The sequence below is a fragment of the Rhizobium ecuadorense genome, assembly GCF_001187535.1.
GTDB classification, from domain to species: Bacteria; Pseudomonadota; Alphaproteobacteria; order Rhizobiales; family Rhizobiaceae; genus Rhizobium; species Rhizobium ecuadorense.
The window spans coordinates 1-49,301 of record NZ_LFIO01000897.1; the positions used below are offsets into that span (position 1 = coordinate 1).

Annotated in this window: 48 protein-coding genes and 1 tRNA gene; 26 read left to right on the plus strand and 23 right to left on the minus strand. The window is 61.8% G+C overall.

Going from position 1 to position 49,301, the window contains the following annotated elements:
* Positions 1-219 precede the first annotated feature (219 nt).
* From AF337_RS15655 to AF337_RS15670, 4 genes are all read right to left on the minus strand, one after another.
* Positions 220-1,017, minus strand: a complete 798-nt coding sequence (locus AF337_RS15655) for a rhomboid family intramembrane serine protease (protein ID WP_049732758.1) — start codon at positions 1,015-1,017, stop codon at positions 220-222.
* Positions 1,018-1,048: 31 nt separating this feature from the next.
* On the minus strand, positions 1,049-1,627 hold the full coding sequence (locus AF337_RS15660) for a cob(I)yrinic acid a,c-diamide adenosyltransferase (protein ID WP_049732759.1): 579 nt from the start codon (positions 1,625-1,627) through the stop codon (positions 1,049-1,051).
* A 436-nt stretch (positions 1,628-2,063) separates the two neighbouring features.
* Entirely contained in the window at positions 2,064-2,267 is a 204-nt protein-coding gene (locus tag AF337_RS15665) for a twin transmembrane helix small protein (RefSeq protein ID WP_049732760.1), read from the minus strand.
* A 14-nt stretch (positions 2,268-2,281) separates the two neighbouring features.
* Complete coding sequence (locus AF337_RS15670) at positions 2,282-3,115, minus strand: SDR family oxidoreductase (protein ID WP_049732761.1); 834 nt, start codon at positions 3,113-3,115, stop codon at positions 2,282-2,284.
* A 75-nt stretch (positions 3,116-3,190) separates the two neighbouring features.
* Between AF337_RS15670 and AF337_RS15675 the strand changes: the two genes are divergently transcribed.
* Positions 3,191-4,114 (plus strand): YihY/virulence factor BrkB family protein, encoded by a 924-nt coding sequence (locus tag AF337_RS15675; protein ID WP_049732762.1) that lies wholly within the window; start codon positions 3,191-3,193, stop codon positions 4,112-4,114.
* On the opposite strand, the gene gluQRS is transcribed toward AF337_RS15675, so the two are convergent.
* A complete protein-coding gene (gluQRS, locus tag AF337_RS15680; RefSeq protein WP_049732763.1) occupies positions 4,079-4,960 on the minus strand; it encodes a tRNA glutamyl-Q(34) synthetase GluQRS in 882 nt (293 codons plus the stop codon). The genes AF337_RS15675 and gluQRS overlap by 36 nt on opposite strands.
* Here gluQRS and AF337_RS15685 point away from each other — a divergent pair.
* Positions 4,959-5,651 carry a DNA-3-methyladenine glycosylase family protein gene (locus tag AF337_RS15685; RefSeq protein ID WP_049732764.1) on the plus strand — a complete coding sequence of 231 codons (693 nt, stop codon included), beginning with the start codon at positions 4,959-4,961 and terminating at the stop codon, positions 5,649-5,651. The two genes, gluQRS and AF337_RS15685, sit on opposite strands and share 2 nt — an antisense overlap.
* A 111-nt stretch (positions 5,652-5,762) precedes the next feature.
* The gene (locus AF337_RS15690) at positions 5,763-6,320 is read left to right on the plus strand and encodes an HNH endonuclease (protein WP_010031546.1); all 558 of its coding nucleotides are present in this window, start codon (positions 5,763-5,765) and stop codon (positions 6,318-6,320) included.
* 10 nt (positions 6,321-6,330) lie between these two features.
* Here AF337_RS15690 and AF337_RS15695 read toward each other — a convergent pair whose 3' ends face one another.
* Entirely contained in the window at positions 6,331-6,846 is a 516-nt protein-coding gene (locus AF337_RS15695; RefSeq protein ID WP_049732765.1) for a disulfide bond formation protein B, read from the minus strand.
* A 123-nt stretch (positions 6,847-6,969) separates the two neighbouring features.
* On the minus strand, positions 6,970-7,560 hold the full coding sequence (locus AF337_RS15700; protein ID WP_049732766.1) for a YqaA family protein: 591 nt from the start codon (positions 7,558-7,560) through the stop codon (positions 6,970-6,972).
* A gap of 246 nt (positions 7,561-7,806) precedes the next feature.
* On the opposite strand from AF337_RS15700, the gene AF337_RS15705 reads away from it, so the two are divergent.
* Complete coding sequence (locus AF337_RS15705; RefSeq protein WP_184341078.1) at positions 7,807-8,097, plus strand: hypothetical protein; 291 nt, start codon at positions 7,807-7,809, stop codon at positions 8,095-8,097.
* A gap of 174 nt (positions 8,098-8,271) precedes the next feature.
* Here the strand turns inward: AF337_RS15705 and AF337_RS15710 are convergent, their stop codons facing one another.
* Complete coding sequence (locus AF337_RS15710; RefSeq protein WP_049732767.1) at positions 8,272-10,020, minus strand: cation:proton antiporter domain-containing protein; 1,749 nt, start codon at positions 10,018-10,020, stop codon at positions 8,272-8,274.
* A 213-nt stretch (positions 10,021-10,233) separates the two neighbouring features.
* On the opposite strand from AF337_RS15710, the gene AF337_RS15715 reads away from it, so the two are divergent.
* Both AF337_RS15715 and AF337_RS15720 read left to right on the plus strand, forming a co-directional pair.
* Positions 10,234-10,518 (plus strand): hypothetical protein, encoded by a 285-nt coding sequence (locus AF337_RS15715; protein WP_049732768.1) that lies wholly within the window; start codon positions 10,234-10,236, stop codon positions 10,516-10,518.
* Positions 10,519-10,686: 168 nt separating this feature from the next.
* On the plus strand, positions 10,687-10,974 hold the full coding sequence (locus AF337_RS15720; protein WP_049732769.1) for a hypothetical protein: 288 nt from the start codon (positions 10,687-10,689) through the stop codon (positions 10,972-10,974).
* A 166-nt stretch (positions 10,975-11,140) separates the two neighbouring features.
* Here AF337_RS15720 and AF337_RS15725 read toward each other — a convergent pair.
* Together AF337_RS15725 and AF337_RS15730 are read right to left on the minus strand one after the other, a co-directional pair.
* Positions 11,141-11,225 (minus strand) — tRNA-Leu (locus tag AF337_RS15725).
* Positions 11,226-11,349: 124 nt separating this feature from the next.
* Positions 11,350-12,645: an MFS transporter gene (locus AF337_RS15730; protein WP_049732770.1), complete on the minus strand. Its 1,296-nt coding sequence runs from the start codon at positions 12,643-12,645 to the stop codon at positions 11,350-11,352.
* Positions 12,646-12,772: 127 nt separating this feature from the next.
* Between AF337_RS15730 and AF337_RS15735 the strand changes: the two genes are divergently transcribed.
* Positions 12,773-13,351: a TetR/AcrR family transcriptional regulator gene (locus AF337_RS15735; protein ID WP_049732798.1), complete on the plus strand. Its 579-nt coding sequence runs from the start codon at positions 12,773-12,775 to the stop codon at positions 13,349-13,351.
* Positions 13,352-13,432: 81 nt separating this feature from the next.
* Here the strand turns inward: AF337_RS15735 and AF337_RS15740 are convergent, their stop codons facing one another.
* The gene (locus AF337_RS15740; protein WP_049732771.1) at positions 13,433-14,413 is read right to left on the minus strand and encodes an aldo/keto reductase; all 981 of its coding nucleotides are present in this window, start codon (positions 14,411-14,413) and stop codon (positions 13,433-13,435) included.
* A gap of 249 nt (positions 14,414-14,662) precedes the next feature.
* Between AF337_RS15740 and AF337_RS15745 the strand changes: the two genes are divergently transcribed.
* Positions 14,663-16,294 carry an AMP-binding protein gene (locus AF337_RS15745; protein WP_049732772.1) on the plus strand — a complete coding sequence of 544 codons (1,632 nt, stop codon included), beginning with the start codon at positions 14,663-14,665 and terminating at the stop codon, positions 16,292-16,294.
* A gap of 31 nt (positions 16,295-16,325) precedes the next feature.
* Here the strand turns inward: AF337_RS15745 and AF337_RS15750 are convergent, their stop codons facing one another.
* The 3 genes from AF337_RS15750 to secA form a co-directional block, all read right to left on the minus strand.
* On the minus strand, positions 16,326-17,603 hold the full coding sequence (locus AF337_RS15750) for a GNAT family N-acetyltransferase (protein ID WP_049732773.1): 1,278 nt from the start codon (positions 17,601-17,603) through the stop codon (positions 16,326-16,328).
* On the minus strand, positions 17,604-19,019 hold the full coding sequence (locus AF337_RS15755) for a lipopolysaccharide biosynthesis protein (protein ID WP_049732799.1): 1,416 nt from the start codon (positions 19,017-19,019) through the stop codon (positions 17,604-17,606).
* Between the two features lie 178 nt (positions 19,020-19,197).
* Positions 19,198-21,915, minus strand: coding sequence for a preprotein translocase subunit SecA (gene secA / locus AF337_RS15760; RefSeq protein WP_049732774.1), 2,718 nt, complete (start codon positions 21,913-21,915; stop codon positions 19,198-19,200).
* A gap of 245 nt (positions 21,916-22,160) precedes the next feature.
* Here secA and AF337_RS15765 point away from each other — a divergent pair, with 245 nt between their 5' ends.
* From AF337_RS15765 to mutT, 4 genes are all read left to right on the plus strand, one after another.
* On the plus strand, positions 22,161-23,042 hold the full coding sequence (locus AF337_RS15765) for a peptidylprolyl isomerase (RefSeq protein WP_049732775.1): 882 nt from the start codon (positions 22,161-22,163) through the stop codon (positions 23,040-23,042).
* A gap of 218 nt (positions 23,043-23,260) precedes the next feature.
* Complete coding sequence (gene argJ / locus AF337_RS15770) at positions 23,261-24,502, plus strand: bifunctional glutamate N-acetyltransferase/amino-acid acetyltransferase ArgJ (protein ID WP_049732800.1); 1,242 nt, start codon at positions 23,261-23,263, stop codon at positions 24,500-24,502.
* Positions 24,483-25,289, plus strand: coding sequence for a GNAT family N-acetyltransferase (locus AF337_RS15775; RefSeq protein WP_049732776.1), 807 nt, complete (start codon positions 24,483-24,485; stop codon positions 25,287-25,289). The genes argJ and AF337_RS15775 overlap by 20 nt, the downstream gene beginning before the upstream one ends.
* Positions 25,286-25,714 (plus strand): 8-oxo-dGTP diphosphatase MutT, encoded by a 429-nt coding sequence (gene mutT / locus AF337_RS15780; RefSeq protein ID WP_003590017.1) that lies wholly within the window; start codon positions 25,286-25,288, stop codon positions 25,712-25,714. Before AF337_RS15775 ends, mutT begins: the two co-directional genes overlap by 4 nt.
* 133 nt (positions 25,715-25,847) lie before the next feature.
* Here the strand turns inward: mutT and AF337_RS15785 are convergent, their stop codons facing one another.
* From AF337_RS15785 to AF337_RS15795, 3 genes are all read right to left on the minus strand, one after another.
* Complete coding sequence (locus tag AF337_RS15785; protein WP_049732777.1) at positions 25,848-26,756, minus strand: MBL fold metallo-hydrolase; 909 nt, start codon at positions 26,754-26,756, stop codon at positions 25,848-25,850.
* Between the two features lie 120 nt (positions 26,757-26,876).
* On the minus strand, positions 26,877-27,485 hold the full coding sequence (locus AF337_RS15790; RefSeq protein ID WP_049732778.1) for an NAD(P)-dependent oxidoreductase: 609 nt from the start codon (positions 27,483-27,485) through the stop codon (positions 26,877-26,879).
* A 30-nt stretch (positions 27,486-27,515) separates the two neighbouring features.
* Positions 27,516-28,184, minus strand: a complete 669-nt coding sequence (locus tag AF337_RS15795) for a DsbA family protein (RefSeq protein WP_049732801.1) — start codon at positions 28,182-28,184, stop codon at positions 27,516-27,518.
* Between the two features lie 94 nt (positions 28,185-28,278).
* On the opposite strand from AF337_RS15795, the gene AF337_RS15800 reads away from it, so the two are divergent.
* The gene (locus tag AF337_RS15800; RefSeq protein WP_049732779.1) at positions 28,279-29,160 is read left to right on the plus strand and encodes a LysR family transcriptional regulator; all 882 of its coding nucleotides are present in this window, start codon (positions 28,279-28,281) and stop codon (positions 29,158-29,160) included.
* A gap of 43 nt (positions 29,161-29,203) precedes the next feature.
* Here the strand turns inward: AF337_RS15800 and AF337_RS15805 are convergent, their stop codons facing one another.
* A complete protein-coding gene (locus AF337_RS15805; RefSeq protein ID WP_049732780.1) occupies positions 29,204-30,238 on the minus strand; it encodes a carbon-nitrogen hydrolase family protein in 1,035 nt (344 codons plus the stop codon).
* A gap of 315 nt (positions 30,239-30,553) precedes the next feature.
* Between AF337_RS15805 and AF337_RS15810 the strand changes: the two genes are divergently transcribed.
* From AF337_RS15810 to AF337_RS15820, 3 genes are all read left to right on the plus strand, one after another.
* A complete protein-coding gene (locus AF337_RS15810; protein ID WP_049732781.1) occupies positions 30,554-31,459 on the plus strand; it encodes a helix-turn-helix domain-containing protein in 906 nt (301 codons plus the stop codon).
* A 283-nt stretch (positions 31,460-31,742) separates the two neighbouring features.
* On the plus strand, positions 31,743-32,060 hold the full coding sequence (locus AF337_RS15815) for a hypothetical protein (protein ID WP_003582564.1): 318 nt from the start codon (positions 31,743-31,745) through the stop codon (positions 32,058-32,060).
* Between the two features lie 70 nt (positions 32,061-32,130).
* Complete coding sequence (locus AF337_RS15820) at positions 32,131-32,298, plus strand: Flp family type IVb pilin (RefSeq protein WP_049732782.1); 168 nt, start codon at positions 32,131-32,133, stop codon at positions 32,296-32,298.
* A gap of 15 nt (positions 32,299-32,313) precedes the next feature.
* Here the strand turns inward: AF337_RS15820 and AF337_RS15825 are convergent, their stop codons facing one another.
* Positions 32,314-33,198, minus strand: a complete 885-nt coding sequence (locus tag AF337_RS15825; RefSeq protein ID WP_049732783.1) for a methyltransferase domain-containing protein — start codon at positions 33,196-33,198, stop codon at positions 32,314-32,316.
* 77 nt (positions 33,199-33,275) lie between these two features.
* Here AF337_RS15825 and AF337_RS15830 point away from each other — a divergent pair, with 77 nt between their 5' ends.
* The 4 genes from AF337_RS15830 to AF337_RS15845 are packed head-to-tail and all read left to right on the plus strand — an operon-like array spanning position 33,276 to position 35,650.
* Positions 33,276-34,052, plus strand: a complete 777-nt coding sequence (locus AF337_RS15830; protein ID WP_049732784.1) for a ComF family protein — start codon at positions 33,276-33,278, stop codon at positions 34,050-34,052.
* Between the two features lie 32 nt (positions 34,053-34,084).
* The gene (grxC, locus tag AF337_RS15835; RefSeq protein WP_049732785.1) at positions 34,085-34,342 is read left to right on the plus strand and encodes a glutaredoxin 3; all 258 of its coding nucleotides are present in this window, start codon (positions 34,085-34,087) and stop codon (positions 34,340-34,342) included.
* Positions 34,343-34,352: 10 nt separating this feature from the next.
* A complete protein-coding gene (locus AF337_RS15840) occupies positions 34,353-35,225 on the plus strand; it encodes a carbon-nitrogen hydrolase family protein (protein WP_049732786.1) in 873 nt (290 codons plus the stop codon).
* The gene (locus tag AF337_RS15845) at positions 35,222-35,650 is read left to right on the plus strand and encodes a DUF1178 family protein (protein ID WP_049732787.1); all 429 of its coding nucleotides are present in this window, start codon (positions 35,222-35,224) and stop codon (positions 35,648-35,650) included. Before AF337_RS15840 ends, AF337_RS15845 begins: the two co-directional genes overlap by 4 nt.
* A gap of 4 nt (positions 35,651-35,654) precedes the next feature.
* On the opposite strand, the gene AF337_RS45435 is transcribed toward AF337_RS15845, so the two are convergent.
* From AF337_RS45435 to ubiG, 3 genes are all read right to left on the minus strand, one after another.
* Positions 35,655-35,861, minus strand: coding sequence for a type II toxin-antitoxin system RelE/ParE family toxin (locus AF337_RS45435; protein WP_244471267.1), 207 nt, complete (start codon positions 35,859-35,861; stop codon positions 35,655-35,657).
* Positions 35,862-35,948: 87 nt separating this feature from the next.
* The gene (locus AF337_RS15850; RefSeq protein WP_049732788.1) at positions 35,949-36,221 is read right to left on the minus strand and encodes a type II toxin-antitoxin system ParD family antitoxin; all 273 of its coding nucleotides are present in this window, start codon (positions 36,219-36,221) and stop codon (positions 35,949-35,951) included.
* A 62-nt stretch (positions 36,222-36,283) separates the two neighbouring features.
* Positions 36,284-37,030, minus strand: a complete 747-nt coding sequence (gene ubiG / locus AF337_RS15855) for a bifunctional 2-polyprenyl-6-hydroxyphenol methylase/3-demethylubiquinol 3-O-methyltransferase UbiG (RefSeq protein ID WP_049732789.1) — start codon at positions 37,028-37,030, stop codon at positions 36,284-36,286.
* Between the two features lie 297 nt (positions 37,031-37,327).
* On the opposite strand from ubiG, the gene AF337_RS15860 reads away from it, so the two are divergent.
* The 6 genes from AF337_RS15860 (at position 37,328) to clpB (ending at position 46,855) form a co-directional block, all read left to right on the plus strand.
* Complete coding sequence (locus tag AF337_RS15860) at positions 37,328-38,602, plus strand: aspartate kinase (protein WP_049732790.1); 1,275 nt, start codon at positions 37,328-37,330, stop codon at positions 38,600-38,602.
* An 89-nt stretch (positions 38,603-38,691) separates the two neighbouring features.
* The gene (ptsP, locus tag AF337_RS15865; protein WP_049732791.1) at positions 38,692-40,959 is read left to right on the plus strand and encodes a phosphoenolpyruvate--protein phosphotransferase; all 2,268 of its coding nucleotides are present in this window, start codon (positions 38,692-38,694) and stop codon (positions 40,957-40,959) included.
* A gap of 29 nt (positions 40,960-40,988) precedes the next feature.
* Positions 40,989-42,068, plus strand: coding sequence for a peptide chain release factor 1 (gene prfA / locus AF337_RS15870; RefSeq protein ID WP_049732792.1), 1,080 nt, complete (start codon positions 40,989-40,991; stop codon positions 42,066-42,068).
* Positions 42,065-42,925 carry a peptide chain release factor N(5)-glutamine methyltransferase gene (prmC, locus tag AF337_RS15875; RefSeq protein WP_049732793.1) on the plus strand — a complete coding sequence of 287 codons (861 nt, stop codon included), beginning with the start codon at positions 42,065-42,067 and terminating at the stop codon, positions 42,923-42,925. Before prfA ends, prmC begins: the two co-directional genes overlap by 4 nt.
* Positions 42,926-43,268: 343 nt before the next feature.
* Positions 43,269-44,003, plus strand: a complete 735-nt coding sequence (locus AF337_RS15880; RefSeq protein ID WP_049732794.1) for a DUF4167 domain-containing protein — start codon at positions 43,269-43,271, stop codon at positions 44,001-44,003.
* Positions 44,004-44,254: 251 nt separating this feature from the next.
* Positions 44,255-46,855 carry an ATP-dependent chaperone ClpB gene (gene clpB / locus AF337_RS15885; RefSeq protein WP_049732795.1) on the plus strand — a complete coding sequence of 867 codons (2,601 nt, stop codon included), beginning with the start codon at positions 44,255-44,257 and terminating at the stop codon, positions 46,853-46,855.
* Between the two features lie 81 nt (positions 46,856-46,936).
* On the opposite strand, the gene AF337_RS15890 is transcribed toward clpB, so the two are convergent.
* Positions 46,937-48,877, minus strand: coding sequence for a M23 family metallopeptidase (locus AF337_RS15890; RefSeq protein ID WP_049732796.1), 1,941 nt, complete (start codon positions 48,875-48,877; stop codon positions 46,937-46,939).
* Positions 48,878-49,301 lie beyond the last annotated feature (424 nt).

The window sequence follows — 49,301 nt, forward strand, 5'->3', positions numbered from 1 at the left end:
CCCGGATCTTCACGTTGTAGTCGACGACGCGCTTGACGGGCACGAGAATCTTCATGGTGGTCCTTCCTTCAGGAGAAACTGGCTTCAGCGAAAATGCGCGTTCGCGCGCCATTTCATTTGTCGAATGGCGACATGGATACGCGCTTTTCCTCCAAATTCAACGCTTCCCTGTCGCCGGCGGGCGATTTGCCGGGCAATATATTGACGTTTACGTTCACGTCAATATTCCTCTCGGCGCCGCCCCCAGGGAAGGCGTTGAATCTTCCGCCCGGCGGCATCGACAGTGATGGCCGGACCGGCGCCGGGATCGTCTTTCACAGCCCGGGGCGTGACGATCTCCCGGTCGAAGAGCGGCACACCTTGTCGGCGCAGCACCAGGATCAGAAGAGCCCCGGCAAGGATGCCGCCGACATGCGCCCCCCAGGACACGTCGCCGTCGGGTGCGATCGCCAGCATGAAGAATTGCTGGCCGATCCACAAAAGCAGCGGCACGAAGGCCGGCAGGGGCAGCGGCAGACGGAAGAATACCAGAACCCAGACCCTGACGCGCGGATGCAACATGACATAGGCGGCAACCACGCCCGAGATCGCCCCCGAGGCGCCGACCAGTGGCGCTTGCGACGTCATGGTCAGCAGGCCGTGGCACAGCGCGCCGGCGGCCGCGCAGAGAAGATAGAAAATCAGGAAGCGCAGATGTCCCATCGCGTCCTCGACATTGTCGCCGAAGACCCAGAGAAAGATCATGTTGGAGGCCAGATGCCAGAAGCCGGAATGGACGAAGGCATAGGTGAGATACGTCAGCGGCTCCGGCACGATTTCCAGCCCCTGCGCCAGTACCGCGTCGCCAAAGGCGATCGCCGGGATGTAGCCGAGCCCGACGGTCGTTGCCTGGGCTGCCTGCTCGCTCTCGATGCTGGTGAAGAGCCAGACCGCGACATTCAATGCGATCAGTGAGAGCGTCACCCACTGGACCTTGATATGTTTCAGCGTATTGGCGTCGTGAAATGGTATGAACATCAAGCCCCCGGCGATCGTGATCGCGGCAAGCCTATCTGTTTTTTCCCGGAACCCAAAGCACATCCGCATGGCCTCGGTCATTTGCATGACGTGCGGCGACGAAGAGGAAATCGGAGAGCCGGTTGACATATTTCCTCGCCGGCTCGCTGACGATCTCGCCGTCGGTACGGGCAAGCGCCACCATCAAACGTTCGGCGCGCCGCGCAATCGTGCGGGCCAGATGCAACTGCGCGGCGGCGGGGGTACCGCCCGGCAGGATGAAGGATTTCAGCGGCTCCAGGCCGGCGTTCAGCTGGTCGATATCGTGCTCCACGCGGTCGACCTGCGTCTCGGCGATCCGCAGCGGTTCATAGGCCGGCGGCTCGCCGGTATCGGGGGTGGCAAGGTCGGCGCCGAGATCGAAGAGATCGTTCTGGATCGACATCAGCATGGCGTCGAGTTCGGGCAGGCCTGATGTGTGCAGTCGTGCCAGGCCGATCGCGGAATTGGCCTCGTCGATCGTGCCGTAGGCCTCGACGCGCAGATCGTCCTTTGTCCGACGCGGGCCGGCAACCAGCCCGGTCGTGCCGTCGTCGCCGGTTTTGGTATAGATCTTGTTGAGCTTTACCATGCTGCACCGCCTGATAGAGGGAGGGCGGTCGAGGAGATCGGCGAGGCCGGCCCCTCATCCGGCTGCCGCCACCTTCTCCCCGTTTTGACGGGGAGAAGGGAATATGCCGCACCCTCTCCGCTCCTCACCCACGTCTCGCAGGGCACGTCCCCTCTCCCCGTCACGGGGAGAGGGTTAGGGTGAGGGGCAGCCGTTGGCGTGAACCGGACAGCCTTGGGCTTGACCCGAGCATCCACGCCGCATGCAGCAGGGGCTACGGGGATGGATCCTCGCGTCAAGCCCGAGGATGACGGAGGGTGGGGTTGGCCTTTTCGCCAAACTCGCCCCGGCATACTGATGCACACCGCGTCGAGGTGCTTCCTCAAGCGGGCGCTCACCTCTCCTTCGTCGTTTCTTTCCGTGTTCGTCATTAAAAAATACCCCTCCCATGGCCTTCTCAAGTCGGCCGGCCGCCGCCGGTGAACCAGAGGGTCAGCATGATCAGGAAGACGGCGATGGCCTGCAAGAGGACGCGAAGCTGCATCAGTTTGTTGGAACGGTTGGCGTCGCCGCCCTTCATCATGTTGAAGAGGCCGCGGATCAGCACGAGGGCGACGAGGCCCATGACGATGATCGCAAGGATATAGGTGACTGTGGACATGGCATTCAGCTTTCTCAGTCCGTCCAGCGCATCAGGCGGTAGAAGAGGTCTGCCGGAAGCAGCCGCTTCAGGAACATGCCCTGTTTAGCCGGTGTCGTTACAGGATAATGTGGCCTTGGATTTTTCGAGTTCAATGCGTGTTTCAATACGGAATAGACCGCTTCCGGGCCAAGCTTGTGGCGGCTGACCGGGCCGGATCCGTCGAGTCTTGCCAGTTGCCTGACATAGTCGGCCGCGTGCGGCGAATTCTCAAGGTCGATATGCTCCTTGATCTTTGCGAGCGCGTTGGCGGTGAAACGTGTGGCGATCGGCCCCGGCTCGATCAGGCTCACATGGATGCCGCTGCCCTGCAGCTCCATGCGCAAGGTGATGCTGAGGCCCTCGAGCGCAAATTTGGAAGCGGTATAGGCGCCGCGGTAGCGATAGGGCACGACGCCGAGAATCGACGAGCATTGCACGATCCGTCCCCGGCCGTGCCTGCGCATCGCCGGAATCACCTGTCGCGTCAATTCATGCCAGCCGAAGAAATTCGCCTCGAACTGGGCGCGCAGCGCTGATGTCGAAAGATCCTCGACGGCGCCCGGCTGGCCGTAGGCGCCATTGTTGAAGAGCGCATCGATGCGGCCGCCGCTGCGTTCCAGCACCGCGCCGACGAGATCGGAAATCGTATCGCTCCTGGCATAATCCATCAGGAAGGCTTCGATGCCGTCCGCTTCCAAGCCCGGCAGGTCTTCCGGTTTGCGCACCGTTGCGAAGACGCGCCAGCCATCGGCTTTCAGCGCCCGCGCGCAATGAGCGCCGATACCGGACGAGCATCCGGTCACGACGATGCTGCGCTCTCCCGCCATGGAATGATTCCTGTACAAAATGGGACTCGTTTCCCATATTCGGCCAGATGATACAATCTGGAAAGCCGGGGACGGATGCCGAAGGCACTGCGCACGATCTACGACGTGGTCTATGACGCGATCTGTCACATGGTCGAGGATGACGGCTTTGCCATGGCGAGCCATGTGGCGCTGTCGAGCCTGCTTGCGGTTTTCCCCTTCCTGATCTTCGGCACGGCGCTCGCAAGCTTCCTCGGCGCCGATCAGTTTTCCTCGACCGCCATCCATCTGATCTTCGACACCTGGCCCGAGGCGATCGCCAAGCCGCTCGCCGACCAGGTGCTGCAGGTGCTGACCATTCAGCGCGGCGGACTGCTGACGATCTCGGTGCTGGCGGCCGCCTATTTCGCCTCGAACGGCGTCGAGGCGCTGCGCATCTCGCTCAACCGCGCCTACCGGGTGCAGGAAACGCGGCCGTGGTATTTCACCCGCCTCGCCAGCCTCGGCTATGTGCTGATCGCGGTCATCATCTTTGCGGCGATCAGCATCCTGCTGGTCGCCGTGCCGCTGGCGCTCGACTATGCCAGGAAGTGGCTTCCGCTGTTTGCCGATACGCTCGACGTCGTCTTCAGCTGGCGCATCTACGGCACGCTTGTGGTGCTGACCGTCGGGCTGCTGGTCATGCATCTGTGGCTGCCGGCCGGCAAGCGGCGGGTCTTCGACGTCATTCCGGGCGTGCTGCTGACGCTGCTGCTCTGGCTGGCCGGGGCGCTGATTTTTGCCTATTATCTGGCGACCTTCGCCAATTATACCGCAACCTATGCCGGTCTCGCCTCGGTCATGATCGTGCTGATCTTCCTCTATATGGTCGGCGTCATCTTCATCATCGGCGCCGAGATCAATGCGGCGCTGATCAAATTCCGCGTCTTCCGGATGTTTTCCCACACGCTTTCGATTGTCGGCAGGCAGCGGGTCGAAAGGGCATCACAGCCCGACAAGGCGGCGAATATCGGCCCCTGACATGCCGCGGGCACGCAGGTCGCCAAGCCCGCTGTCGCCGTCGCTTTTCGAAAGCTTGCGGCCGGCAGGGTCCAGAATGAGGCGATGATGACGATAGACCGGCTGCGGCAGGCCGAGCAGCACCTGCAGCAGCCGGTGCACCGATGTCGCGTGGAACAGGTCGAGCCCGCGCACGACATGGGTGACGCCCTGGAGCGCATCGTCGACGACAACCGAAAGATGATAGCTCGACGGGGCGTCCGAGCGCGACAGGATGACGTCGCCCCAGACTTCCGGCTCGGCGGCGATCTCGCCCGATCTGCCGTCGCCGGTTTCCGTCCAGAACAGCAGCTCGCCGATCAGGTCGAGCGCCTTGCGCATATCGAGCCGCCAGGCATGTTTTTTCCCCGAGGCCAGCATCTCTCGCCATTCGTCTTCCGGGCGTTCGCGATCGTTTGCTGGATAGTGCGGCGTGCCGTCGGGATCGCGCGGCCAAGTTTTACCCGCCGCCTCATAGGCCGTGACGCGCGTCTTCACCTCGCCGCGCGTCAGGAAGGCCGGATAGACCAGCCCACGCTCGATCAGCGCGTGCAGTGCCGCCTGATATTCGGGGAAATGTTCCGACTGGCGCCGCACCGGGCTTTCCCAGCCAATCCCCAGCCAGTCGAGATCGCTGAGGATGCAGGCCTCGAATTCCGGCGTGCAGCGGGCCTGGTCGATATCCTCGATGCGCAGCAGCAGGCGGCCCTGCTCGGCCTCCGCCATGTCGTGGTTCAAGAAGGCCGAGAGGGCATGGCCGAGATGCAACTCACCGTTGGGGCTCGGCGCAAAACGAAAGACAGGTTTTTGACGCTCGCTCGTGGTCATGCTTTCTTCTGCCATGGATTTGGGTTTCGAACCACTGCGAGGCGATGTGCAGATCATCCGCAACGAAGACGACGTCAGGTTGGGGCTCGAAGCGCTGCTCCGTCTCGATCCGCGCCTTGTGCCGATCGCGGCGCAGGCCGGCCCTGTTCCGCTGCGGCTGCGCGAACCGGGTTTTGCCGGCCTTGCCCACATCATCGTTTCGCAGATGGTGTCGCGCGCCAGCGCCGAGGCGATCTGGCGGCGCATGCTGCCGGCCGACGGGCTGTTGACCGCCGAAGGCTACGCGCTGCTTCACGCCGAAGCCTGGCGCGACTTCGGCCTGTCGCGCGCCAAGGCCGAGACCCTATCGCTGATCGCCGAAACCGTTGTCTCCGGCCACCTCGATCTTGCCGGGCTCTGCCTGAGGCCGCCTGAAGAAGCGCTTGGTGAGCTCACGGCGCTGAAGGGCGTCGGTCCGTGGACGGCGGAGGTCTATCTGATGTTCTGCGGCGGCCATGCCGATGTCTTCCCGGCCGGCGACGTCGCGCTGCAGAGTGCCGTCGGTGCGGCATTCGGTCTTGCGGCACGGCCTGAAGCAAAGGCGCTGACTGCGCTCGCGGAAGCCTGGTCACCATGGCGCTCGGTGGCGGCACGGCTTTTCTGGGCCTATTACGCTACGAAAACGCGCCGCGACATGGTGCCGACCGGTTGATCGGCAATACTCTTCAAATTGCCTTTATCCTCTGAATTTATTGGACTTCACAATCCTGTAACAACCGGCCTAATATACAGGTGCAGATGCCGAATCGATCAGGAGAGTCCCTTGACGATTGCAGTCTCCCCACAGGCCCTGCCAGCGCTCGTTCTGAACGCTGACTACCGGCCGCTGAGTTATTACCCCTTGTCGCTGTGGTCCTGGCAGGACGCGATCAAGGCGGTATTTCTCGACCGTGTGAACATCATCGCAGAGTATGAACATTCGGTTTCCTCGCCGAGTTTTTCGATGCGGCTTCCGAGTGTCGTGTGCCTGAAGACTTACGTTCAGCCGTCCCGCAATCCGGCCTTCACCCGGTTCAACGTCTTTCTGCGCGACCGGTTCGAATGCCAGTATTGCGGCTCCCATGACGATCTGACCTTCGATCACGTCATTCCGCGCGCCCATGGCGGCGAGACGACCTGGGAAAATGTCGTGGCAGCCTGTTCGCCCTGCAATCTGCGCAAGGGCAGCAAGCTTCCCAAGCAGGCAGGCATGTTCCCGGCGCAGAAGCCCTATCAGCCGACGGTGCAGGATCTGCACAATAACGGCCGGCTGTTTCCGCCGAACTATCTGCACGACAGCTGGCTCGACTATCTCTACTGGGATACCGAACTGCAGCCCTGATCAGGCCACTTCAGGCCGCCTTGCGAACGCCAACGAAAGCGAAGGCGGCAAGCAGGATTCCGGCAATGACGTTCCAGCCGGCAAAGGACAAGCCGAGCACCCGGAGCGCCGCATCGGTGCAGGACGGGCCCTTGATGCTGTTGAGCTCGCCGAGCAGATCGCCGGCATTGGTCGTCATGCTGCTTGCCGTCGTCGAGCAGGTGGCCGGGCCGGGCCAAAAATGCCATTCGACGCCGGCGTGATAGACACCCATGCCGGCCGTCACCAGCATCAGCATGCCGGCGGCGAGAATGAGCGCGCGGGTGATCCAGTTCGGCAGGCCGACAAGTTCCGAAATTGCCGCCAGGATCGCGATCGGGATGGCATAGTAATAGGGCTGGCGCTGCAGCAGGCAGAGCGCGCAGGGAATATAGCCGCCGATATATTGGAAACCAAGCGCCGTGCCGACCGCCGCCGCCATTCCGATGGCGAGCAATAAGGAATAGACGAAGCCGGGGCGGGCGAGTGGCGAGGCGGTGGCAGTCATGGCGGAACTCCGCGAGAGTTTGGCTTAAAGCAATTCCAGCAAAAGTGTGAAGCGGTTTGCGTCCGGAATTGCGTAAAATTAAAGAGACAGAGCACTTCGCTATTCGAAGAAAATCGAAATGCTTTAGTGAGCGAAAGAGCGGTAGCCGACATATAGCACGATCACCGCACCGGCACCGATGCCGACGATCTGGCCGAGGCGCTTCTCGATGAAATCCCGGATCGGCTCGCCGTAGCGGCGCAGCAGCCAGGCGAGAAAGAGGAAACGGGCGCCGCGTGCAATAATCGCCGAAACAATGAAAAGACCCAGATTGACGTGAATGACACCGGAGAGGATCGTGACGATCTTGATCGGCGGCAGATGCGCAAGGCCTGATGTGACAAGCAGCAGCAGGATCCACTCATAGGTGACGTAGGCCTTCATCTGCTCGAAGGCATCGAGCTTGCCGTAGAATTCGAGAACCGGCCGCGCCACCGTCTCAAAGGCGTAAAAGCCGAGTGCCCAGCCGGCGATGCCGCCGAGCACGGAAGCGATGGTCGCGATCAGCGCGTAGCGATAGGAGCGTTCCGGCTTGGCAAGCGCCATCGGCAGGAACAGCACATCGGCGGGGACGAGAAAGATGGAGCTTTCGACGAAGGCGATGACGGCGAGCCAGACTTCGGCCGATTTGCGCGCGGCCAGAGACATGGTCCAGTCGTAAAGTCTGCGGAGCATTCCGTTCCCTTCCTGTTGCGGTGCAAAAAGCTTTAGGGGCCGTGGGCGGCGCTGTAAATGCTCGCCCGTGTCCTTCGTGCCACCCGCCGCCTAAAAATTTCGTGATGCGGGGTCCCACCGCCTTTCCCAAGATTTCACGGGATGGCGAATCGGTCATTCTGCAGCAAGCTGTCTCAGAGCATGATGCCGAAAATGTGGGCGGACGACATCATGCTCCAGCTGATCTGGGGCGACGTGCAGGGTGGCATGGGAATGTTCAAAGTGATCGAAGGCGGCCGCGGGCAGGCGGCGCAGATGGTTGAGCGGCCCGAAGAGGACGGCAGGCCGAGCCGGGACGATGTACGCCGGGAGGCGGCGCGGCGGCTGAACGAAAGCGGCTATCATCCGTCGCGCATCCGGGAATTTGCGACCGGCGTGCCGATGCTGGCCTCGCTTAAATATTTGTCGCTGCAGATCGACTTTGCCGCCGAAAGCTTGTCGCGGCTCGATCCGATCCCCGAGGATTTCCGCGCCGACGGCTATTGGCCGGCCGGCTGAGGCGATCGTGCTAAAGCGCGTCGCGTCAAACTTGATTCATGCGACGCGCTTTAGGTCTTTGTTTTCAAGCATGTCGTTGCGGCAAAAGCGCTTCCCGCTTTGCCTGGGAAAAACCGCGGCACACTTTTGCGCGACATGCTTTATCGCAATTCCGAGCCATGCATCGGTGTTGCGTCAGGAGAGATCCATCGACTTTTCCCACTGCTGACGCAGGTCATTCATTTCAGTGCGCTTCTGGGCCATTTCGCTGACGGCGGCGCGCAGATTGGGATGACGCGACATGAACATGTTGAAGTCGCGCCGTTCGAGCACTTCGAACTGGCAGAAGTCGACGGCGATGACGTCGGCGGTGCGCCGTCCGCCGCTTAAGAGCGCCATTTCGCCGAAGAAGGCGCCGGGCTCCAGGCGGATCGCGCCGCTGGCGAGCCGGACTTCGACCGCTCCCGAAGAGATGAAATACATGCCGTCGCCGCGGTCGCCGCGGCGGATGACGCGTTCGCCGGGTGGAGCGGATTTCGCCTTGAAGAGCAGCAGCAGTTCCTCCTGCGCGTCTTCGCCGACCTCGGAGAACAACGGAAAAGTCTCGATCAGCTGCTGCATTTTCAGCTGATGCTCACGCTCGCGCTCCTCGCCGAGCGCCCTGATCTTCTCCAGTTCCTTGCCGAGCGCCTTCTGCCGCTTCCTGCCGTAGTTTTCCCAAAGGGAAGGCCATGTCGCATGGGCAAATTTCTTCAACCCGTCGGTCGCCAGGATCACGATCGGGTTGAGGGTGATCGACAGGATTGCGGCGGCAAGGATCAGATCCTGGCCCTCATGCGGCAGCAGCCCGAGCGAGACGCCGAGGCCGGCGAGGATGAACGAGAACTCACCGATCTGGGCAAGGCCGCCGGCCAAGGTCAGCCCCAGGCCGATCGGATATCGCAGCAGTATGACGATGAGGAAGGTGATGATGGCCTTGCCGAGGATGACGAGCGCTAGCGCGCCGATCACTGCCAGTGGCTGGCGCACCAGGATCGAGGGGTCGAAGAGCATGCCGACGGAGACGAAGAACAGCACGGAGAAGGCGTTCTGCAGCGGCAGCGAGTCGGCCGCAGCCCTGTGGCTGAGCTGGGATTCGCTCATGACGACGCCAGCAAAAAAGGCGCCGAGCGCAAAGGAGACGCCGAAGATCGCCGCCGAGCCGAAGGCGATGCCGAGCGCGATCGCCAGCACCGTCAGGGTGAACAATTCGCGTGAGCCGGTGCGGGCGATCATCGTCAGCAGCCAGGGCACGATGCGCGGGCCGAGGAAGATCGCCATGGCGGCGAAACCCGCCACCTTCAAGAGCGTCAGGCCGATCGTCAGGGCCAGGGAAAGTTCGCCGAGGCCGTGATTTGTGGTCGTGGCGGCATTGCCGCCGAGAAGCTCTGCGAGCGCCGGCAGCAGCACCAGCGCCAGCACCATCACGAGATCCTCGACAATCAGCCAGCCGACGGCGACGCGCCCGCTCGGCGCGTTGACGAGATTGCGCTCCTCCAGCGCCTTCAACAGAACGACGGTGCTGGCCACCGACAGGCTGAGGCCCAGGACGATGCCGGCGCCGAGACTCCAGCCCCAGAGTTTGCAAAGGCCGATGCCCAGCAGCGTGGCGAGGATGATGCGCCCGATCGCGCCCGGCACGGCGATCCCGCGCACGGCGAGCAGGTCGGAGGCGGAAAAATGCAGGCCGACGCCGAACATCAGCAGGATGACGCCCATTTCGGCAAGCTGGCCGGCAAGGGCGGTATCGGCGACGAAGCCAGGCGTGAACGGCCCCATCAGGATGCCGGCCATCAAGTAACCGACGAGCGGCGGCAGCCGCAGCCGGTCGGCGCCATAACCCAGGATCGCCGCGAAAACGAAACTGACGGCAACCGTCGCGATGAGCCCTACTTCCTGATGCACGTCCGACCCTTCCTGTGATAGCGGCGGCCACTCTGTACGAAGTGCAGGCAAAATTAAACAGTCGATTTGGCGGATGGCGGTGCGTTGTTCTCAATCCTTCCGATGAGGCGCAGAACTTGTCTGCTGTCGTCTGCGGCACGGCCGGGCCGCCTGCAATGTTGGAACCACTCGTCTCTTGTCTCGTTGCTCTTTCATCCAGAAAGGAGAAACGACATGCGGAAGATCATCCTGAATTGTACTGTGGCGGCCTTTGCCGCCTGCTCGTTTGCAGCGCCTGTTCTCGCCGACAGCGTCTATGTCAGGGAACGTTCCTATGATGACGGTTATCGTCATGAGCGGGTCAGACCCGGCATTACCATCAGCGAGCGTGGCGTCACTTTCGGTGCTGTGCGCGAGCGCGAACACCGCCGCTATCGCGACAATGGCTGCGAAACCAGAAGCGTCACCCGCCAGACCGACGACGGCGAAGTGACCAAAACGATCCGGCGTTGCAACTAACGAACAATCCGAAACAAAGACGAAGCCCGGTTCACAGAGCCGGGTTTTCGCCTTTCATCGCGACTATACTCTCAATGCAGTGGTGAAACGCGTCTGTCGGTGTTATGAGCACGCCTTTGGTAGAAGCGCATTCCCAGCGCAAACACCGCCCGCACAGGATTTTCGAGTATGATTGAACTTACGCCGTCCCAGATCGCCGCACTGAAACTCGCCAGGGATGGAGACCTTTACCCTCAGCCGGCCAATAAATGGACGCATCAGAACGCAACGGTAACCTACGCGAAAAACGACCGTTGGAAAGAGCGGCCCCAGAAAATCAAATCGGTCACCGCCAAGACGCTGGGCGAGCTGAAGGAGCCTGGTTTTCTCGAGCGGCGGCACCTCGATGACGATGTCACGAAAGACGTCTACGGGATCACCATGGCCGGCAAGATGTGGCTGCTGAAGAACAAGTAGTTTTATTCGGATGCGAATTCGTTGCGTGCCTTCGCGTCAGTTTGCTGATGCGGAGGCGCAGCACGATTTCGAGATGATGGTGTTGCTTACTGGAGCACGATCGATCCAGTCCGCCTTCGTTCCTGACAGAACTGCGGCCGCCGAGCCGAGCTCACAGAGCGGAGGCTGGTGCCCCATGCCGGAGTCGAACCAGCACTTCTTTCGAAACTCGATTTTGAGTCGAGCGCGTCTACCAATTCCGCCAATGGGGCAACGGATGTGAACGGGCGGCTGTCTAACATGTGAGCGCCTGCACGCGCAAGACGGGCAAGCGAAGTTATCCAACTGATCCGGTAGACAGATCCGGCCTCGTTTCGAGGCCGGATGCTTTTGATATCAATGGGCAGTCGCAGGTGCCGGGTTGGTCAGTCCGGACTTCTTCAGCGTGATCGCCAGGATCGAGGCCAGAAGGCAGAAGGCGCCGGCGACGAAGAAGGCGGGCAGATAGCTCGACAGTTCGGTGCGCGACAGGCCGGCGCCATAGGCGGCGGTGGCAGCACCCAGCTGATGGCCGGCGAAGACCCAGCCGAAGACGAGGCCGGCCTTTTCGCGGCCGAAGCGGTCGGCGGCGATCTTGACGGTCGGCGGCACGGTGGCGATCCAGTCGAGGCCGTAGAAGACGGCGAAGATGGAGAGGCCGTAAAAGCTGAAATCGCTGAAGGGCAGGTAGAGCAGCGACAGGCCGCGCAGACCGTAATACCAGAACAGCAGCCAGCGATTGTCGAAGCGGTCGGAGAGCCAGCCGGAGCCGATGGTGCCGAAGAAATCGAAGATGCCCATGACGGCGAGCACACTGGCGGCGGCCACCGGCACGATGCCGAAATCGCCGCAGAGGGTGACGAAATGGGTCTGGATCAGGCCGTTGGTACTGAGGCCGCAGATGAAGAAGGTGGCAAACAGGATCCAGAAGGTCGAGGTCCTGGAGATTTCCTTGAGCACGGTGATCGGCGTCATCAGTGCGACGCCGAGCGAGGTGCTGGCCGGCGGCGGCGTTACCTGCGTTTCGCCGAGGGCCGGCAGGTTGAGATCGGCCGGCCGGTCGCGCATGAAGGCCAGCACGGCAAGCGCTGCGACCATGATCATGGCGCAGACGAAAAATACTGTGGAGCGCCAGCCGTAGCGTTGCGTCAGCTCGGCCATCAGCGGCAGAAAGACGAGCTGGCCGGTGGCCGAACTCGCCGAGAGCATGCCGACGACGAGGCCGCGATGCCTGGTGAACCAACGGGTGGAGATCGTCGCGGCGAGCACCATGGCCGTCAGGCCGGTGCCGAAGCCGACGACGATGCCCCAAAGCAGCAGCAGCTGCCACAGCGTGGTCATGAACAGCGAACCGATAAAGCCGGCGCCGATCAGCGCCAGGGCGAAAACGATGACTTTGCGCACGCCGAAATAATTCATGAAGGCGGCGGCGAACGGGCCCATGAAACCGAAAAGGATCAGGCGGATCGCAAGGGCCGAGGAAATCTGCGAGGTCTCCCAGCCGAACTCGTCCTGCAGCGGCTTGATGAGAACGCCGGGTGCGCCCATGGCGCCGGCTGTGACCAGCATGGTGAGGAAGGTTGCCGCAACGACGACCCAGCCATAGTGGATGTTGCGCCGGGCAAGGGTGGAGGCAAGCGCTGTGGAAACCATGGGCAAGATTCCGTTCGGATTCGGCTTGGGGAAGATGGAGGCGGATTTACATGATGGTCATCATATTTCTTGCGTATTCATGATGGACGTCATATATTTTGTCAAGCGACTATTTCTGGAGATGAAAATGCGGGTCAGCCGCGAGAAATTTGCCGAAAACCGAGAGAAAATCCTGAGCGTTGCCGGCGTGCTTTTTCGCGAGAACGGTTTCGACGGGGTTGGAGTCGCCGACATCATGAAGGCGGCGGGGCTGACGCATGGCGGTTTTTACGGGCATTTCGCATCGAAGGACGACCTGGCGTTGGAGGTCAGCCGCAAGCTGATCGACAAGGTCGAAACGCGCTGGAAGGAGCATATCGCCAATTCTCCCGACCGGCCGCTGGAATCGCTTCTCGACCATTATATCCACTGGCGCACGGTCGACGACCCTGGCGGCAGCTGCGTCTTCGCGACGCTGATCCAGGAGGTGAGCCGTAGCCGCGGTGCGGTGCGCGCGGTCTTCAGCGACGGGCTCGCCGTGCTGGTCGACACGCTCGCCGAGATCGTTCCCGGCGCAAGCCAAGAGGAACGCCGCGCCAATGCCGCCACCACGCTGTCATCGATGATGGGCGCCGTCATCCTGGCCCGTGCGGTCGAGGACCGGGCGCTTGCCGAGCAGTTTCTGGTGACGATGCGCCGGCAGCTCGATCCCGGCAGCCGGGTATAATTTCGGGAAGTTGCGGTTTCGATATCCCTCTCCGTGTCGACGGAGGGAACTAATTTGGCAAATGCCGGAAGCCGCCGGCGACTATTTGAAACCGGCGACGGCGTGCGGGATGTAAGGTGCTTCCAGTGCGGCGATTTCCTCGGCGGTGAGCTTGACCGAGAGCGCGGCAACCGCGTCGGTCAGGTGGTTCGGTTTGGAGGCGCCGATGATCGGGGCGGTCACCGCACTCTTCTGCAGGATCCAGGCGGTTGCGACCTGGGCGCGGGAGACGCCGCGGGCCTTGGCGATCTCGGCCACCGCCTCGACTATTCTGCGGTCGGCGTCGACGGACTGGGTGTAAAGCGTCTTGCCGAATTCGTCGGTTTCGCTGCGCGCCGTCGCCTCGTCCCAGTCGCGGGTGAGGCGCCCGCGGGCAAGCGGGCTCCAGGGGATGACGGCAATCTTCTGATCTTCGCAGAGCGGCAGCATTTCCCGCTCTTCCTCGCGGTAAAGCAGGTTCAAATGGTCCTGCATGCTGACGAATTCGGTCCAGCCGTTCAGCCTGGAGACGTAGAGCGCCTTGGCAAATTGCCAGGCATACATGGAGGAGGCGCCGATATACCGCGCCTTGCCCGATTTGACGACGTCGTGCAGCGCCTCCAGCGTTTCCTCGATCGGCGTCGTATAGTCGAAGCGGTGGATCTGGTAGAGGTCGACATAGTCGGTGCCGAGACGGCGCAGGCTGTTGTCGATTTCGTCGAAGATCGCCTTGCGCGACAGGCCGGCGCCATTCGGGCGAGGCCGCATGCGGTTGAACACTTTGGTCGCCAGCACGATGTCCTCGCGCCTGGCGAAATCCTTGATGGCGCGGCCGACGATCTCCTCGGAGGAGCCGTTGGAATAGGTGTTGGCAGTGTCGAGGAAATTGATGCCGAGGTCGATCGCCTGGCGGATCATCGCCCGGCTTTCTTCTTCCCTGAGGCTCCAGGCGTGATTGCCGCGGCCGGGATCGCCGAAGGTCATGCAGCCCAGGCAGATTTTCGAGACTTCGAGGCCGGTCTTCCCAAATTTTGCATAGTCCATGAAACGACTCCGTGATGAATTCGATGACCCAATTCGATGCCCCATTCGACGCCCCTTGGGACGGCTTTCCATGATCTAGCGCGGAAACCGGCAAAGTCGCAGGGCGCCCGGCGAAGAATCGGTTCTGCGATGCGCACAACAATGCGTGATGGGCTTTGAAGCCGGGTCTGTCATCGCCTTCCGGACCGGTCGCTTGCGCATTTGCAGCACAAGGTGTTAGCTGGTGCAGCATTTCATTGGATTTCGACTATGATACTGCCGTCCCATGATCGCTACGACGATCTCTATCGCGATTTCTCCTGGCGGATTCCCGAGGATTTCAATATCGGCCGCGCCGTCAGCGACGACTGGGCGGCGAGGGCGCCCGAGCAGGTCTGCCTCGAACATTTCAGCCCGGACGGCGATCACCGCAGTCTGACCTATCGCGCGCTCGCCGACCGGTCCTCGGCCTTTGCCAATGCGCTGGTTTCGCTGGGGATAAAACGCGGCGATCGGGTCGCGCTGCTCTTGCCGCAATCCTTCGAGACGGTGATTGCGCATGTGGCGATCTACAAGACCGGCGCGATCGCGCTGCCGCTGGCGCTGCTCTTCGGTGTCGAGGCGCTGGAATACCGGCTGAAGGCGGCAGGGGTGGCTGTTGTCGTCACCAATGGCTTCGGTCTCGAACGCATCCGCCGGATCCGTGAGCGCCTGCCGATGCTGAAACATATCGTCAGCATTGATGGGGCGAGCACCGATGCGGCCGGCTTCGGCGAACTGGTGGACGACCATTCCCCCACCTTCGACGCCGTCGAGACCGGCCCGGACGATCCGGCGCTGATGATTTTCACCTCGGGAACGACGGGGCCGCCGAAAGGCGCGCTGCACGGCCACCGCGTGCTGCCCGGCCATATTCCCGGCATGCAGTTTGCCCATGAGGGCTTTCCGAAAGCGGGCGACAAGGTCTGGACGCCGTCCGACTGGGCCTGGGCGGGCGGGCTGCTCAACGCGCTGCTGCCGGCTCTTCTGCTCGGCGTTCCCGTCGTCTCGTCGCCGGCGCAGAAATTCGATGCCGACATGGCCTACCGCATCATGGCGGAGATGAAGGTGCGCAACGCTTTCATTCCGCCGACGGCATTGAGGCTGATGCGACCGGTCGCCGATCCGCGCTCGAAATACGATCTGGTGCTGCGCACCATCGGCTCGGCCGGAGAGGCGCTCGGCCGCGAGACCTATGAATGGGCACAGCGCACACTCGGCATCACCGTCAATGAATTCTACGGCCAGACGGAGTGCAATTTCGTGCTCTCGTCGAGCGCTGCCTATGGCGTGACCAGGGCCGGCGCCATCGGGCGGGCGGTGCCGGGGCATCGCGTGGCGATCGTCAATGAGGCCGGTGTCGAATTGCCCGTCGGTGAACCGGGCCAGATCGCCATCGCCAGTCCCGATCCCGTCATGTTCCTCGGCTATTGGGACGATGCGGCGGCGACGGCGCGAAAATTCGCCAAAGGCTGGCTGCTCACCGGCGATATCGGCCGGCAGGATGCCGACGGGTACGTCACCTTCGAAGGCCGCGACGACGACGTCATCACCTCGTCGGGATATCGCATCGGCCCGGCCGAAATCGAGGATTGCCTGATCGGCCATCCCGCCGTGCAGCTTGCCGCCGCCGTCGGCAAACCCGATGCCGTGCGCACCGAGATCGTCAAGGCCTATATCGTGCTGTCGCCGGGCCATCATCCAAGCGAGGCGCTGGCCGCCGATATCAGGGAATGGGTGAAGACGCGGCTTTCCATGCACGAATATCCGCGCGAGGTGGAATTCATCGATGCCTTGCCGCTGACGACCACCGGCAAGGTGATCCGCCGGCTGCTGCGCGAAAGGGCGGCTGGCGAAGTCTAGTGCTATCGCTCTATGGATAAAACAAAGGGCGTCAGCTTCTGCCGGCGAGCGACATGATTTTCTCGCGCAGCATCTTCGCCATGTTGCGGGTGCTGCGGTACATGTGGAGCTGGGCTGAGACTTGGCGCATGTCGCGGTCGCTGTTCTGCGTCAGGCCGATCACCAGCGTTCCCATCTCCTCGCGCTCCTGCCAGAAGCGGCTCATGATCGGATGGTCCGAGACGGCGCAGGAATCGGAGCGGACGATATTGGCGTCGTCGAGATGCCATTCGGTGAGTTCGCTCATCAGCAGCTTGCCCGGCGAATAGCGGGCATAGTTCTCGTCATACGCGGTCTTCCAGGTATAGGCCTCGCCACCCATCATCAGCACGACGATGGCGGCGATCGCCTTGCCGTTGAGATCGATCGTGTGGATGCGCACGGCGTCGACGGCGGCAAGGTTGGACACCGCCTCGCGGGCGAAGGCGGTATGATAGCGATCGGTGACGAGGGCGCTGCGCCGCTTGCCCTTCCATCCGCCGGCTTCCATCGCCAGGAATTCCTCGAAGCGGATATGGATTTCGCGGGGCTGGCGGGCGACGGCATAAACCGCCGTTCCCTGTTCCTCCAGCAGACGCCACTGGCGGCGCATTTCGCGCATGTGCGAGGAAGAGATGGTGCGGCCGAGATAGGCCGGCGCCTCATCGTCGCTCTGCAGCATCGGCCGCAAATAGGGATTGGCGACCGTGACGGGGAGATTGCGGCTGAGCGCCACCGCCTTGACCATGCGCACGAAAATACCGTTCAGCCGGAGATCCGGCAGAACCACGATGCCGGGCAGATTGAGATCGCGCGCCGTCAGGCCCTCGAAAAGATTGTCGAGGGTCTCGGCGGCATCCTCGCTGTCGACCAGCGGCGTGCCGAGCGGGCCGAAGCTGTTCGACCAGCCGCGGATGATCGACGGGCCGACGGCAAAACCCGGCTTGTCCACCGAAAACGGCAGCAGAAAACGCATGCGGCTGCGGCCGGCATTGTGGTCGCGGATCAGGGCGAAGTTCACCTGCCGGTCTTCGAGCCGCGGCATGGCGGGCGCGAGGAAGCGGCCGGAGAAAAAGACGTTCGGCTCCATCGCCCGGTTGGAGAGGAAGTCGAGCTCTTCCTGAAGATCATAGCCGAGCTTGCCGGGATAGACGCAGAGTTCGCGTCCCGGCCGGCCGATCTCGGCGCGCGCCTCGGCCCGCGGCGCTTCGAAATGCAGCGCTGCGAGATCATGCACCATGCGGTTGGCAATGCTGTCGGTGCTTTCGGTAAGGGGAGGAATACGCACCATCTATCGAACTCTCATTTCTGGCGTTGCGGCGGAGGGGCTGGCGAAGGCAAAAAGGACGATGCTGAGCGTGCGGCGCACGGCAAGGTGCAGCAGGATCGCCTCGACCGCCATGGCCGAAGCCGTGGCGATCGCCGTGCCTTCGATGCCGTAATGCGGGATCAAAGCAAGGTTGAGGCCGACATTGGCTGCCAGCGCGCCGGCGTAGAGCGCGACGCAGAGGTTCTGCTTGCCGGCCATCATCAGCAGCGTTTCGGCCGGGCCGACCAAAGACTTGGCGAGGATGCCGGCGAGCAGGATCGCCATGACCAGATAACCCGATGTAAAGGCGCCGCCGAAGAGCGACAGCAGAAGATGGCCGGCGGCAAGCACCACAAGGCCGACGCCGAGTGCGGGCCAGAAGGTCCAGCGGGCGGCGTCGATCGCGGCAGTCGCCAGCTGTGCATGGTCGCCTTCGGCGATGATCGAGGAAAAGCGCGGGCCGGAGGCGGCCTTGACCGAGAAATTGATGAAATGCACCAGCGCCATCGTCTTGGCGGCGGCGAAGTAGATGGCGACGTCGTGCGGCTCGAGGAAAATGCCGACGACGACGACATCGGAATTGGTGAGCAGGAAGCTGACGCCTTCGATCAGGAAAATCGGAAAGGCGACGCTGAACCAGGCGAGGAAGTCGACCTTATGCGGGCCTTTGTCATAATGCCGGCGAAGGCGATAGAGCGTAGCGGCATACTGGCCGAGCGCGGTGACGAAGGTCGCGACGAGCGCTGCCTGCATGGCGGTGACGGCCGTATGCTCGGCGCCGATGGCGATGGCGATCAGCATGAAGAGGATGATCAGGATCGGCCGGACGATATAGACCGGGCCAAGCGCCATGACCGGCCAGTGGTTTGCCCGCGACGTGCCTTCGAGAATGTCGCCGAGCGCGATCATCGGCATGGCGAGCAGGCCGAGGAAGATCGGGACGAGATAATAGACCTGGATCATATGACCGAAGAAATGCAGCCCCAGCATGCCGGCGGCGAGCACCGCCGTGCCCGAAAGCAGCGCGAAGATGCGCGCCGTGCCGGTGAGGCCGCGGATCTCCTCGAAGGCGCCGGCTGCCCTGTATTGCGGCAGGAAGCGGATGATCGCCGTGTGGAAACCAAGGCATGAGAGATCGCCGAAGACGACGACCAGCACCCAGACGAAAACGAAGATGCCGTATTCATATTCGCCCATCAGCCGGGCAAGGACGATCTGGGAGATGAAGGCGAGGGCTGCGCTGAGGATGCGGATCGAAAAGGCGGTCAGCGCCATGCGCTGAGCGGCCGCCTTCTCACCACGCTCGGTGAGCACGGCCGCAAGCATGCGCAGCGCGCGGCCGCCGATCGGGCGCAGGCCCGCTGGCAGCATCTTTTCCGCTGTTTCTATGACCGCCATGATGAACACGCAAAACTCTGAAGGTCAGGCAAATCGTCCCGAAGTCTTGACAGAACAGGGTTAAGAAACGGTTCCGGATCGGGCTTGTCAGCGGCGCTGAAATTACGGTTTTCCACCGCTGCCGCGGAAAAGAAAATGCCGCCCGAAGGCGGCATTTTCACAATCTTCGCGGCTTGCCTCAGACCTGCTCGAAGGCGCCGTGGCAATGCTTGTATTTCTTGCCGGAACCGCAGGGGCAGGTCTCGTTGCGGCCGACCTTGCCCCAGGTGGCCGGGTCATCCGGATTGCGGTTCTCCGGCGAAACGATGACTTCCGATGCCTGGTAGACCGCCGGGGCGAAATCGTCCTCGCCGGTGGTCGGATCGAGGTGATGGGCCTGCATCAGCGGCGGTTCCGGTTCGGCAGGGGCCTGCTGCACCAGCTCGACGCGCATCAGCTGGGCGGTCACGGCCTCACGCAGATTGTTGAGGAGGCCCGTGAACAGCTCGAAGGCTTCCGACTTGTATTCCTGCAGCGGATCGCGCTGGGCATAGCCGCGGAAGCCGATGACGGAGCGCAGATGGTCGAGATTGACGATGTGCTCGCGCCAGAGATGATCGAGTGTCTGCATGACGATCGAGCGTTCGACATAATGCATGATGTCGTCGCCGAAACGCTCGGCCTTTTCCGTGAAGGCGGCGTTGGTGGCTTGTGTCAGGCGTTCGCGGATATCGTCTTCGCCGATGCCTTCTTCTTTCACCCAGTCCTCGATCGGCAGATCGAGATTGAGGATGTTCAAGGCACCGGTCTTCAGGCCGGCGGCATCCCATTGCTCGGCGTAGGCGCGCTCCGGGATGTGCTTGTCGACCATGTCCTCGATCACCTCACGGCGCATGTCGGAAACGGTCTCGGAAATATTGGTCGATTCCATCAGTTCAAGGCGCTGCTCGAAGATCACCTTGCGCTGATCATTGAGAACGTCGTCATACTTCAGGAGGTTCTTGCGGATATCGAAGTTGCGGGCTTCGACCTTCTTCTGGGCGCGCTCCAGGGCCTTGTTGATCCAGGGATGGACGATCGCCTCGCCCTCCTTGAGACCGAGCTTGGTCAGCATGCTGTCCATGCGGTCGGAGCCGAAGATGCGCATCAGGTCGTCCTGAAGCGAGAGGTAGAATTTCGAGCGGCCGGGGTCGCCCTGACGGCCGGAGCGGCCGCGCAGCTGGTTGTCGATGCGGCGGCTTTCATGGCGTTCGGTGGCGATGACGTAGAGACCGCCGGCGGCGAGCGCCTTCTGCTTGAGTTCCCTGATCTCCTCGACGATCGCCTGGATCCGGGCTTCCCGCTCCGGACCGGCTTCGACGTCGCCGAGTTCGCGCTCGATGCGCATGTCGAGGTTGCCGCCGAGCTGGATGTCGGTACCGCGACCGGCCATATTGGTGGCGATCGTGATGGCCCCCGGCACGCCGGCCTGGGCGACGATATAGGCTTCCTGCTCGTGATAGCGGGCGTTCAGCACCTGGAAGTCGTCGAAGCCCTGCTTGCGCAGACGCTCGGCGAGCAGTTCCGATTTCTCGATCGAGGTGGTGCCGACCAGCACCGGCTGGCCGCGTTTATGGGCGTCGAGGATCTCCTCGATGATCGCCTTGAACTTTTCGTCGAAGGTCCGGTAAACCTCGTCGTCCTCGTCGATACGCTTGATCGGCAGGTTGGTCGGGACCTCGATGACGTCGAGATTGTAGATATTGCCGAATTCTTCCGCTTCCGTCTGCGCCGTGCCGGTCATGCCGGCGAGCTTGGCGTACATGCGGAAATAATTCTGGAAGGTGATCGACGCCAGCGTCTGGTTTTCCGGCTGGATCTGCACCTTTTCCTTGGCTTCGAGCGCCTGGTGCTGACCTTCGGAATAACGGCGGCCCGGCATCATGCGGCCGGTGAACTCGTCGATGATGACGACTTCGTCGTTGCGGACGATATAGTCCTTGTCGCGCTGGAACAGCTTGTGAGCCTTCAGCGCGTTGTTGACGTGGTGGACGATCGCGACGTTCTCGATGTCGTAGAGCGCGTTGCCCTTCAAGAGGCCGGCCTGGCGGAGCAGGTTTTCCAGCTTCTCGGTGCCCTCTTCGGAGAAGTTGGCCGAGCGCTGCTTCTCGTCGATCTCGTAATCGCTGGGTACGAGCAGCGGAATGAAGGCGTCGATCGTATTGTAGAGTTCGGAGCGGTCGTCGAGCGGACCGGAGATGATCAGCGGTGTGCGCGCTTCGTCGACGAGGATCGAGTCCACTTCGTCGACGATCGCGAAGTTGTGGCCGCGCTGGACCATCTGGTTCTTCTCGTACTTCATGTTATCGCGTAGATAATCGAAGCCGAGTTCGTTGTTGGTGGCATAAGTGATGTCGCAGGCATAGGCCGCGTGGCGTTCCTCGTCGGAGAGGCCGTGGACGATCACGCCCGTGGTCATGCCGAGAAAGCCGTAGATGCGGCCCATGGTCGCGGCATCGCGCTGGGCGAGGTAATCGTTGACGGTGACGACGTGCACGCCCTTACCAGACAGCGCGTTCAGATAGACCGGCAACGTGGCGACGAGGGTCTTGCCTTCACCGGTCTTCATCTCGGCGATCGCATTGGAATGCAGGATCATGCCGCCGACCAGCTGTACGTCAAAAGGCCGCAGGCCGAGAACGCGGCGCGAGGCTTCGCGCACGACGGCAAAGGCCGGGATCAGAATGTCGTCGAGCGTCTTGCCCTCGGCGAGCAGAGCGCGAAACTCGACGGTCTTTGCCGCGAGCTGCTCGTCCGTCAGGGCCTTGGTCTTCTCTTCGATAGAGTTGATGGCAGCGACGTTCGGCTGGAAAGACCGCACGCGGCGGTCATTGGAGGACCCAAATAACTTGCGGGCTATACCGCCAAAGCTGACCATATGACTGGTCCTTTCTCAATATTCATCCCCGACGTTTGTTGTTCGCGGCCCAGCCGAAAATCAGGCGCGCGCCTTAAAACGCCCGGAAACTGTTCTGGACGCGAGGTTGCGTGACAGATAAGAGGGGGGTCGAATGATGTCAACGGATTTGGCGGATACAGAAAGGCCACAATCCGGTGTTGATGGCTATTTTGGGCCGATTCAGGCGATGCTGAAAGCGGCGATGTAACTGTGAAGGGTATTTCATGTTGACCACCAACAAACTTGCCGTTCTGGCGTTTGCAACTTTTGTTGCGCTCCAGGCCCCGGCCCATGCCGATGACGCCGTCATCGCCAAGGTCGGCAATCTGGAGATTCACCAGTCGGAACTCGACCTTGCCGTCGCCAATCTCGACCCGCAGCTGGCGCAGCTTCCCGATGACCAGAAGAAGGTCGCAGCCCTTTCCGCCGCCATCGACGTGAAGCTGCTTGCCGCCGACGCTGCGGCCGAGAAGCTCGATCAGACCGACGAATTCAAGAAGCGCATGCAGTATCTCACCGACCGCGAGCTGCACAACGCCTACTTCAAGAAGCATGTCGTCGACATCGTGACGCCTGAAGAAGTCAAGGCCCGCTACGACAAGGAAGTCGCCGCCCTGCCGAAGCAGGAGGAAGTCCACGCCCGTCATATCCTCGTCAAGACCGAAGACGAAGCCAAGGACATCATCAAGCAGCTCGACGCCGGCAAGGATTTCGCCGAACTCGCCAAGGAAAAGTCCACCGATCCGAACAAGTCGGAAGGCGGCGACCTCGGCTATTTCTCGCGCGGCCGCATGGTCAAGGAATTCGAGGACGCGGCCTTCGCGCTTGAAAAGGGCACCTATTCCAAGACGCCTGTTAAAACCGATTTTGGCTATCACGTCATCAAGGTCGAGGATAAGCGCGACGCCCCGCCGCCGCCCTTCGAGCAGGTGCAGGATCAGGTTCGTCAGCTCGTCATGCGCGACAAGTATCTTGAGCTTCTGAACAAGGCGAAGGCCTCGGCCAAGATCGAAATCAGCGACGAGACGCTGCGCAAGGGTTACGAACAGGCCAACAAGCAGCCGGAGCCGGGCAGTGAGCCCGTCGCGCCGGCGCCGAAGCAGTAATAATCGCATCAGGGCCCGGTTTTTCCGGGCCCTTTACTGCATAATTCCTTAAATCGGAATCGATTAACGGCGAAATTATGCAGTAATTTTAAAGTGTTACAGCGTCCTTTGCGCGTCTGAAAAGACGCGCGGCGCTGTAATATCGTTGTTGTTGTCGCATTTCCGGACGGCGAACCGCTGCCGATTTTGCCCGGAAATGCCCATTGGCAGGTTTCATCATGTCCGGTTCCGTCTCTCCGCTTGCCCCGAAATCCTTCGTCTCCATGCCGCCGCTGCGCGGCGTGCGCATGGCAACGGCTTCCGCCGGCATCAAGTACAAGAACCGCACCGACGTGCTGATGATGGTTTTCGACAAGCCGGCGGCCGTTGCGGGCGTCTTCACCCGCTCGAAATGCCCATCGGCGCCGGTCGATTTCTGCCGGGCCAACCTGCCGCATGGCAGTGCGCGTGCGGTGGTCGTCAACTCAGGCAATGCCAACGCTTTCACCGGCCTGAAGGGCCGCCAGGCGACCGCATTGACGGCGAAGTCGGCAGCATCAGCTGTCGGCTGCGGCGAAAACGAGGTCTACCTGGCCTCGACCGGCGTCATCGGCGAGCCGCTCGACGCCACCAAATTCGCCGGCGTGCTCGACCGGATGCACACCGAAGCCACCGGCGATTTCTGGTTCGAGGCCGCCAAGGCGATCATGACGACCGACACCTATCCGAAGGTTTCGACCCGCAGCGCCGAGATCGGCGGCGTTGCCGTGACGATCAACGGCATTGCCAAAGGCGCCGGCATGATCGCGCCCGATATGGCGACGATGCTGTCCTTCGTCGTCACCGATGCCGACATCGCGCCCGCCGCGCTGCAGGTGCTGCTGTCCGATGGCGTCGGCCCGACGTTCAATTCCATGACCGTCGACAGCGACACCTCTACATCCGACACGCTGATGCTGTTTGCGACTGGGGCTGCGGCCGAGGACGGCCAGGCTCGTATCGAACGCGCCGACGACCCGCGCCTTGCCGCCTTCCGCGCCGCGCTCAACGCGGTGCTGAAGGATCTGTCGCTGCAGGTGGTGCGCGACGGCGAGGGCGCCACCAAGATGCTCGAAATCACCGTGACGGGCGCCGAGAGCGATGCCGCCGCCAAGCGTATCGGGCTGTCGATCGCCAATTCGCCGCTGGTCAAGACGGCGGCCGCCGGCGAAGACGCCAATTGGGGCCGCATCGTCATGGCCGTCGGCAAATCCGGCGAGATGGCCGACCGCGACCGGCTCGCCATCTGGTTCGGCGACGTCAGGGTCGCCGTCAACGGCGAGCGTGATCCCGATTATTCGGAGGAAGCGGCCTCGAATGTCATGAAAGCCCAGGATATCCCCGTCAAAGTCGATATCGGCCTTGGCACCGGCACGGCAACCGTCTGGACCTGCGACCTCACCAAGGAATATGTTGCGATCAATGGCGACTATCGGAGCTGATCGTTCTTTGGTGCAGGCATCCATCTCTTCACAGAATCTGCCGCTGGTGCGCAGGCTGGAGGCCGTCGGCTTCCGTGCCTGGCCGGCGGCGTCGGTGCAATATGACGGCAGCTGGCAGGTGCGGCTGACGGCCGGCCACCCGTCCAACCGGCTGAATTCGATCGTGCCGCTCGATCCCTCGGATTATCGCGACGTCGAAATCCGCCTGGAAAAGGCGAGCCGGAAATTCGAGGCCTATGGCCGCGCCGCCGTGGTCCGCCAGACGCCGCTTGCCTCGCCGGTGTTGATCGATCTTCTCCGTGCGCAGAACTGGAAGCAATTCGACGAGACGGTGGTAATGACCTGCGATCTTGCCGAGGCCGAGCTGCCGGATACGCTCGACCATCTGCCGACCCATGATGTCGGCCGTTTCGTCGACGCCAATCTCGCCGTCGAGCGGGCGCCGCTCAGCTTGAAGCCGGCGCTTGCCGAAATCATTTCGGCGATCAAACCGCCGTCGGGTCTGTTCATGATCGAGAATGCGGCGGACGGGCCGCTGGCGACCGTGCTCTGCGTCCAGGACAATGACCTTGCCGGCATCATGTCGCTTTCGGTTTCCGAAACGCGGCGGCGCGAGGGGCTCGGCACCGAGATCCTGACCTCGGCGCTGCGCTGGGCGCGCATGCGCAGCGCCCGCTCGGCCTGGCTGCAGGTAAAGCTGTCCAACCGTCCGGCTATCGCACTCTATGAACGCCTCGGTTTTCGCGACGCCTATCACTATTGCTATTGGCAGCAGGAGCCGCGATGAGCGAGCCTCTCATACAGTGCAATGGCCGGAAGATATTGCTGGTCGCCGCCTGTGCGCTGATCGATGCCGACGGGCGTATCCTCCTGGCACAGCGTCCCGAGGGAAAGTCGCTGGCCGGATTGTGGGAATTTCCCGGCGGCAAGGTCGAGCCCGGCGAGACGCCTGAAGAAACGCTGGTGCGTGAACTCGAGGAAGAACTCGGCATCAAGACGAAGATCGCCTGCCTGGCCCCGCTGACCTTCGCCAGCCATTCCTACGAGACCTTCCACCTTTTGATGCCGCTTTATATCTGCCGGCGCTACGAGGGCATTCCCCAGGGCCGCGAGGGACAGGCGTTGAAATGGGTGCGTCCGCAGGCGCTGCGCGATTACCCGATGCCGCCGGCCGACGAGCCGCTGATCCCGATGCTGCAGGATTTGCTTTAGCAGGCTGGCGAAATCTGAAATCCTGTTCTAAATTAAAGAGTTAGAGCATGATGTCATGAGAAAACAACGTACACTTTTCGGCATCATGCTTTGGAACTCGCGGCCTGGATAGCCGCGAGTTTTGCCGCTCTTCTCACTGACCCCAGGTCATTTCGCCCTTGGCGACTTTCGCGCCCAGTTCCAGGGAAATCGGCATAGCGGCCTTGGGGTAGAGTTTCTTCATGGCTGCGATCAATGCCTTGGAGTCCGCGGCCTTGGCTGCTTCGGCGTCAAATGCGATCAGGTAATCGCGGGTGAAGCTGACGCCGGAAACATCCGTCGGCCACGTGGTCGTGCCGTGACCCGGTACGACGATCTTGGGCTTGCGGGCGAGGATGTCGTCAAGCGCCGCGCGCCAAGCCTTTCGTTCCTCGATTGTCGGAAGATCGGCTACCCAGGGATACATGCCGCCGAAGACCGCCACGCCGCCGAACACGGCATTGAGGGACGGCACCCAGATATAGCGACCGCGATCCTTGACACCCGGCGCGGTGACGATTTCGAGTTTCTCGCCATCGACGGACAGCGTGTCAATATCGCTCGCTTCCGGGAAAATGAGATCGGAGACCGACTTCGGACCGTTGTCGCCCAGAACAGGCGACCATGCCTTGATCTTGCCTTCGGCCTTCTTCCGCATCAGCGCAACGGTGTCAGGAGCAGCGAGGATGCGAGCATCCGGAAAGGCCTGATGCACGGGCGCGAGGCCGAAATAGTAGTCGGGATCGTTGGTGGTGATATAGATCGTGGTCAGGTGCTTGCCGCTGGCCTTGATGGCATCCGCTACGACCTTGCCGTCCGAAAAACTGAAGCTCGAGTCAATGAGTACGGCTTCCGTCTTGCCGGTTACAAGGACCGGAGCGCGCAGAAAGCCCGCTTCGCCGGCCTTGAAGGCCGTCCATGACAGGGCGGGCTTCTCCTGCTGCGCGACACCTGATGTAGCGAGGGGAAGCATGACAGCAACTGCTGCGGCGATCGTCTTGAGGGTGGTGCGTCTGTTGATCATTTTCTAATTCACGTGGTTGGGGGAGTCGATCCTGCCCGAAGGCGGAAGGGGCCGGCGGCAGCCGACACCCGAAGGGTGTCGACCACGCTGCAGTGAAGGATTCAGATTTGGAAGATCGGATTAATAGCCGACGGTGAAACGCTGTCTGACATGGGCCGGGGCTTCGATCTCGTCAACGAGGGCGACGGCGAAGTCCTCGAAGGAAATGCTGCTGCCGTTTTCGTTCGTCAGGAGTGCGTCCTTGCCGAGGCGGAAAGTGCCGGTCCGCTCGCCGGGTACGAATGCAGCCGACGGCGACAAGAAGGTCCAGTCGATGTCGTTTTCAGCCTTGAGCTTGTTCAGGTAGTCGACGCCGCCCTGCGCTTCAGATTTGTAGATCGCCGGAAACTGGGGCGTGTTCACGAGGAGGACGCCTGGAGCGACTTCGAGGCTGCCCGCCCCGCCCACCACATAGTAGCGACGAACGCCGGAGGCCTTGACGGCGCCAAGCAGCTTGTCCGGGTCGCTGGCGGAGAAATGCACCGAGCTGATGATTGCATCATGCCCTTCCAGAACCCCTGCCAGAGCTTCCGGTGCCTCGATGTCGCCTGAGGCGGCGGTGATGTGCGGGAGAGATGCGACCTTGGAGGGATCTCGGGCAATCGCGGTGACGGTATGGCCGCGCGCTGACAATTCGGACAGGATGCGGGAGCCGGCCTGACCGGAAGCTCCGATAAGAGCGATTTTCATGCTATTACTCCTAGTGTTGGGATTGATGTTTCATGCGTCTGCACAGAGCTCGTCGAGCGCTGCGATGAGGTGAGCCGGACCGTGATACAGGGCCTCGCCGCTGAGGACGCGGGCCTCGCCGTTGATGAGGGCGACAAGCTGTGGGACACCGCGAATGCCGAGGATGTTCATCTGACGCTGCGTATCTTCCATCCGCTCCAGCGTGCGCTCCTGAAGAGCGGAGTCGTTCCGGAGCCTTTCAGCGAAGGTCCCGGCAGTCAGTTCGATGTCATGCTCGGCAGCGACCTGGACGGCGACCGTCACCACCTCCTGAATGTTGGACGTGTCGCGCCCCTTGAGATAGCGGGCGATTTGGATGGCGTGCAGGAAACGAGGCTCGAGCATCGCATCATGTTCCCCAAGTGCAGTGAGGGCACGCGTCGCAGGTCCCGAGTCGAAAACGCCGTTCGGTGCCAGTAGGACGTTCTGGAGGTAGTCTTCAGAGAAACGCTGCCCTGTGAGAGCCTGAATTCTCTGATCGTTGCGCCAGGCATGGTCTGATATCGAGGAGATCGGCCTGCCTCCGACGAACAAGCCGGAGGGAAACATCTTGAGTTGACCCGAGAAATTCTCGGCAAGACCGGCCAGCGCGGGGGCGCTTGCGTAGCACCAGCCGCAGAGGGGGTCGAAATAGTACTGAAGCTCGATGTCGGTTTTCATGTCACGTCCTTTTGTTAAGGCGAATATAATGTTGCAAAAATCGAAGATAAAGGCCAATATGCGCCACAGAATGTTGCATGGATCGAGCAAATAAATGGATCGGGTGGTCGCGGCACAAGTCCTCCTAAAGACAGTCGAGCGAGGGAGCGCCTCCGCCGCGGCTGAAGAACTGGGCATGTCCAGGGCAATGGCATCGCGCTACATCGCCTCTATGGAAGACTGGTCCGGCACGCGGCTGCTTCACCGAACGACGCGGCAGCTCAGCTTGACGTCCGCCGGAGAACGCGTTCTCGAATTATGCCGGGAAATAGTGCGTGTCGCCGACGCAGTGACGGAAGTCGCAAGCCGCGCCGATACCCCTCACGGACTGCTCCGGGTGACGGCGCCAAGCATCCTGGCGGAGGCACAGCTTATCCCGCTCCTTTCAAAGTTTGCGGAGCTCTATCCGCGCATCAGGATCGATCTGCAGATTTCAGATCGCACCGTCGACCTCGTGCAAGACCGCATCGATGTGGCGATCCGGATCGCCAACCACCTGGACCCGTCGTTGATCGCAAAACGCCTGGGACAGTGCCCGTCGCGGCTCTATGCTTCGCCGCGCTATCTGACGGAGTATGGAATACCAACCAGACCAGAGGATCTGAACGCCCATAGGTGTCTCACCTACACACACCTTGGAGGGACAGAATGGACTCTGAAAAATCACGATGCACAGGTTGTCGTTCCCGTGCTGGGAGGCTTCCAAACCAATGACGCTCTTGCCCTGAAGTGCGCGGCGCTGTCCGATCTCGGCATCGCAATGCTGCCGCGGTTTGCCGCCGATCCGGAGGTTCAGACGAACAGGCTCGTGGTGGTCTTGCCCGATTGGGAGCCGAACACGCTCGGCATCCATGCGCTCTATGTATCCCGAAGGCACCTTCCAATGGCCGCTCGGGCACTCATCGACTTCCTGGCGACGCGGCTACGGGACAAGTAGCAGAAATTCCGCCCAGGGCCATGAACCCCGGGCGCACGGTCAGCTATTTCGCCGCTTCGGCTGGCGCCTCAGCATTGTCGAGGAGTGGGACAGGGGTGAAGCGTGTCTCCGGTGAGACATTCAGCTCGGTCATTACCCGACGTCTCTCGCGGTTTACGACGAGGCGCACCGCATCGGCTCGGGAATAGTGCCCAGCAGGATCGGCCGCGGCCTTCGCAATGGCAATCATCGCCGGATCGAGATCGGCATAGAGGATCCCTTCCTCGTCGTCCCGCAGCGGATCGCACAGAGCCCTTCCGTCCGGACCGTAGATCATTGAGTAACCGCCACCCGGCTTCGACGTGTGCGGATTGAGCAGATAGGCCTTCTGTTCCGTGTCAGCCAGCACGTCAAACATTTCCTGGCTGATGACCGCGCAGGAAGCGAGCACGTAGGCACTTCCTTCCACGGCATAGAGCCGCGTGGCAGCGGAATTCACTTCCGGGCCCAATGCATAGGCTAGATCGCGATAGAGGCAGAAGCTCGGCCAAGCGGCGACATGCACTTCTTCATGTTGCGCATACATGGCCATCTTGACGAGTGGCTGAATATGCTCCCAGCAGTTCAAAGCGCCGAGCCGTCCGAATGCGGTGTCGACGACTGCGAGATCGGAGCCATCGCCTTCGCCGAAGACGGTGCGCTCGACGTGAGTGGGCTTGAGCTTGCGACGGACGAGTAGAAGATCTCCGTTTTCGCCGATGATTGCTTGGGACATGTAGCGACTTCCGCCGTCGCGCTCGGAAAAGCCCATGACCATGGTGATCTCGTGCTTCTGGGCGATCCTTTGCAGCCTGCGCATCTGCGGCGAATCAACCGCCATGCTATTCTCATGATAACGCGGTATGAACGGGATGGCCTCGATCGGAGCACCGAGCCAGATGAACAGAGGATAGCCCGGCAGCCAGGTTTCCGGGAATGCGATCAGCTTCGCGCCGTTGGCCGCAGCCTCGGCAACCAGTCTTTCCGCCTTGTCGATTGATGCCTCGAGATCGAGGAATACTGGCGCGGCCTGCACCGCCGCCGCTTTGATGGGTTTCATGTCGTAACCTCCAGAGTGCTCAGTCCAAACTATCGAACACCGCGACCCGACCGGTTCAGCCGGTTTTCGCGCATGACTTTTCGAGGCGCCCGTGGCTGCCAGCTATTCGTGCAAGGCATGATTTCGTTGCCGGATGCCTCCGACAGCCAAGTGTCCCCTCCGGCTCTCCCCCTTTCTTATCGAGGAGGCTTTTGAGACGGACGTGGAAGCGACAATGACCCTCCGGCCGTTGCGCGGCTAGGACTGACGCGCCATAGTGTGCAGACTGGGGCGACAGAGTTTAGAGAAACGACGGTGGGAACTGGATCCGCGGAAATGCTTGGCACGTGGCGCGACCAACTCTGGTCGAACTATGTGCGACTGGAAAGCCGTTCGGACTCATCTGAATTTTACGGTTCGGTGGCGCAGATCGTTCCCGGGTCGCCACGCTTCACGCTTGTAAATTCGACGGCGCAGATCACGGAGCGGACGCCGGCCTTGGTTCGAAGTGACCGTAGCGAATATTTGCTTTTGTCTTTCATGCGCGTTGGGCGTTGGTATCTGGAGCAGGACGATCGCAGGACGGAGCTCCTTCCCGGCCAGTTCGCGGTTTATGATTCGACCCGCCCATATCGCCTTCATGCCGATGGCCCGTTCGAACAAATGGTCTTCCGCATGCCCCGCGCGCTGATGGAATGCAGGACGCCGCGGCTATCGCAAATGACGGCGCGAGCATACGATTCAGCCAGCGGACCCGGCGCGCTCGTGGCCGGCTTTGTAAACCTGCTTGCCGGGCACGCTCAATCTCTTTCGTCTGATGCCGTGGAGAGCTTCGAGGTGGCAGGCGCCGATTTGATCGCAACTGCATTGGCCCTTCTTGGCGAGGGTAACGACGCTCGGTCTTCGCCTACATTCGAGCGCATCGTGGCCAATCTGGCAAATCAGGTATTGGACGATGGCTTCGACTTCGCGGCATACGCGCGACAGCAAGGCATGTCGCTCAGGACCCTGCAGCGCTTGTTCCAAGAGAATGGCACGACGCCGCGAGCTTGGTTGCTGCAGAGGCGCCTGGATCACATAGCCTCACAGCTGCGTTCCCCGGCCTTTGCTCGGCGATCCATTACCGAAATCGCGCTCACTTCGGGATTTAACGATCTAACCTATTTCAACCGCATGTTTCGTATCAGATTTTCGGCCACCCCGAGTGAATGGCGGCGCAGTACGGGACGCGACAAGTCATAAGCAGGCACCAATACGGTCTACCGCTTTTGCAAAGGAAGTGCGAACTTGTGCAGTCTAAAGCGCGTTGCGATCATCCAGATTCGCTACTCGCGCTACGGGTCTTTATTTTTGCGTATGTGGTTCAACGGGGGACACTGCACCCGATGATATGTATTAGCATTACCTGATTATTATCACGCCGCAGCGTTTTCGGCTGTGGATATTAATGGATCGTTTAACACCTTCTGCCAAAGATCGGCCTCAATCAAGCATCTGGCGTGCGTGTATTAAAAGGCTTGACGTCATGGACGATGATTTCTGGAAAGCTGTCCGGGAAAAGGAACGGGTTTCGTCTGCCTCGCGCAGGACGGGTGCGCTCAATATCGCCCTTCTGTTCGGCACGGCGGTGGTCGCCCTGACGCTTATCCTGACGCCGATGCTTGCGGATTCCTCGAAGAAGAGCGTCTTTGCCAGCGCGCCGGCGGAATTCGATACGATGACGACGGGATCGATCCCGAAGAGCGAAAGCGGCAAGCGTTATACGATCCGCCGCAGCGTCCTCCAGGATACGCCCGGCTCGGTCTGCGTCGTCCAGGGCTACGGCGTCGGCGCCGGTTGCTGAAAAATGCCGGCCATCGCCCGATGGCCGTGGAATGCTCGTTTGCTGTCGGTTCGCGCTAAGGGTTGGGGTAATGCGTCTTTTGAAAGCATTTCTTGCAGATAACACAGGTGCGACGGCCATCGAGTATGGCCTGATCGCTGCTCTGATCGGTGGCGCAATCGTCTCCGCTCTCGGAATTTTCAGCGGCAAATTGCAGGAAATCTTCAACGTGGTCGGCAACAATATGACCGTGAATTGACGAAGCAGCCGGCCATTACTGCCTGAGCTTGTGCTCGTACACCTTCAGCGCATCGGCAAGGCGTGCCTTGGCCGAACCCGGCCTGAGCGGCTTTTGCTGGCTCTCGTGCGGTGCCCATCCCGAGACATAGACGATCGAGAAAGTCGCGCGGATGCGGCCATCGGGATCAGAATAGCGCTCGGCATAGATCTCTGCTGCGCGCAGGAAGAAGGCGCGCGTCAGCGGCACCCGGCCGCGGGCGGCAAGCGGATTGCTCATGCCCATGGCTCTCAGATCCCGCATCAGCGGAAAGAGCGAATCATAGCGTACCGTGTAGTTTTCCGCGTCGATCACCGGCAGCGTGAAGCCGGCGCGCTGCATCAGACTGCCGATATCACGCACATCGGCAAAGGGAATGACGCGCGGGCTGGCGCCGCCGGTCATCTCGACCTCGGCGGCCAGCAGCACGTCGCGCAGTTCCTGTAGGGTTCCGGCGCCGGGGATCGCGGCCAGGAACAGGCCGTCCGGCTTCAGGGCGCGGCGGATCTGGATGAAAACACCCGGTGTATCGTTGGTCAGATGCAGGCTGAGCGGCGCAAGGATGAGATTGGCCGATTGCGGTTCGAGCGGCACGTCCTCGAGCGGCGCCTCGATCACGGTTTCGCCTGGGCCGGCATAGGCTTTTTCGCTCTCGACGCGGATCATCGTGCCGACCTTGCCCGTTGCCAGCGCGGCACGGCCGGCGGCCCCAGTCGCGCCATGCAGTTCGACGGCGGTGTCGAAGATCCGCTCGACCACAGCAAGCCTCTCGGCCATTTCCTCGGCGGCAATGTCGAGCAGGAAGGCGGCTTTCGGGTCGTTATTGGCAAGCGCGCGATGGCGATGCGCGGCGATCAGGGTTTTGTCGAAGATCGTTTCCATGACGATGTCCTTAGTCCCGCGCCGTAATAGCAGCAAGGCGATTTTCCTTTGGAGGAGAACAGGCTAGTCTCCACGCCATGGGGCCGATCGATGGCGAAACACGAGTGGAGTTCTTGCGGGCGCAGCTCTTGCGGCCATTTTCGGCGCTCGCCGATTTCCTTTATCCGCCCACCTGTTCCGTCTGCGGCATTTCCACCGGCGGTCATCGCGGGCTCTGCGCAAAATGCTGGTCCGGCATCCGTTTCATCGAACGGCCCTATTGCGAAGTGCTCGGCAGTCCCTTCTCGCACGATCTCGGCGCCGGCATCCTCAGCGCCGAGGCGATCGCCAACCCGCCGCCCTTCGACCGGCTGCGCTCGGCTGCGACCCATGATCACGCAGTTCGCGATCTCGTTCATGGGCTGAAATATCGCGATCGCACCGATCTGGCACCGATGATGGCTGCCTGGATGCTGCGCGCTGCCGACGGGACGGTCGAAAGCTGCGATGCGCTGATCCCGGTGCCGCTGCACCGCACCCGCATGCTGACGCGCAAATTCAACCAGGCAGCCGAGCTCGCCCGGCACACGGCAAAGCTCTCCGGCAAACCGCTGCTTGCCGCCACGCTTGTGCGCGTCAAGCGCACCAGCCAGCAGGTCGGCCTTGGCGCGAAGGCGCGCGAGGACAATGTCAGGGGCGCATTCGCGATTGCCAAGGGTTGCGAAAACGACATTTTCGGCAAGCGCATCGTCCTTATCGACGACGTCTATACGACAGGGGCGACGGTCGCCGCGGCAAGCCGGACGCTGCGCAAGGCAGGTGCGGCCGAGATAACGGTTTTGACCTTTGCAAGGGCTCTCTCCGAGCCTATATGACAGAAATACCCCGGCATCGGTCTGGAGAGATTATGGTACCCGTCACCATCTATACACGGCAGTTCTGCGGCTATTGCACCCGCGCCAAGTCCCTTCTCGAAGAAAAGGGTGTCGACTACGTCGAGCATGATGCGACATATTCACCGGACCTTCGCCAGGAAATGATCGGCAAGTCGAAGGGCCGTACCACCTTCCCGCAGATCTTCATCGGTGCCGATCATGTCGGCGGCTGCGACGATCTCTTCGCGCTCGATCGGGCCGGCAAGCTCGATCCGATGCTGGCGGCCTGAGGACGAACCGATGAGCTTCAAGGCCGCCGCCGTCCAGATGTGCTCCGGGGTCGATCCGGTGAAGAATGCCGCCGCCATGGCGCGGCTGGTGCGCGAGGCCGCCGCCCAGGGTGCCACCTATGTGCAGACGCCCGAGATGACCGGCATGCTGCAGCGCGACCGGGCCGCGGCGCGCGCCGTGCTTGCGGACGAGGCGCATGACATCATCGTCAGGACCGGCTCCGAGCTTGCCAGGGAATTCGCCATCCACATGCATGTCGGCTCGACGGCGATCGCGCTTTCCGACGGCAAGATCGCCAATCGCGGTTTCCTGTTCGGGCCCGACGGCAAGATCCTCAACCGCTACGACAAGATCCATATGTTCGACGTCGACCTCGACAACGGCGAGAGCTGGCGCGAAAGTGCGGCCTATACGGCCGGCTCGGAGGCGCGCGTCCTGTCGCTGCCCTTTGCCGAAATGGGCTTTGCGATCTGCTACGATGTGCGTTTTCCGGCGCTCTTCCGCGCCCAGGCGATTGCCGGCGCCGAGGTGATGACGGTCCCCGCCGCCTTCACCAAACAGACCGGCGAGGCGCATTGGGAGATATTGCTGAGGGCGCGCGCAATCGAGAACGGCGTCTTTGTTATCGCCGCCGCGCAGGCCGGCCGGCATGAGGACGGGCGGCACGAGGACGGCCGGGAGACCTTCGGCCATTCGATGATCGTCGATCCCTGGGGCACGGTGCTGGCATCGGCCGGCGCCACTGGCGAGGCGGTCATCGTTGCCGAGATCGATACCGCCGCGGTCAAGGCCGCGCATGACAAGATCCCGAACCTCAGGAACGGCCGGGAATTCTCGGTCGAGAAGATTGCGGGGGCAGTCGCAGGAGGCGTCGCCGCTTGATCCGCTATTCCCTCACTTGCGACAATGCCCATGAATTCGAAGGCTGGTTTTCCGAAAGCGCCGATTTCGATCGCCAGGTCGCGACCGGTTTCCTGACCTGTCCGGTCTGTCATTCCGCTGCTGTCTCCAAGCTCCTGATGGCGCCTTCGGTATCGACGGCGCGCAAGAAAGACGAGAGGCAGACCCTGGCGATGGATGCCATGCGCCAGGAGGCACTGCAAAAGCTCAAGCAAGCGGTCGCCGCGGTCAAGGCCAATTCCGAGGATGTCGGCGCGCAGTTTCCCGAGGAAGCCCGCAAGATCCATTATGGCGAGGCGGATGCCCGCGGCATTATCGGCCAGGCGACGGTCGACGAGGCGCAGGCGCTGCTCGAAGAGGGCATCGAAATCGCCGCCATTCCGGTGCTGCCCGAGGATGTGAATTAAGATTTCAACTCATCCGTCGCAGGATGCGGGCGTAATCGCGCGCACCATGGAGGATGCGCATCACTTGCACGGTCGAATCCTCAATTCGATAGAAGATTAGGTAGTTTCCGAAAAGACGCCTGCGAACCCCTGTCAGTCGTGGCAACCGAAGTTCGACAAAGGCATGCGGCATGTCTGCAATCTCCCCACATGCGGAGTGCAACTCGTCCATGAATGCCAAAGCGCGTGCCGGATTTTGTTCAAGAATGTACCGACGATTGTGAGCAGATCGGCGCGGGCAGCTCGGGAAAAGCAACCTTCATCGAGCGCGGAGCTTGTCCAGACCAAGTTCCGCGTAGACACTATCGAACGCCTCGTCGAGGGACATGAGTTGTCCCGCTTCCAGATCGTCGATGCCCTTTTGTAACTCGTCTTCCAGTTCGTGAACGCGTCGATCATTGTCGTAGCGCTCGCGGAGCACACTCTCGATATAGTCGCTGCTCGATTTATAGGCGCCGCGGGCGACCTCGTCGCGCACATATTCTTCGAGACGAGGCTCGAGGGTAACGGTAACTTTTGCGGCTTCGCCCATCGGTTTTCCCTTCGGATGACCGGATCACCTTACCACAACTTTCCGGGCGCAAGGACGCTGCTCTACGCCCCGCGCTTGGCCAGCAGCATATAATTGACGTCCATATCCTTGGACAGGTTCCACTGGTTCGACAGCGGATTGAAGAAGACGCCGGTGCGGTCGGTGATCTCGAGACCGCTTGCCGCCAATGGCTTTTCCAGCTCTTCCGGGCGCACCAGTTTTTCATACTGGTGGGTGCCGCGCGGCAGCCAGCGTAAGATGTTCTCGGCGGCAAAGATGGCAAGCGCTGCCGCCTTCATCGTGCGGTTGATGGTGGCGACGAAAATCAGGCCGCCGGGGCGGACCATTTTTGCGCAGGTGGTCATGAAGAACTCGACATCGGCGACGTGTTCGACCACTTCCATGTTCAGGACGATGTCGAAGGTTTCGCCGGAGTCCGCCAGCTCCTCGGCGGTGACGGCGCGGTAGTCGACCGAAACGCCGGAGGCCTTGGCGTGGGTCGAGGCGATGCCGATATTCTTTTCGGACGGATCGGCGCCGGTGACGGAAGCGCCCATGCGGGCGACGGGTTCGGACAACAGACCGCCGCCGCAGCCGATATCGAGGACGCGCAGACCTTCCAGCGGGCGCGCGCTCTTCGGATCGCGGCCGAAATTCTCGCAGGCCTTGTCTCTTATATAGGCGAGGCGGACGGGATTGAACTTGTGCAGCGGCCGGAATTTGCCGGTCGGGCTCCACCATTCCGCCGCCATCGCCGAGAAGCGGTCCACTTCGCCCTGGTCGATCGTGCTTCTGGCGCCTTCCGTCATCGTCCACTCCTTGCGTTCCTGACACGTGAAGTCGGATGATCGGGGGCATAAGTCAAGGGGCGCAGACCGGAGGACCGATGAGGGCGGAGCCGCTCGCCAATCGCTTTTATCGCGCGCGCTTGCCTCCCCCCGCCAAACTCGCTAAGAGACGCCGCAACTTGGGGCCTTGGGGACCCGGGCTTTTAGAGCGGTTCCAGAAATCGGGAGCCGGCTCTTCGGCCAAGCGCTCCGCTCCAGAGCTTTCGTGATGCCGGGTCCGGTTTTCCGCTTTCCCGGCGCCAGTCGTGGTAGAGGCATATGGCACGCATCGTAATGAAATTCGGCGGCACGTCCGTCGCTGACCTGGACCGCATCAAGAATGTCGCCCGCCATGTGAAACGCGAAGTCGATGCCGGCCACGAGGTGGCGGTCGTCGTCTCGGCCATGTCCGGCAAGACCAATGAACTGGTCGGCTGGGTGCAGGGCATGCCGAAGGTGATCGGCGCCAATTCGCCGTTTTACGATGCGCGGGAATATGACGCGGTGGTCGCCTCCGGCGAGCAGGTCACCTCGGGGCTGTTGGCGATCGCCTTGCAGGCGATGGATATCAATGCGCGCTCCTGGCAGGGTTGGCAGATCCCGATCCGCACCGACAATGCGCACGGCGCGGCGCGGATATTGGAGATCGACGGTTCCGACATCGTCAAGCGGATGGGCGAGGGCCAGGTTGCCGTCATCGCCGGCTTCCAGGGACTGGGACCGGACAACCGCCTCGCGACGCTCGGGCGCGGCGGATCGGATACTTCGGCCGTCGCGATCGCGGCAGCTGTCAAGGCGGATCGCTGCGATATCTATACCGATGTCGACGGCGTCTACACGACCGATCCGCGCATCGTGCCGAAGGCGCGCAGATTGAAAAAGATCGCCTTCGAGGAAATGCTCGAAATGGCCTCGCTCGGCGCCAAGGTGCTGCAGGTGCGCTCGGTCGAGCTGGCCATGGTGCACAAGGTGCGCACCTTCGTGCGCTCGTCTTTCGAAGATCCCGATGCTCCGGGCATGGGCGATCTGCTAAACCCGCCCGGAACGCTGATTTGTGACGAGGATGAAATCGTGGAACAGGAAGTAGTCACCGGCATCGCCTATGCCAAGGATGAGGCTCAGATCTCGCTTCGCCGTCTTGCCGACCGGCCGGGCGTTTCCGCGGCGATCTTCGGACCGCTCGCCGAATCCCATATCAATGTCGATATGATCGTCCAGAATATCTCCGAGGACGGGTCGAAGACCGACATGACCTTCACCGTGCCGTCGGGCGACGTCGAGAAGGCGATCAAGGTGCTCGGCGACCATAAGGAGAAGATCGGCTACGACGTCGTGCAAAACGAATCGGGGCTGGTGAAAGTCTCGGTCATCGGCATCGGCATGCGCAGCCACGCCGGCGTTGCCGCTACCGCATTTCGTGCACTTGCCGAAAAAGGCATCAACATCAAGGCGATCACCACCTCCGAGATCAAGATTTCCATCCTGATCGACGGTCCTTATGCAGAACTCGCTGTCAGGACTTTGCATTCCTGCTACGGTCTGGATAAGAATTGATTCCCAGTGGGCGGCCTGCCCCTTCAGGTTGAGGAGACGAGGGCCGGCCCGCCGGGACTGAGTGCGTTGTTTCGGGAGCTTGAGACGCCATGAGAGACCTTTCCGGCGGTCCGCGCGTGCTGCTCAGGCGGCTGCGCGAGTTGATGGCGGAGCCGCTGGAGCCGCAGGATCGTCTTGACCGGATCGTTCGCCAGATCGCCGGCAACATGGTGGCCGAGGTCTGCTCCGTTTACGTGCTGCGCGCCGACGGCGTGCTCGAACTCTATGCGACCGAAGGCCTCAACCGCGAGGCCGTGCATCTGGCGCAACTGAAGATGGGGCAGGGCCTGGTCGGCACGATCGCCGCTTCGGCGCAGCCGCTGAACCTTTCCGATGCGCAGTCGCATCCTGCCTTCCGCTACCTGCCGGAAACGGGTGAAGAAATCTACCATTCCTTCCTCGGCGTGCCGATCCTCCGGACCGGGCGTTCGCTTGGCGTTCTCGTCGTGCAGAACAAGGCGAGCCGCAACTATCGCGAAGAAGAGGTGGAAGCGCTCGAGACGACGGCGATGGTGCTGGCCGAGATGATCGCCACCGGCGAGCTGAAGAAGATCACCAAGCCGGGCCTCGAACTCGACCTGACGCGGTCGGTGACCGTCGACGGCGACACCTATAATGACGGCATCGGCCTCGGTTACGTCGTGCTGCACGAGCCGCGCATCGTCGTCACCAATCTGCTCAACGAAGATGCCGAGAAGGAAATCCGGCGGCTCGCCGAAGCCATGGGCTCGCTGAGGATCTCGATTGACGACATGCTGTCGCGCCGCGACGTGTCGATGGAGGGCGAACACCGCGAGGTGCTCGAAACCTATCGCATGTTTGCGCATGACCAGGGCTGGGTGCGCAAGCTCGAGGAGGCGATCCGCAACGGCCTGACGGCGGAAGCGGCGGTCGAGAAGGTGCAGAGCGACACCAAGGCGCGGATGATGCGGTTGACCGACCCTTATCTGCGCGAACGCATGCATGATTTCGAGGATCTGGCGAACCGGCTGCTCAGACAATTGACCGGGTACACCGGGCGGACGACCGCCGAAGGTTTCCCCAACGACGCGGTCATCCTGGCGCGCGCCATGGGGGCTGCCGAGCTGCTCGACTATCCGCGTGCCAATGTGCGCGGGCTGGTGCTGGAAGAAGGCGCGGTGACGAGCCATGTGGTGATCGTCGCGCGCGCCATGGGTATTCCTGTTATCGGCCAGGCAGCCGGTGTGGTGGCGCTCGCCGAGAACGGCGATGCCGTGATCATCGATGCCGACGAGGGGCATGTGCATCTCAGGCCGATGGCCGATCATCGGCGTTCCTACGAGGAAAAGGTTCGCTTCCGCGCCAGGCGGCAGGAACAGTTCCGGGCGCTGCGCGCCGTCGAGCCGGTGACCAAGGATGGGCAGCGGATCGCGCTGATGATGAATGCGGGCTTGCTGGTCGACCTGCCGCAGCTTTCGGAATCGGGTGCCGAGGGTATCGGCCTGTTCCGCACCGAACTGCAGTTCATGATCGCCTCCACCATGCCGAAGGCGGAAGAGCAGGAGCAGTTCTATCGCAATGTGATAAAACAGGCGGCGGGCCGTACCGTCACCTTCCGCACACTCGATATCGGCGGCGACAAGGTCGTGCCGTATTTCCGCGGCCATGAGGAAGAAAATCCCGCACTCGGCTGGCGCGCCATCCGGCTGTCGCTCGACCGGCCGGGACTGCTGCGCACCCAGCTGCGTGCCCTCTTGAAGGCATCGGCCGATACCGAGCTGAAGCTGATGGTGCCGATGGTGACCGAGGTTTCCGAGCTGAAGATCGTGCGCGAGCTGCTGCAGAAGGAAGTGCAGCATCTCTCGCGCTTCGGCCACGGGCTGCCGCGCAAGCTGCAATTCGGCGCCATGCTGGAGGTGCCTGCACTGCTCTGGCAGCTCGATGAACTGATGGAGGCGGTCGATTTCGTTTCGGTCGGTTCGAACGACCTCTTCCAGTTCTCGATGGCGGTCGATCGCGGCAATGCGCGGGTCTCAGACCGCTTCGACCCGCTCGGCAAACCGTTTTTGCGCATTCTGCGCGATATCGTGCGCGGGGCGGACCGAAACAAGACGCCGGTGACGCTTTGCGGCGAACTCGCCAGCAAACCCATCTCGGCGATGGCGCTGCTCGGTATCGGTTTCCGTTCGATCTCGATGTCGCCGGCCTCGATCGGACCGGTGAAGGCGATGCTGCTCGGGCTCGATGTCGGGGCGCTGGCAACGGCGATGAACGAGGTGCTGGACGATGTCCACGCCATGGTGCCGATGCGCGAGGTGCTTGCCCGCTTCGCCGAGAGCCACAATATTCCCCTTTAGGCAGACGTTAAGAAGAATCGGAGTGAAGGGTGGCGAAGCTTCCCGTTGAAAAGATGCGCGAGCTGGAACGCCGTTTCGGCGAGATCGAGGCGCGCATGTCGGCCGGCCCGGCCGCCGACGTCTATGTGAAGCTCGCGTCCGAATATTCCGAGCTGCAGCCTGTCGTGACCAAGATCCGCGCCTATGAGAAGGCGAACGCCGAGCTTGCCGATCTCGAAACGCTGCTCGAGGACAAGTCGGTCGACCGCGAGATGCGCGACCTCGCCGAGCTGGAACTGCCCGAGGTGAAAGAGCAGATCGAGGCGCTCGAGCAGGAGATGCAGATCCTGCTTCTGCCGAAGGACGCAGCCGATGAAAAGAGCGCGATCCTCGAAATTCGCGCCGGCACGGGCGGATCGGAAGCGGCCCTTTTTGCCGGCGACCTCTTTCGCATGTATGAGCGTTTCGCGGCGGAGAAAGGCTGGAAGGTGGAGGTGCTCTCGGCAAGCGAGGGCGAAGCCGGCGGCTACAAGGAAATTATCGCGACGATCACCGGCAGGGGGGTCTTTGCCAAGCTGAAGTTCGAATCCGGCGTGCATCGCGTGCAGCGTGTGCCTGAGACCGAGGCGGGCGGGCGCATCCATACGTCGGCCGCGACGGTGGCTGTGCTGCCGGAGGCCGAGGAGATCGACATCGAGATCCGGCCGGAGGATATCCGCATCGATACGATGCGCTCTTCGGGTGCCGGCGGCCAGCACGTCAATACGACGGACTCGGCGGTGCGTATCACCCATCTGCCGAGTGGCATCGTCGTCACCAGCTCGGAAAAATCGCAGCACCAGAACCGCGCCAAGGCGATGCAGGTGCTGCGCTCCAGGCTCTACGACGCCGAGCGGCAGAGGGCCGACAGCGAGCGCTCGGCCGACCGCAAGAGCCAGGTCGGTTCCGGCGACCGCTCGGAACGCATCCGCACCTATAATTTCCCGCAGGGGCGCATCACCGATCATCGCATCAATCTGACGCTCTACAAGCTCGACCGGATGATGGAAGGCGAGATCGAGGAAGTGGTGGATGCGCTGATGGCCGATTATCAGGCAAGCCAGCTGGCGCAGCTCGGCGAACAGCAATGAGCCCGACGGTCGCCGATACGCTTGCCGAAGCGCGCCGCCGCTTCACCGAAGCTGGTATCGTCGATCCGGCGACCGATGCGCGGCTGCTTGTCGCGGGCCTGCTCAAGCTATCGCCGACCGAGCTGTTGACACGATCGGCCGAGAGGCTTTCGCCTGAGCAGGCCGAGATGGTGTCCAAGGCGCTCGAGCGGCGGCTTGGCCATGAGCCGGTGCATCGCATTCTCGGCGAGCGGGAGTTCTACGGTCTGCCGCTTCGGCTGTCGACGGAAACGCTGGAGCCGCGGCCGGATACGGAAATCCTGGTCGATACGGTGCTTGCGTGTCTCAAGGACCTTGCAAAGGCGCAAGGCCATCTCCATATCCTTGACATGGGAACCGGGACCGGGGCGATATGCCTTGCGCTTTTGAGCGAATGTCCTGATGCGTCGGGTGTCGGCAGTGACATATCGGCGGATGCACTTCACACGGCAAGATCGAATGCGGAAAGCAACGGGTTGCAGGATCGTTTTCAGGCCGTACAGTCGAGATGGTTCGAGAGCATCCAGGGTTCGTTTCACGCGATTGTCTCAAATCCGCCCTATATTGCTTCCAATGTCATTCACGATCTCGCTCCCGAAGTGACGAAATTTGATCCGGTCGCGGCACTGGATGGCGGTCCGGATGGGCTTGACGCCTACCGCGCCATCGCCAAGGATGCGGCAAGGTTCATGAGGCCCGATGGGGTCGTCGGGCTGGAAATCGGTTACGATCAGCGGAACGATGTGACGGCGATCTTTGAAGCGAAAGGCTTCAAGTGCCTCAAATCCGTAAAAGATTATGGTCAGAACGATAGGGTGCTCGTGTTCGCGCTCGCGTGACAGGCGATAATTGCTGCATTGAACGGGACATTATTGTTATTGCGAAGAAAAGGCTTGGATTTCCCAGGGAAGCAATATAGGTTGCGGACACGTGTTGGGCAGATAGGAATGAACGAGATTCGTTCGGTACTTGGTTTGCCTCGGGGGTCCGCTCTTTTAAACGAGAGTTTCAACGGTTGAACACGACCCAACGCGTGAATCAGTCAAACTGACTTGAGAACCAAGCGGCAGGTCGGCGCACAGGCGCAGTATGCTCGCGGCACAAAGGTCCTGACCCGGTTTTCCGGTCATGGCGGTTGGTGCCATGTATCCATCACAAACAGAGAATTCAGGTGAACGATCTATGAGGCCAGGACAGCAGAACAAGCGCGGTCGAGGGCGTGGTAACAACAATAATAACAACGGCGGCGGTGGAAATAACAATAACAACAATTTCAACCGCAAGGGCGGCAATCCGCTGACCCGGACCTATGACAGCTCCGGCCCCGATGTGAAGATTCGCGGGACTGCCCAGCATATCGCCGAAAAATACGCGCAACTCGCCCGCGACGCCCAGAGCTCCGGCGACCGCGTGATTGCCGAGAACTATCTCCAGCACGCCGAACATTACAATCGTATCATCGCCAGCGCCCAGGCGCAGATGCAGGAACGCTTCCAGCGCGACGATCGCGGCGAATACAATGACGCCGCAGACCGCGACGGCGACGAGATCGATAACAACGACAATGACGGTGATGATGTCGTCGTCGTCCAGCCGCCGCAGAACAGGCAGCATCAGCCGCGGCCGCGACCTGAGTCGCAGCCCCAGCCTCAGCCGGCTCCTGCCCCGGCGCCGGTGGCGCCCCAGGCCGAGGTCATCGATGGAACCGGCCCGCAGCCGGAGATCGAAGGCATTCCGGCCGAGGTCGCCATGGACGAGGAAGGCTCCGCCGGCCAGCCGCGCGAGCGCCAGCCCCGCCGCCGCAGCACCGGCAGCCGTCCCCGCCGCCCGCGTCGCGGCGCCGAGGGCGAAGCCGCAGCTGACGGCGAGGGTGCCTCCGGCGAGGCGCCGGTGCTGGCCGACGCCGCATCGGAATGAGGATTTCGCGTCTCCTTTCGGGGGAAGCGTGAGGCTCATGCCATCTGTTAGAATTGCAATGAAAATCCCCGGCCTCGCGCCGGGGATTTTCGTTTTATCGGCTCTTTAAACTCGCAGAACAGGCTACCATATTCTCCTCGAATGCTTCGCCCAAATCAGAGATGGGCCAGGCGCGGCCTGCCTTTTCAGGGGGTCGATCTCAATCATCGGTCTGCGCCTCGTCAGGGCAGGGCGATCCATGGAGGTAGAATATGAATATCGAGAAATATTCCGAGCGGGTGCGCGGCTTCATCCAGTCGGCGCAGACCTATGCGCTGGCGCAGGGTCACCAGCAATTTTCGCCCGAACATGTGCTGAAAGTCCTGCTCGACGACGACCAGGGCATGGCGGCGTCGTTGATCGAGCGCGCCGGCGGCGATGCCAAGGCTGCGCGCCTCGCCAATGATACGGCGCTGGCCAAACTGCCGAAAATATCCGGCGGCAACGGCAACATCTATCTGGCGCAACCGCTCGCCAAGGTGCTTTCAACAGCCGAAGAGGCGGCGAAGAAGGCCGGCGACAGCTTCGTCACCGTCGAGCGCCTGCTGCAGGCGCTGGCAATCGAATCCTCGGCCTCGACCTTTTCGACGCTGAAGAATTCAGGTGTGACGGCTCAGGGCCTGAACCAGGTGATCAATGACATCCGCAAGGGCCGGACGGCGGATTCGTCCAATGCCGAGCAGGGTTTCGATTCGCTGAAGAAGTTCGCCCGCGATCTCACCGCCGAAGCCCGCGAGGGCAAGCTCGACCCGGTGATCGGCCGCGACGACGAGATCCGCCGCACCATTCAAGTGCTTTCGCGCCGCACCAAGAACAATCCGGTGCTGATCGGCGAGCCGGGCGTCGGCAAGACGGCAATCGTCGAGGGCCTGGCGCTGCGCATCGTCAATGGTGACGTGCCGGAATCGCTGAAGGACAAGAAGCTGATGGCGCTCGACATGGGCGCGCTGATTGCCGGTGCGAAATACCGCGGCGAATTCGAGGAGCGGCTGAAGGCCGTGCTCAACGAGGTCCAGGCCGAAAACGGCGAGATCATCCTGTTCATCGATGAGATGCACACACTGGTCGGCGCCGGCAAGGCCGACGGGGCGATGGACGCCTCCAATCTGTTGAAGCCCGCCCTTGCCCGCGGCGAGCTGCATTGCGTCGGTGCGACCACGCTCGACGAATATCGCAAACATGTCGAGAAGGATCCGGCGCTTGCCCGTCGTTTCCAGCCTGTGGTCGTCGACGAGCCGACGGTCGAAGACACGATCTCGATCCTGCGCGGCCTCAAGGAAAAATACGAGCAGCATCACAAGGTCCGCATCGCCGATGCAGCACTGGTAGCGGCGGCAACGCTTTCCAACCGCTATATCACCGACCGCTTCCTGCCGGACAAGGCGATCGATCTGATGGACGAGGCGGCGGCGCGGCTGCGCATGCAGGTGGATTCCAAGCCTGAGGAACTCGACGAACTCGATCGCCGCATCATCCAGCTGAAAATCGAGCGCGAGGCGCTGAAGAAGGAAACCGACGTCGCTTCGGCCGACCGGCTGAAGCGACTGGAAACCGAACTCACCGGCCTCGAAGAGGAGGCCGATGCGCTGACGGCCCGCTGGCAGGCGGAAAAGCAGAAGCTCGGCCTTGCCGCCGATCTCAAGAAGCAGCTCGACGATGCCCGCAACGAACTGGCGATCGCCCAGCGAAAGGGTGAATTCCAGCGCGCCGGCGAGCTGACCTATGGCGTCATCCCGGATCTGGAAAAGCAACTGGTCGACGCCGAAAAGCAGGATGGCGAACGCGGCGCGATGGTGCAGGAGGTGGTGATCCCCGACAACATTGCCCATGTCGTTTCCCGCTGGACCGGTATTCCGGTCGACAGGATGCTGGAGGGCGAGCGCGACAAGCTGCTGCGGATGGAAGACGAGCTGGCGAAATCGGTGATCGGCCAGGGTGATGCGGTTCAGGCCGTGTCGCGGGCGGTGCGGCGCGCGCGCGCCGGCCTGCAGGATCCGAACCGGCCGATCGGCTCGTTCATCTTCCTCGGCCCGACCGGCGTCGGCAAGACGGAGCTCACCAAGGCGCTCGCCCGCTTCCTCTTCGACGATGAAACGGCGATGGTGCGCATGGACATGTCGGAATATATGGAGAAACACTCCGTTGCCCGGCTGATCGGCGCGCCTCCCGGCTATGTCGGTTATGATGAAGGCGGAGCGCTGACGGAAGCCGTGCGCCGCCGGCCTTATCAGGTCGTGCTGTTCGACGAGATCGAAAAGGCACATCCCGACGTCTTCAACATCCTGCTGCAGGTGCTGGACGACGGACGCCTGACTGATGGTCAGGGCCGGACGGTCGATTTCCGCAACACCATGATCATCATGACCTCGAACCTCGGCGCCGAATATCTGACGCAGCTCAAGGACGGCGACGACAGCGATACGGTTCGCGATCAGGTGATGGAGGTCGTGCGCGGGCATTTCCGGCCGGAATTCCTGAACCGCATCGATGAGATCATCCTCTTCCATCGCCTGAAGCGCGAGGAGATGGGCGCGATCGTCGATATCCAGCTTAAGCGGCTGGTGGCGCTGCTCTCCGAGCGCAAGATCGTCATCGATCTCGACGACGAAGCCCGCCATTGGCTGGCGAACAAGGGTTACGATCCGGTCTATGGCGCAAGGCCGCTGAAGCGGGTGATCCAGAAATTCGTGCAGGATCCACTCGCCGAGCAGATCCTGTCCGGCCAGGTGCCGGACGGATCGACAGTGAAGGTGACGAGCGGTTCGGACCGGCTGCAGTTCAGGACGCGGCAGACGGTGAACGAGGCGGCATAGCCTGACTTGCCGGAAGAATGAGAAATGGCGGTTTCGGCCGCCATTTTTTGTCGACCGGCGAGACGACGCGAGGCTTGATGATTACTTGCTCGCGACCTGATCCGAGGCCTGGTTGTTCAGCAGCGTATCGATGCGCTTGCGCTCGTCCTCGAATTTCGCCAGCGCCTCGCCCTGCAGCGACTTGCCGCCTGGCAGGCGGATGCGCAAGGGATCGACCTTGGTGCCGTTGACGATCAGCTCGTAATGCAGATGCGGTCCGGTGGACTCGCCCGTCGTGCCGACCCAGCCGATCACCTGGCCCTGGCGGATCTTGGCGCCGGGGACGACGCCCTTGGCGATGGCGCTCTGGTGATTATAGGAGGATTCATAGCCGTTGGCATGGCGGACGATCGTCTGGTTGCCGTAACCGCCGGAATCCCAGCCGGCTTTTTCCACAGTGCCGTTGCCGGCGGCAATAATTGCGGTGCCGCGGGGTGCTGCCCAATCGACACCGGTGTGCATGCGGGCGAAACCGAGGATCGGGTGACGGCGCATGCCGAAGCCCGATTTAAAGATGCCGTTCGGGACGGGGTTGCGCAGCAGGAACTGGCGAATGCTCTTGCCGTTCTCGTCGAAATAATCGACCGTGCCGTCGTCCGGATCCTGGAAGCGGTAGAAGCGCGTCTGCGTGTCGCCGAAGCGGGCGTTGACGTAGAGCAGTTCGGAATCCTCGGTCGCCTGACCGGCGCTGTCGGCGACGGAGAAGAAGGCTTCGAGATTGTCGGTCGGTCGCAACTGCGCCTGGAAATCGACATTGCTGGCAAGCAGCTTGATGATCAGCGCCGTCATATCCTTGGTCATGCCGTAGGAAAGGGCGGCGCGATAGATGCCGTCATAGACGCGCGGCAGGTTCTGGCCGGGCGGCGGCGCGAAGGAATTGTCATCGAAGGCGGTGGCGATGGCATCCAGCATCGGTGGCTCGCTGCCGGGCACGTATCTGCCCTTGTCGTCGACGGCCACGGTGACGAGATGGCGCGTGCCGCGATAGACGCTGGCCCGGATGATTTTTGCCTGTTCGCCCTTCTGGATGATGCCGATGCGCAGCACGTCGCCCTTGTCGAGATCGGTGGAACCCAGTTGCTGCGAGATAAAGCCGGCAATGCCATCGGCATATTGCTGCGGATAGCCTGAATCCGTCAGTGCCTTGGCGATCGGCGTATCGGCGCGGACGGGCAGGATATCGTCGGCGAATTCCTCGGTCTGCGGCGTGATCGATTCCGATGCGGAGACAGTCATGTTCTGTTCGAGCACGCGGGCGGAGAGGCCGGCTGTCAGGTCGACATCGGCATCCTCGTTGGAGAAACGGCGCGGATCGACGTAATAGAGAGCTGCAAGCTGGGTGTTGCCGTCCGTCAGCACCGAGCCGTTGGAGCGTACGTTCTCTTCGACTTCCTCGAGCGACAGGCCGGACGCCATCTTCATGCTGGTCTTGCCGGTCGGGAAGGAAATAGTCTTCAGGCTGACTTCGGATTCGACATCGGAGCCGTAGAGCGCGCCGGTGCGGCTTTGCGGGGCGGGCTGCGGCTCGTCGGCGGAAAAGATCGCCAGGGGATCGAAGTCGGGATAGTCTTCGGTGGCCACATGGTTGGCGGCCAGCGTCATCTTCACATGCGCGAAGGGCTGGCGGCGCACAACTTCCTTTTCGCCGTCGTGGACGACGGTCGAAACTTCCATGATGGCCCGGTCGGACGGTTTTGCGGCGATGGCGGGTGCAATCAGCCTTCCGCCGCGCACCACAGTCGTATCCTCGTGCGCGTCTGCGGCAGCACTCGCATAGGCCTCGGCCGGAATTGCCAGTTGCTGGCGGCCGTCAAGGGCGGCAAACAGCGCGACGCCCATCAGAACCGAGGATGTAATGCCGGTGAGGAACGTACCCGAGAGCCAGCGCAGAGACACTTCGCGGCGGTCGGGCGCACGCCTGCCGTCGGCCAGAAGCGGAGGCTCGTTGCCCAACGAGCGGATCATCATTTTCTCCGTCATCATGGCAGTCGGGTCCGCGTCCTTACATCAGGCGTCTCTGGAAGCATTGCTCGGCCATCCTGGCTGGGGCGAAAGATGTGCATATTTTGGGCATGGAAGTCAAATCGCTCAGGGAAAGGCCGTCTGCCTGCATCTGCCTGTATGAATCATGTGTCCCTTAAGACCAGCAGATTGTGATGATGTCGGGGCGTGGAGAGACGAAAGAGCGTTCTTCCCCCGAAAAGTCGAAAGAGGTTCATTTTCCGGGCCATGACAGGCGGGTCGGAATCCGGGAAACGAACCCATTTCGACGCCATCTAAAAATTATCATGTAAAAACAATAACATGTAAGAAAGATCAGTTTTTTCGAAATGGCCTGTTGACTGCTCGGGAGGGTTAGTTCTATAAGCCCACTCACTGAACGAGGGCGGCGGCGCTGCTGGCGACC

Coding starts and splice junctions, on each gene's coding strand:
- AF337_RS15655 (WP_049732758.1), bottom strand. CDS start 1,017: ATGTTCATACCATTTCACGACGCCAATACGCTGAAACATATCAAGGTC.
- AF337_RS15660 (WP_049732759.1), bottom strand. CDS start 1,627: ATGGTAAAGCTCAACAAGATCTATACCAAAACCGGCGACGACGGCACG.
- AF337_RS15665 (WP_049732760.1), bottom strand. CDS start 2,267: ATGTCCACAGTCACCTATATCCTTGCGATCATCGTCATGGGCCTCGTC.
- AF337_RS15670 (WP_049732761.1), bottom strand. CDS start 3,115: ATGGCGGGAGAGCGCAGCATCGTCGTGACCGGATGCTCGTCCGGTATC.
- AF337_RS15675 (WP_049732762.1), top strand. CDS start 3,191: ATGCCGAAGGCACTGCGCACGATCTACGACGTGGTCTATGACGCGATC.
- AF337_RS15685 (WP_049732764.1), top strand. CDS start 4,959: ATGCTTTCTTCTGCCATGGATTTGGGTTTCGAACCACTGCGAGGCGAT.
- gluQRS (WP_049732763.1), bottom strand. CDS start 4,960: ATGACCACGAGCGAGCGTCAAAAACCTGTCTTTCGTTTTGCGCCGAGC.
- AF337_RS15695 (WP_049732765.1), bottom strand. CDS start 6,846: ATGACTGCCACCGCCTCGCCACTCGCCCGCCCCGGCTTCGTCTATTCC.
- AF337_RS15700 (WP_049732766.1), bottom strand. CDS start 7,560: ATGCTCCGCAGACTTTACGACTGGACCATGTCTCTGGCCGCGCGCAAA.
- AF337_RS15705 (WP_184341078.1), top strand. CDS start 7,807: ATGGGAATGTTCAAAGTGATCGAAGGCGGCCGCGGGCAGGCGGCGCAG.
- AF337_RS15715 (WP_049732768.1), top strand. CDS start 10,234: ATGCGGAAGATCATCCTGAATTGTACTGTGGCGGCCTTTGCCGCCTGC.
- AF337_RS15720 (WP_049732769.1), top strand. CDS start 10,687: ATGATTGAACTTACGCCGTCCCAGATCGCCGCACTGAAACTCGCCAGG.
- AF337_RS15730 (WP_049732770.1), bottom strand. CDS start 12,645: ATGGTTTCCACAGCGCTTGCCTCCACCCTTGCCCGGCGCAACATCCAC.
- AF337_RS15735 (WP_049732798.1), top strand. CDS start 12,773: ATGCGGGTCAGCCGCGAGAAATTTGCCGAAAACCGAGAGAAAATCCTG.
- AF337_RS15740 (WP_049732771.1), bottom strand. CDS start 14,413: ATGGACTATGCAAAATTTGGGAAGACCGGCCTCGAAGTCTCGAAAATC.
- AF337_RS15745 (WP_049732772.1), top strand. CDS start 14,663: ATGATACTGCCGTCCCATGATCGCTACGACGATCTCTATCGCGATTTC.
- AF337_RS15750 (WP_049732773.1), bottom strand. CDS start 17,603: ATGGTGCGTATTCCTCCCCTTACCGAAAGCACCGACAGCATTGCCAAC.
- AF337_RS15755 (WP_049732799.1), bottom strand. CDS start 19,019: ATGGCGGTCATAGAAACAGCGGAAAAGATGCTGCCAGCGGGCCTGCGC.
- secA (WP_049732774.1), bottom strand. CDS start 21,915: ATGGTCAGCTTTGGCGGTATAGCCCGCAAGTTATTTGGGTCCTCCAAT.
- AF337_RS15765 (WP_049732775.1), top strand. CDS start 22,161: ATGTTGACCACCAACAAACTTGCCGTTCTGGCGTTTGCAACTTTTGTT.
- argJ (WP_049732800.1), top strand. CDS start 23,261: ATGTCCGGTTCCGTCTCTCCGCTTGCCCCGAAATCCTTCGTCTCCATG.
- AF337_RS15775 (WP_049732776.1), top strand. CDS start 24,483: ATGGCGACTATCGGAGCTGATCGTTCTTTGGTGCAGGCATCCATCTCT.
- mutT (WP_003590017.1), top strand. CDS start 25,286: ATGAGCGAGCCTCTCATACAGTGCAATGGCCGGAAGATATTGCTGGTC.
- AF337_RS15785 (WP_049732777.1), bottom strand. CDS start 26,756: ATGATCAACAGACGCACCACCCTCAAGACGATCGCCGCAGCAGTTGCT.
- AF337_RS15790 (WP_049732778.1), bottom strand. CDS start 27,485: ATGAAAATCGCTCTTATCGGAGCTTCCGGTCAGGCCGGCTCCCGCATC.
- AF337_RS15795 (WP_049732801.1), bottom strand. CDS start 28,184: ATGAAAACCGACATCGAGCTTCAGTACTATTTCGACCCCCTCTGCGGC.
- AF337_RS15800 (WP_049732779.1), top strand. CDS start 28,279: ATGGATCGGGTGGTCGCGGCACAAGTCCTCCTAAAGACAGTCGAGCGA.
- AF337_RS15805 (WP_049732780.1), bottom strand. CDS start 30,238: ATGAAACCCATCAAAGCGGCGGCGGTGCAGGCCGCGCCAGTATTCCTC.
- AF337_RS15810 (WP_049732781.1), top strand. CDS start 30,554: ATGCTTGGCACGTGGCGCGACCAACTCTGGTCGAACTATGTGCGACTG.
- AF337_RS15815 (WP_003582564.1), top strand. CDS start 31,743: ATGGACGATGATTTCTGGAAAGCTGTCCGGGAAAAGGAACGGGTTTCG.
- AF337_RS15820 (WP_049732782.1), top strand. CDS start 32,131: ATGCGTCTTTTGAAAGCATTTCTTGCAGATAACACAGGTGCGACGGCC.
- AF337_RS15825 (WP_049732783.1), bottom strand. CDS start 33,198: ATGGAAACGATCTTCGACAAAACCCTGATCGCCGCGCATCGCCATCGC.
- AF337_RS15830 (WP_049732784.1), top strand. CDS start 33,276: ATGGGGCCGATCGATGGCGAAACACGAGTGGAGTTCTTGCGGGCGCAG.
- grxC (WP_049732785.1), top strand. CDS start 34,085: ATGGTACCCGTCACCATCTATACACGGCAGTTCTGCGGCTATTGCACC.
- AF337_RS15840 (WP_049732786.1), top strand. CDS start 34,353: ATGAGCTTCAAGGCCGCCGCCGTCCAGATGTGCTCCGGGGTCGATCCG.
- AF337_RS45435 (WP_244471267.1), bottom strand. CDS start 35,861: ATGGACGAGTTGCACTCCGCATGTGGGGAGATTGCAGACATGCCGCAT.
- AF337_RS15850 (WP_049732788.1), bottom strand. CDS start 36,221: ATGGGCGAAGCCGCAAAAGTTACCGTTACCCTCGAGCCTCGTCTCGAA.
- ubiG (WP_049732789.1), bottom strand. CDS start 37,030: ATGACGGAAGGCGCCAGAAGCACGATCGACCAGGGCGAAGTGGACCGC.
- AF337_RS15860 (WP_049732790.1), top strand. CDS start 37,328: ATGGCACGCATCGTAATGAAATTCGGCGGCACGTCCGTCGCTGACCTG.
- ptsP (WP_049732791.1), top strand. CDS start 38,692: ATGAGAGACCTTTCCGGCGGTCCGCGCGTGCTGCTCAGGCGGCTGCGC.
- prmC (WP_049732793.1), top strand. CDS start 42,065: ATGAGCCCGACGGTCGCCGATACGCTTGCCGAAGCGCGCCGCCGCTTC.
- AF337_RS15880 (WP_049732794.1), top strand. CDS start 43,269: ATGAGGCCAGGACAGCAGAACAAGCGCGGTCGAGGGCGTGGTAACAAC.
- clpB (WP_049732795.1), top strand. CDS start 44,255: ATGAATATCGAGAAATATTCCGAGCGGGTGCGCGGCTTCATCCAGTCG.
- AF337_RS15890 (WP_049732796.1), bottom strand. CDS start 48,877: ATGATGACGGAGAAAATGATGATCCGCTCGTTGGGCAACGAGCCTCCG.